This window comes from Microbispora sp. NPDC004025 (genome assembly GCF_053604425.1).
In genome coordinates, this window is sequence record NZ_JBSGHN010000010.1 from 238,756 (window position 1) to 295,016 (window position 56,261).

The window sequence follows — 56,261 nt, forward strand, 5'->3', positions numbered from 1 at the left end:
TCTCGGCCGGCGGGGGCGCCCGCGGACGGCGGGGGGGGGGGGCCGCCGCCCACGCCCCCGCCCCGGCCCGGCGACGCCGGGCCGGGTCGATCAGGAGAAGGCGCCGGGAACGATCAGACCGGTCTCGTACGCGAGCACGACCGCCTGGACCCGGTCGCGCAGCCCCAGCTTGGTCAGCACGTTGCCGACGTGGGTCTTCACGGTCGTCTCGCTGACCACCAGCTGGGCCGCGATCTCGGCGTTCGACATGCCCTTCGCGATCAGGCGCAGCACCTCGAGCTCGCGCTCGGTGAGCCGGTCGAGCCGCGCCGGGGTGGCCTGCTGGTGCGCGGAGGGCAGCCGGGTGGCGAACCTGTCCAGCAGCCGCCGGGTGACGCTCGGCGCCACGATCGCGTCGCCCGCCGCCACCACGCGGATCGCCTGGACCAGCTCGTCCGGCGGCACGTCCTTGAGGAGGAACCCGCTCGCGCCCGCGCGCAGCGCCTCCACGATGTACTCGTCCAGGTCGAACGTGGTCAGCACGAGCACCTTCGGCACGTGGGCGCTGGGCGCGGCCTCCCGCACGATGCGGCGGGTCGCCTCGATGCCGTCGGTGCCGGGCATGCGGATGTCCATGAGCACCACGTCGGGCAGCAGGGCGCGGGACTGCTCCATGGCCACCGCGCCGTCGCCCGCCTCGCCCACGACGGTAACGTCGGGCTCGGCCTCCAGGATGAACCGGAACCCGGTGCGCAGCAGCGGCTGGTCGTCGACCAGCAACACCCGGATCGTCATGATGCGTCCGTCCTGAGGGAGGCGGCGGGCCGCCGGGTGGAGGGGGACACCCTGATCGTCATGCTCTGTCCTCGAGGGGGCTCTGCTTGAGCGGAGTGTGGTCAATGGGGCTGTGGTTGAGGGGGCGGTGGTTGAGGGGGCTGTTACCCAGGGGGAACCGGGCGCGGACCTCGAATCCGCCCCCGGTGCGGGGACCGATCCGCAGAACACCACCATAGAGCGCGACGCGCTCGCGGATGCCCACCAGCCCGTGGCCCTTGCCCCCGATCCGCAGCGACTCCTCCGCCGCGCCGCGCCCGTCGTCCTCCACGTGGATGCTCAGCTCGCCCGGCTCGTGCCGTACGGTGACCCAGGCGCGGGCGGAGGGCCCGGCGTGCCGCAGGCTGTTGGTCAGCGCCTCCTGCACGAGCCGGTAGGCGGCGAGGTCGACCCCGGGCGGCAGGCCGCGCCGCTCGCCCTCGACCCACAGCTGGGTCCGCAGGCCCGCCTCGCGCATCTGCTCCACCAGCGCCGGCAGGTCCTGCATGCCCGGCTGCGGCCCGCGCTCTGCCGGGCCGTCGGTGCGCAGCACGCCGACGATGCTGCGCATCTCCGCCATCGCCGTGCGGCCCATCTCCTCGATGGCGGTGAGGGCGTCCCGCGCGACGTCGGGCTTGGTGTCGAGCATCCTGCGGGCGGCGGCGGCCTGCACCGTCATCACGCTGACGTGGTGGGCCACGACGTCGTGCAGCTCCCGCGCGATGCGGGAGCGCTCCTCCGCCCGGGCGGCCCTGGTGTCGGCCTCCCGCGCCCGCTCCAGCCGGTCGGCCCGCTGGACCAGCTCCGAGAGGTAGGCGCGGCGCAGCCGCAGCGCCCGGCCGCACACCCAGCACAGCAGCATGACGGCGATGACCACGACGTGGTCCGTCCAGGACGGGGTGATGATCCCGGCGAGGGCGCTCGCGAGGTAGGAGCAGAACGACACGAGGAGAGCCGCCGCGCTCAGCGTCAGCCCTCGGTACGCGGCGACAGAGTAGAGCAGGACGAGGCCGCCGAACTCGCTCAGGCCGGGATCGTAGTGGAGCCCGTCCAGCACCGCCTGGGGGACGCAGGTGGCGACCAGCAGCACGAAGGGCCGGTCACGCCGCAGGGCCACCGGCAGCGTGCAGGCCGCCGCCAGGATCAGGTTCAGCGCGTCCGCCGGGCGCGGCGGGGCGGACCGCAGCCAACCGGCATCCCCGGCCGTCAGGATCCACCACAGGGACGCGGTCGTCAGCACCACCGCGAGGATCGAGTCGGAGACCGGGGGATGGGCCCGAAGCCAGGACCGTGTACTGCCGGGGGTGGTGCGCACGTACCAAATCTAGGCGGTCACCGCCCGCGTCCACCCTGCCCGGGACGGATATGCGCCTCCTCCCCGCGGATGAGTCCGGCTCACAGCTCGTCGCTGGCCGACCTTCTGCTGACGCGGGCGGACAGCCCGGGCTCGCGGTCGGGGACGGGCGGCGGCGTGCCGCCGAACTCCGGGCACAGCGCCTGGTGGTCGCACCAGTCGCACAGCCGCGAGCGGCGGGCGCGCCACTCCTTGGTGCGCACGGCGCGCTCGATGGCCGTCCACAGCGCCTCGACCTTGCGCTCGGTCGCCCGCAGGTCCGCCTCGTCCGGGACGTAGCGGACGATCTCGCCGTTCCCCAGGTACATGAGCTGGAGCATCCGGGGGACCTGGCCGCTGCGCCGCCACAACGCTAGCGCGTAGAACTTCATCTGGAACAGCGCCTTGGCCTCCCACTCGCGCCCCGGCGCCGTGCCCGTCTTGTAGTCCACGACCCGCACCTCGCCGGTCGGGGCCACGTCGAGACGGTCGATGTAGCCGCGCAGCAGCAGCCCGCTTTCGAGCACGACCTCGACGTACATCTCCCGCTCGGCGGGCTCCAGCCGCCGGGGGTCCTCCAGCGTGAAGTAACGCTCGACCATGCCGCGCGCCTGCGTCAGCCAGGCGTCCCGCTCGCCGTCGTCCTCGAACAACCCCGCGTAGTCGGGCTCCTCGGACAGCAGCCGCCGCCACTGGGGTTCGAGCAGATCCTGCGCGGCGGCGACCGTCCGCGCCTCCGCGGGCAGGTCGTAGAGCCGCTCCAGCACCGCGTGAACGAGCGTGCCCCTGACCGCGGCGGCCGAGGGCCGCTCGGGGAGCTGGTCGATCACCCTGAACCGGTAGAGCAGGGGGCAGGTCATGAAGTCACCGGCCCGGGAGGGGGAAAGCGCCCCGATGACGGCGCGCTCTTCGGCGAGGGTCATGCCCGAACTGTAGGACACCGGGCCGACAGAACGCGCCCGCCTCGCCCCCCCGCTCGCCCCGCGTGGCCGATCACACGGTGCGCGACGGGCGGGCGAGCTCTTAGGCTGATCTCACGCTCCGGCACGTAGCATCGAGGGGCGCGGGAGGGGAAGGCGGCCACATGAGCACACCTGTCAAGGAGTCCAGCGGACTGCGGATGGGACGGCCGTTCGGCATCCCCGTCTACGTCTCGCCCACCTGGCTCATCGTGGCGGCGTTCATCACGATCAGCTTCCAGCCGCAGTTCGCCGACATGCTGCCGGGCTTCAGCGAGACCGCGGCGTACGCCGTCGCGCTGGCCTTCGCCGTCCTGCTGTACGTCTCCGTGCTGCTGCACGAGCTGGCGCACTGCGTCGTGGCCAAGCACTACGGCCTGCCGGTGCGCCGGATCACCCTCTACATGCTCGGCGGCGTCTCGGAGATCGAGCGCGAGCCCGAGACGGCGGGCCGGGAGTTCGCCGTCGCCTTCGCCGGGCCGCTGCTGTCGCTGGGGCTGGCCGGGATCGGGGCCCTGGCGGAGGCGTTCGTCGTGCCGCCGGGCGGCCTGGCGCAGGTGCTCGTCTGGCAGCTGTGGCTGTCCAACCTCATCGTCGGTCTGTTCAACCTGCTGCCGGGGCTGCCGCTCGACGGCGGCCGGATGCTGCGGGCCGCCGTGTGGAAGGTCAGGCGCGACTCGGGCACGGGCACGCTGGTCGCCGCGTGGGTCGGCCGGGGCGTGGCGGTGGCGGTGGTCGTGGTGCCGCTCCTGATGAACCTGATGGCCGGGCAGGAGCCCGGTATCGGCAGCATGCTCTGGACCGTGGTGCTGGCGTCGTTCATCTGGTTCGGCGCGTCCCAGTCGCTGCGGGTGGCCCGTGTGCGGGCCCGGCTGCCGCAGTTGCGGGCCCGGGCGCTGGCCCGCCGGGCGATCCCGGTCACCGCCGAGGTGCCGCTGTCGGAGGGTCTGCGCCGGGCCCAGGAGGCGGGGGCCGGGGCCATGGTGGTGGTCGACCACGACGGGCGGCCGGTCGGCATCGTCAACGAGGCCGCGGTCAACGCCACTCCCGAGCACCGCAGGCCGTGGGTGAACGTCGGCGCCCTGTCGCGCGCCCTGGAGCCCTCGCTCGTGCTCGGCGCCGACCTGGAGGGGGAGTCCCTGCTCGACGCCATGCGGGACACCCCGGCGCCGGAGTACCTGCTCGTCGAGCGGGGCGGGGAGATATACGGCGTGCTCGCCACCGCCGACGTCAACCGCATGTTCACCGGTGTGTGAGCGCGGCCCGGGGGACGGCCTCCCCGCCGGGGACCGGGTGCTGATCGAAGCCGGGTCCGGGCATGGTCCGGTCGTTCGTCGCGCGCTCCCGCAGGCCGGTTCGCCGTTCTTTTTTGCTACTTTCTGGGGTGATCGATCCGGCACATGGCGTGCCGGCGATGGTGCCGGTCATCCGGTGGCGTTTCCGGAGGGAGAACTTCTGTGACGGAACAGGGCGTGGGGGTGGTCCGCCCGCTGCCGGGGGAGGGCGTGGTCGCCCATCTGAACGGTTTGCTGCTCGTGTGCGCCACCGGCGGCGACCAGCCGGTCGAGGACCTGCTCAGCGCGCTGAGCGAGACCGCCACGACGGGCGGCGACGGCCGGGCGCTGGCCCGCCGGGTGGCCCAGGTCCTCGCGCGCGCCATGGACAGGTCCATCGGCGGGGAGCCGGTGGCCTGCGCGGTCGCCGGACCCGCGGGGGGCGGTGTGGCCGTGCTGGTCAGCGGGGCCGCGTACGCCAGCGTGTCGGGCTCGGACGGCGAGGTCCGCCTCGCCGGGCACGACGCGCTGACCTGGACCGACCGTCTCGTCAACGGCCCGGTGTCCCGGGTCGAGCTGCGCCTGCCCGGAGCGGGCCCGTCGAGCCCGTACGCCCGGCTGGACGGCGGCGTGGTCACCGGAGCCGGTCTGGAGTGCGACTTCGCCCAGCACGGCGATCTCGCCTTCCCGCCGCTGCCTCCGCGCCCGCCGCAGCACCATGGGCAGCCGCAGGGACAGCAGCAGGGCGTCCAGCCGCCGGCCATCGGGGCTCCCGAGCCGATCGCCCCGCGCGGGCCCGTGGTGCCGTCGTCCGTGCCGCCGCCGCCCGCGTCGCCGTTCTCCTCGGGTCCGCTGCCCGGCGCGGGGCCGTCGGCCGAGCAGGCGCCGCCGGGATCGTCCCAGCCGCTCGCGCCGCCGCCCGCCCAGCCGCCGTCCCATGTCTCCCAGCCGCTGCCGCCGTTGCCGCCCGCCCTCCCCGATTCCGGGCCGGCGCATCACTCCGGGCCGCAGCCGATGCCCCCGCTGCCCGAGCCCGCCGAGGACCGGGGCGGGCCGCACGACCTCGACTTCGGCGGACCGCATGACTTCGGTGGGCCGGACGGTCCGCCGAGCGGGCCGTTCGAGCCGGCGCCGCACGCGCCCGCCGACGAGGACCAGGGCGAGCCGACCCAGATGGACTCGACGCCCGAGCCGGAGCCGCGGCCGATGGTCTACGGCGTCGACTGCAAGAACGACCACTTCAACGATCCGCGTGCGCCGTACTGCGCGGTCTGCGGCATCCCCATCGACCAGCGGGCCGTGGTGCCGTACAAGGGGCCCCGGCCGCAGCTCGGGGTGCTGCTGCTCGACGACGGCATGGCGCTGCCGCTGGAGGCCGACTACCTGCTGGGCCGCGACCCCGAGCGCGCGCCCGAGGTGCAGTCGGGCGAGGCCAGGCCGGCCAGGGTCACCAGCCCCGACGGCTCGGTGTCGCGCCGTCACCTGCGGGTCTTCCTGGACAACTGGGACGTCAACCTGCTGGACCTGGGCTCGGTGAACGGCACCCAGATCCAGCCGCCCGGCGACCCCAACTTCTACGACATCCCGCCGAACGAGCCGGTGCCGATCCTGCCCGGCACGACCGTGCGCGTCGGCGTCTCGCGCACGATGCGGTACGAGCCCCACCGCAACGCCTGATCCCGTGAGACACGCCGGGGGCCTGACCGGCTCCCGGCGGCGGGTCAGGCGCGCAGGCGCTCGATCTCGCCCGTGATGAGCCGTTCCAGCCGCTCGCCGGTGACGTGCGACGGATAGAGCAGCCGGTGCACGCTCAGCCCGTCCACCAGCGCGAGCAGCCGCTCGGCGACGTCCTCCAGGTCCTCGTCCGTACGGATCTCACCGGCCTCGGCGGCGGACCTGAGCAGGCTCGTCACCAGATAGCGGAGCTCGGCGGCCTCGCGCCGCTGGACATCGAGCAGCGCGGGGCTGGTCAGGCTGCGCCCCCAGAAGCCCACCTCCAGGCCGGTCTCCCCGGCCCGCTCCTCGTCCAGCGGCACGTTGTCGAGCAGCAGCTCCCGCAGCGCCGCCAGGCCGGTGCGGCCCGACAGCTTCTCCCGCAGCCGGTCGGCGATCCGGCGGTGGGACGCCTCGAGCGCCGACAGCAGGATCTCGTCCTTGTCGGCGAAGTAGTGCGTGAGCACGCCGTTGGAGTATCCGGCCTCCTTGGCGATGGCCCGCGTGGTCGCGGCCTCGATGCCCTCGCGCAGGATGACGCGGCGGGCCGCCGCGACGACCTCGCCCCTGCGCTCCTCGTGATTGACGATCTTCGGCATGGGTCCACCACCTCGGTTGACATTTTAGTCGGGCGCCCGTCTATTATCCGCTCATGACGGTAGTGACGGTCGGCGTGCATATCGTCGACGTCCTGGCCCGCCCGGTCGAGTCCATCCCGGCCGGTCAGGACACCCACCTGCTGGAGCAGATCCGCATCACCGCGGCCGGCGCCGCCGCGGGCACGGCCGTGGCCCTGGCGAAGATCGGCGTGCCGGTCGCCTCCATGGGCGCCGTCGGCGACGACGAGCTCGGCGACTTCCTCCTGATGATCATGGCGCGGCACGGTGTCGACGTGGACGGCGTGGTGCGTAGGGCGGGGGAGCAGACGGCGGCCTCGATCCTGCCCATCCGGCCCGACGGCGGCCGGCCCTCCTTCCACGTGCCCGGGGCCAACCTGGGGCTGGCGACCGCCGACCTCGACGCCGGCCGGCTGACCGGCGCGAAGGTGGTGCACCTCGGCGGCATGGACGTCACCTGGGGCCTGCACGACCCCGCCTTCTACGCGCTGCTCGACAAGGCCCGCGAGGGTGGCACGGCCGTCACGCTGGACCTGCTGTCGAACATGCCCGACCTCATGCCCGGCGTCCGCGCGTTCCTGCCCCACGTCGACTACCTCCTGCCGAACGAGGAGCAGGCGCTCATGCTCAGCGGGGCGCCGACGCCGGAGGAGGCCGCCGCCGCGCTGCTCGCCGAGGGCCCGAAGGGCGTGATCGTCACCCTGGGGGCCGCGGGCAGCCTCGTCGCCACCCCCGGCGGAGTCACCCGTGTGCCCGCCCTGGACGTGCCGGTGGTCGACACCACGGGCTGCGGCGACGCGTACTGCGCCGGCTTCGCCGCCGGACTGCTGCGCGGCGAGGACGTCCTCGGCGCCGCCCGCCTCGGCACGGCCGTGGCCGCGCGGGTCGCCGGCGGGCTCGGCTCCGACGCGGGTCTGGACGGCTTCGTCCCCGGCGACCCCGCCCCGGACGCCTGACCCAGGCTCCACCTCCCCGATCCCCCCGAGCTCAGGAGTGCCGCCCATGTCCGTCGACGCATCTCTGCGGGCCCGTGCCGCCAAGGTCATCCCCGGCGGCATGTACGGCCACCTCAACGCGGCCCTGCACGGGGACCGCTACCCCCAGTTCTTCGTCCGCGCCGAGGGCGCCCGGCAGTGGGACGCCGACGGCCGCGAGTACGTCGACCTGATGTGCAGCTGGGGCCCCATGATCGTCGGCCACCGCAACCCGAAGGTGGAGGCCGCCGCCGCGGCCCAGCAGGCGGGAGGCGACTGCCTGAACGGTCCGGGCCCGGTCATGGTGGAGCTCGCCGAGCTCCTGGTGGACCTCATCCCCTCGGCCGACTGGGCCATGTTCTCCAAGAACGGCACCGACGCCACCACCCAGGCCCTGATGGTGGCCAGGGCGGCGACGGGCCGGACCAAGGCGCTGGTCGCCCACGGCGCCTACCACGGCGCCGACCCCTGGTGCACGCCCGGCCTGTCCGGGGTCACCCCGAACCAGCGGGCGGACACGATCGAGTTCACCTACAACGACCTCGCGAGCGCCGAGGCCGCCGCGGCCCAGGCGGACGGCGACGTCGCCGCCATTCTGGTCACGCCGTTCAAGCACGACTCGTTCGAGGACCAGGAGCCCGCCGACGCGGAGTTCGCCCGGGGCGTACGGGCACTGGCCGACCGTCTCGGCGCGGCCCTGGTCATCGACGACGTACGCGCCGGGTGGCGGCTGGACCTGCGCGGCTCGTGGGAGCCGTTCGGCGTGCGCCCCGACCTGACGGCCTGGAGCAAGGCGATGGCCAACGGTTTCCCCATCGCGGCGGTCACCGGGACCGACGCGCTGCGGGGGGCGGCCCAGACGCTGTACTCGACCGGCTCCTTCTGGTTCTCCGCCACGGCCATGGCCGCCGCCAAGGCGACGATCGAGATCCTGCGCGAGATCGACGGTCCCGCGCTCATGCACCGGGCCGGGACCCGGCTGCGGGAGGGGCTCGCCGCCCAGGCGGCGGCGCACGGCTTCGTGGTCCGCCAGACCGGCCCGGTGCAGGTGCCGTGGCTGTCCTTCGACGGCGACGAGACCCTGGAGAAGGGCATCGCCTGGGCCGGGGCCTGCCTGGAGGAGGGGGTCTACCTCCATCCCTGGCACAACTGGTTCCTGTCGGCCGCGCACACCGACGAGGAGATCGACCGGGCCCTGCAGGGCACCGACGCCGCCTTCGCCAAGCTGAGGGCCGCGTACGGAGCCGACTGAGAGGGCGACCGGCGCCGGCGTGGCCGGAACGCCCACCAGGGCGTGCCGTGCCGCGGACGGCCCGCGCTCGGGCACCGGGTTCCGGGCGGCGCCCGAGCGCGGGAGGTCCGTCCCGGGTTCGCCCGGGCGGGCGGGAAGAGGGTTCAGGGACGAGTCCTGGCCCATTGGACGTCGTCCAGGCGGGTGTCTCCCGGTCCGGGCAGCAGCCCCTTGACGAGGTGCTCCCTGGTGAACCCCGCCCGTTCGAGCACCCGGTGTGAGGCCGTGTTGCCGGGGGCGGTCCCGGCGATGATCCGCCTCAGCGGCGTGTTCGCGAACGCCCACTCCACCAGCAGGTTCACCGCCCGCGCCACCATGCCCCTGCCGCGATACTCCGGACGGAGGCTGTAGCCGAGCATCGCCTGGCCGAGCGGCGGGACGACGCCGGTGAGCTGAATCTCCCCGGCGAACCGGCCGGTCACCGCGTCCCTGATCGCGATGTCCGCCCGCTGGCCGGTCAGCCACCGGTGCCCGGCGTACCGGCAGAGGAACTCGCTGCCCGCGTACTCCGGCGGCACGGGCGGCACCGACGAGTCGATCACGTCCGGTAAGGACGCCAGCGCGAAGTAGTCGGCGGCGTCCTCGGTGGTCAGCGGCGTGAGCCGGACGACGCCGTCGGTGAGCGAGCCGCCGGGGAACCCCCCGGGAAAGAACGGCAGGAAGGGCGCGATCGGGTCGCCCGGGTCGGAGGCGAGCCGCCCGAACACCGCCAGATCGGCGCGGGCCTCCCCGCGCGTCGAACCGGCCGCGCGCAGCACGCCTTCGTGGGTGAACCCGCAGCGCTGGGCGACCTGCTGGCTCGGAATGTTGTCGACCTCGGCGATCAGCCCGATGCGGGGAACGCCCCGCGCGAAGGCCCGCTCGGCGAGCGCCCGGACGGCGGCGGTGGCGACGCCGCGGCCCCGGGCCCACGGGGCGAGCCAGTAGCCCACCTCGGTCACGCCGAACCGGTCCGGCGGCTTCAGCCCGGCCGTCCCGAGGACCTCGCCCGTCCCGGGATCGGCGAGGAGGAAGTCGGCTCCGCCGTTCTCCCAGGTGGCCGGGACGGCCTTGGTGATCCAGGCCAGCGCGTCGTCACGGGTGTACGGCGACGGGACGAAGGGGATGAAGCGCGCGATGTCGGGGTCGGAGCAGGCACGAGCGATCTGGTCGGCGTCCCCCTCGACCGGCAGGCGCAGAACGACCGGTCCGGCGGGAATCGCCTCTTGGGGCAACATGTCCCATTGTTAGCAGCAGCGACACCACGGAGGCCAGTGCTTTGCCGCCCGGCGCCTCTCCGGCCGGGGCGAATCTCGTCGGTCGCGGCACTAGCCTTTTCCGCATGGGTTTTCGCAGGCACGGCCCGTTCCGGGCCGGAGATCAGGTCCAGCTCACCGACCCCAAGAACAAGCGGCACACGGTGACGCTGAAAGAGGGCGGCGTCTTCCACACGCACAAGGGGTCGATCCCGCACGACGACCTGATCGGGCAGCCGGAGGGGTCCGTCGTGCGGTCCTCGGGCGGCACGGCGTACCTGGCGTTCCGGCACCTGCTCGCCGACTACGCGGTGTCGATGCCGCGCGGCGCCGCGGTGGTCTACCCGAAGGACGCGGCCCAGATCGTCGCCATGGCCGACATCTTCCCCGGCGCCCGGGTGGTGGAGGCCGGCGTGGGGTCGGGCGCGCTCACCTGCTTCCTGCTGCGCGCGGTCGGCCCGGAGGGGAAGGTGACCTCCTACGAGCGGCGCGCGGACTTCGCCGAGGTCGCCACGAAGAACGTGGAGAAGTTCCACGGCGGCCCCGTGGGGCAGTGGCGCCTCGTGGTCGGAGACTTCGTCGACGCGCTCGACGAGGCGGACGTGGATCGCGTCATCCTGGACATGCTCGCTCCTTGGGAGTGCGTTGACGCGGCGGCGAAGTCCCTTACTCCCGGGGGAGTTATTTGCTGCTATGTTGCGACAACGACCCAATTGTCTAGAACGGTGGAGACCCTGCGGGAGCACGGGAGTTTCACCGAGCCCCACGCGTGGGAGACCCTGGTTCGCGACTGGCATGTCGAGGGCCTCGCGGTGCGGCCCGACCACCGGATGGTCGGCCACACGGGGTTCCTCGTCACGGCCCGGCGCATGGCGGACGGCGTCACGCCCCCGCCGCGGCGCAGGCGCCCCGCCAAGGGGGCGTACGGAGAGGGGATCGAACAAGGGTGACGATTCGGCCACAACCCGGCAAAGCCACGTGACACGGGAACATCTGGGTGTGTTCCTAATGGTGACCCGAACAATCGGTCCATAAGGTATCAAACGCCGAACACCCAACGTAACTACACGAACACTGCCCGGCCAGGTTACGTACAGCGCCAAGATAGGTAGGGTCTTGAGTAGTCGTTCTCGACGGGGAAGGAGGTGACGGGGCGTGGCAGCTCGCGACGACGCTGAGGCTCGGGCCGCGCAGCGCGAACGGGAGGTCGCCGACCTCACAACACAGGTCTCCTTCCTGCAGGAGGAGATCACCGCGTTGCGCCGGAAGCTGGCCGAGTCTCCCCGGCAGGCCAGGGTCATCGAGGAGCGTCTCCACGAGGCGCAGGCACAGGTGGCCGCCCTCACAGGCCAGAACGAGCGTCTGGTCGCCACCCTCAAGGAGGCCAGGGACCAGATCGTCGCCCTCAAGGAGGAGGTCGACCGGCTGGCGCAGCCGCCGTCCGGATTCGGTGTCTTCCTTGAGGCGAGGGAAGACGGCACGATCGAGGTGTTCACCGGCGGGCGCAAGCTCCGGGTGAACGTCAGTCCGGCCGTGGACGTCGACTCGCTGAAGCGTGGCCAGGAGGTCATGCTCAACGAGGCGCTCAACGTCGTCGAGGCCCTCGGCTACGAGGACGTCGGCGAGATCGTGATGCTCAAGGAGTTGCTGGAGGAGGGCGGGCGCGCCCTCGTCATCTCGCACGCGGACGAGGAGCGGGTCGTCAAGCTCGCCCACTCGCTGCTGGAGCAGCCGCTGCGGGCCGGCGACTCCCTCCTGCTCGAACCCCGTTCCAACTACGTCTACGAACGCATCCCCAAGTCCGAGGTCGAGGAGCTCGTCCTCGAGGAGGTCCCCGACATCTCCTACGAGGAGATCGGCGGCCTCAGCAGGCAGATCGAGCAGATCAGGGACGCCATCGAGCTGCCCTACCTGCACGCCGACCTGTTCCGCGAGCACAAGCTGCGCCCGCCGAAGGGCGTGCTGCTGTACGGCCCGCCCGGCTGCGGCAAGACGCTGATCGCGAAGGCCGTCGCCAACTCCCTGGCCAAGCAGGTCGCGGAGAAGACCGGCCAGTCCGGCAAGAGCTTCTTCCTCAACATCAAGGGCCCCGAGCTTCTCAACAAGTACGTCGGCGAGACCGAGCGGCACATCCGCCTGGTCTTCCAGCGGGCCCGTGAGAAGGCATCCGAGGGCACCCCGGTGATCGTGTTCTTCGACGAGATGGACTCGATCTTCCGGACCCGCGGCTCGGGCGTCTCCTCCGACGTCGAGAACACCATCGTCCCCCAGCTCCTGTCGGAGATCGACGGTGTCGAGGGCCTGGAGAACGTCATCGTCATCGGCGCCTCCAACCGCGAGGACATGATCGACCCGGCGATCCTGCGGCCCGGCCGTCTGGACGTCAAGATCAAGATCGAGCGGCCGGACGCCGAGGCGGCCAAGGACATCTTCTCGAAGTACATCGTCAACGACCTGCCGCTGCACCCGGACGACCTCACCGAGCACGGTGACAGCCGCGAGGGCACGATCGCCGCGATGATCCAGCGCGTGGTCGAGCGGATGTACGCCGAGAGCGAGGAGAACCGCTTCCTCGAGGTGACCTACGCCAACGGCGACAAGGAAGTCCTGTACTTCAAGGACTTCAACTCCGGCGCCATGATCCAGAACATCGTGGACCGCGGCAAGAAGATGGCCATTAAGGAGTTCCTCGACACCGGGCAGAAGGGCCTGCGGATCTCGCACCTGCTGGCCGCCTGCGTGGACGAGTTCTCCGAGAACGAGGACCTGCCCAACACCACCAACCCCGACGACTGGGCCCGCATCTCCGGCAAGAAGGGCGAGCGGATCGTCTACATCCGCACGCTCGTCCAGGGCAAGCAGGGCACCGAGGCCGGACGGTCGATCGACACGGTCGCCAACACCGGTCAGTACCTGTAGCACCCCGGCACCCGGCCGGGCCGGTGCCATCGAGGAGCGGCGCGATCAGATCGCGCCGCTCCTCCTGCTTTCCGGGCTCCTCGTCCGGACCGCCGGCGGGACGGTAGGCCGGTTGTCGCCCGTGACGTTCGTTATCGGAGGGAACCGAAGCCGGGAGTGATCACGTCAAAGATGGCATGATCTTCCTTGGCTCGCGCGGGTGACTTCCGTGAGACAGCCCGTCAGACAGCCCGTGCGGCGCGGCGCTCCGGTCCCGGCGGCGGTCCCGGTGCCGCGAGCGGCCGCACCGGCCGGGAGCCGCCGCCTGGTCGAGCTCGACGTCCTGCGCTTCGTGGCCGCGTTCGCCGTCATGGCCTTCCACTTCATGGCGGCCAGCAGGTCGCTGTGGGACGAGTTCCCCACCACGCTGTTCGAGCCGGTCGCCCGGCTGACCACGCTGGGCATCCTCGGCGTGGAGCTGTTCTTCCTCATCAGCGGGTTCGTCATCCTGATGAGCGTCTGGGGGCACACCGTCGGCGAGTTCGCCGTCTCCCGGGTGTCCCGGCTGTACCCGGCGTACTGGTTCTCCGTGCTTGTGATCTTCGTCATGTACCGCTTCAGCGGGGTCGCCGGTTTCGACCCCAAGCTCAGCGACGGCGAGTACCTGCTCAACCTGACCATGTTCCAGGGCGCGTTCGGCGTGGGCCACGCCGGCGGCGTCTTCTGGTCCCTGTGGGTGGAACTGCGGTTCTACGTCCTCGTGGCGCTGTTCTCCCTCGTGGGGATCACGCTGCGGCGCTGCCTGGTGTTCCTGGCGGCCTGGACCGGCCTGGCGCTGCTGGCCGAGTTCACCCAGAACGAGACGCTCGTCTTCGTCTTCATGCCGCGGCAGGCGCCGTACTTCATCGCGGGCATGGCCTTCTTCCTGATCCACCGCTTCGGGGCGCGCTCGGGGGCCCTGGTCCCGTGGCTGATGGTCGCCGCCGGCTACGGGATGTCCCTGCACGCCGCCATGGAGCGCGTGGGGGAGCGGGTGCGCCTGATCGGCATCGCCCGCTACCCGGCGCCCCCGGAGGCCGTCGTCGTCGCGATCACGCTCGTCTACCTCCTGATGGCCGCGGTCGCCCTCGGCTGGCTGCGGTGGGTGCGCTGGCGCCGCCTGGTCGCCCTGGGGGCGCTGACGTATCCGCTCTACCTGCTGCACCAGACGGTCTCGGCCGTCCTGATCCCCGCGTACCGGGACGTGGTGGACCCGTGGCCGCTCGCCGGGATCACGATGGCGGTCTCGATCGGGCTCGCGTACCTGATCTACCGGCTGGTCGACAAGCCCGGTCAGCGATGGCTTCGGGCCAGGTTGGGGGCCCTGCTCGACCGCTCCCGCAGGCCCCGTGAGCGTGGCGGCGGCCGTGCGTCCCGGACCGTGACGACCATTCCGGCGCAAAGTCCCGAGGCATCTGTGCCGTAACTGTTCGGTAGCAGGGCATAGAGAAAGGGCTAGGCTCGGATATGACTACGACGGCCTGAAGCAGGCGGGGTGCGAATGACGGTTCGGCGGGTGATGGGCATCGAGACCGAGTACGGCATCGCCGTGCCCGGTCAACCGGGAGCGAACGCGATGGTGACCTCCTCACAGGTCGTCAACGCGTACCTGGCGGCGTCGGCCGCCCGGGCTCGCCGGGCCCGGTGGGACTTCGAGGAGGAGAACCCGCTCCGCGACGCCCGGGGGTTCGACCTGGCCCGCGAGGTGGCCGACCAGAGCCAGCTCACGGACGAGGACCTCGGGCTCGCCAACGTGATCCTCACCAACGGCGCGCGCCTGTACGTGGACCACGCCCACCCGGAGTACTCGACGCCCGAGTGCACCAACCCCCGGGCCGCGGTGATCTGGGACAAGGCGGGCGAGCGGGTGATGTACGACGCCGCCGTACGGGCGTCCTCCATGCCCGGCAACGCCCCCATCCAGCTCTACAAGAACAACACCGACGCCAAGGGCGCGTCGTATGGCTGTCACGAGAACTACCTCATGCGCCGCGCGACGCCGTTCGCCGACATCGTCAGGCACCTGACGCCGTTCTTCGTGTCGCGGCAGGTGGTGTGCGGCGCGGGCAAGGTCGGCATCGGCCAGGACTCGCGCACCGAGGGCTTCCAGATCAGCCAGCGGGCCGACTTCTTCGAGGTCGAGGTCGGGCTGGAGACCACGCTCAAGCGGCCGATCATCAACACCCGCGACGAGCCGCATGCCGACCCGGAGAAGTACCGGCGGCTGCACGTGATCATCGGCGACGCCAATATGTCGGAAATTTCGACATATTTGAAGCTCGGTACAACGGCACTGGTGCTGGCGATGATCGAGGAGGGGTTCCTCACCATCGACCTGACCCCCGAGTCGCCGGTCGCGGCGCTGCGCGCGGTGTCCCACGACCCGACCTGCAAGTACGAGATCGCGCTGCGCAACGGGCGGAAGATGACCGCCGTGCAGCTGCAGATGGAATACCTGGAGCAGGCCCGCAAGTACGTGGAGGACCGCTTCGGCTCGGGAGTGGACGAGCTCACCAAGGACGTGCTCAACCGCTGGGAGTCGGTGCTCACCCGGCTCGCCGAGGATCCGATGCAGCTGTCCCGTGAGCTCGACTGGGTCGCCAAGCTGGAGATCCTGGAGGGCTACCGCACCCGCGACAACCTGCCCTGGAACCACCCCCGGCTGCAGTTGGTCGACCTGCAGTACTCCGACATCCGCCCCGACCGCGGCCTCTACAACCGGCTCGTCGCCAGGGGCAGGATGCAGCGCCTGGTGACCGACGAGGACGTCGACCGCGCGGTGGAGACGCCGCCCACCGACACCCGGGCCTACTTCCGGGGCCGGTGCCTGCGGCAGTACAGCGAATCGGTCGCCGCCGCCTCCTGGGACTCGGTGATATTCGACATCCCGGGCCGCGAGTCGCTCCAGCGCGTGCCGACCCTCGAACCGCTGCGCGGCACCAAGGCGCACGTGGGCGACCTGCTCGACCGCTGCCGCACGGCCGCCGACCTCGTGGCCGCGCTCACCGGCGAGGGCTGACCGCCGCGCCGGTCGTGGCCGGTGATCAGCCGTGCCGGGCGATCAGTCGTGCCGGGCGATCAGTCGTGCCGGGATATTCGGGGGACGGGGACGTCGCTGGCGCAGCGCACCTCGATCTCGACCCTGCCCTCGCCGCCCTCGTCCGACTCGAACCGCACCCGGGCGTGGTCGTCCGGCCCCGGATCGACGTCGTGGACCTCGTAACCCTGAGCGGGCGTCCACGACTGGAGCCGCGCCAGGCCGCCGTCGCACCTGGCGATCACGCTGCCCGCGCCGGTCGAGATCAGCTTCCGGCCGGTGACGGGCGCGGCGCTCGGCGCGGGGGACGGTGCCCGTTCGGGGGACCGTTCCGGTGCCGCGGCCGAGGCGGGGCCGGAGGACGGCGCGGCCGGGGTGTCCCGGGCGAGCGCGACGCGGATCTCCTCGGCCGTCATGGGCCGCCCGGCGGGTCCGGCGAGCGGCCGGCCGAGCAGGCCGAGCACCGCGACGCCCGCCCCGGTGGCGAGCGCGGCGGCCAGCAGCCATCCGGCGACGGCGAGGACGAGGCGGGTGTTCACGCGCCCACTCTCCCACCGCGAACACTAAGGGATCGCTAAGGCCCTGATAACGGACTTATGCCGCAGGACCGTGGAGAGCTAACGTAGCGGCCAAATGCCAAGCGTGCTCCTCATCGAAGACGACGCCCCGATCCGCGGCTCCCTCACCCGGAGCCTGCGCGAGCGCGGCCATGCCGTCTCCTCCGCCCCCACCGCCCTCGACGGCCTGCGGTCGGTGGTGGAGGACCGGCCGGACCTCATCGTGCTCGACCTCGGCCTGCCCGACATGGACGGAGCGGACCTGCTGCGCATGCTCCGCGCCGTGAGCCGGGTCCCGGTCATCGTGGCCACGGCCAGGGACGGGGAGGCCGAGATGATCCGCCTGCTCGACGCGGGCGCCGACGACTACGTGGTCAAGCCGTACAGCGCGGCGCAGCTCGACGCCCGCATCCGGGCCGTGCTGCGCCGCGTGGACACCGCCCCCGAGGACACCTCGCTGACCGTCGGGGCGCTGCGCGTGGACCCGCGTACCCGCGAGGCGACGCTCGACGGCGCCCCGCTGGACCTGACGCCGCGCGAGTTCGACCTGCTGCACTACCTGGCGGCGCGGGCCGGACAGGTGGTCACCAAGCGCGAGCTGCTCACCGAGGTCTGGCAGATCCCCTACGGGGGCGCCGACAAGACGGTCGACGTCCACCTCTCCTGGCTGCGCCGCAAGCTCGGCGAGACCGCCCAGCAGCCGCGCTACCTCCAGACCGTCCGAGGCGTCGGCGTCCGCCTCACCGCGCCCTCGTGACCGGTACGGCGACCCGCGCCGGTGCGGGCCCGGGGGAGCGCCGGTGAGACGCTGGCTCGCGGCCCTCGTCGCGGCGACGACGTCACTCGTGCTCGTGTCGCTGCTCGTGCCGCTGGCGCTGCTGGTCCGTTCGGTGGCGCAGAGCGAGGCCGTCGACTCGGCCACCCGGGCCGCCGAGTCGGTCGCGGTGGCGGTCGGCACCGTGGACGAGGAGACCCTGCGGCTGACCGCGGAGCAGGCGAGCGCGTCGAGCGGCCACCCGGTGACGGTCTTCCTCGCCGACGGCCGGGTGCTCGGAGCCGCCGCGGCCCGCACGGCCGCGGTGGACCTCGCGGCGCGGGGCCGCAGCCTGTCGGCGGCGGCGCCGGGCGGCCGGGAGATCCTGGTGGCGGTCGAGGGGGCGCCGGGCGGCACCGCCGTCGTCCGCGCCTTCCTCGGCGACGACGATCTGATGCGCGGCGTACGTCAGACGTGGCTCGCGCTGCTGATCCTCGGGGTCGCCCTCGTCGGGGTCGGCATCCTCGTCGCCGACCGGCTCGCCCGCGCGGTCGTCCGGCCCACCACGGCGCTCGCCGAGGTCTCCCACCGCCTCGCCACGGGCGACCTTACCGCCAGGGCGACGCCACTCGGCCCACCCGAGGTGCGTACGGCCGGCCTGGCCCTCAACCACCTGGCGGGACGCATCTCGGATCTCCTCGCCGAGGAGCGGGAGATCGTGGCGGACGTCTCCCACCGGCTGCGAACCCCCCTCACCGGCCTCAGGCTGGAGGCGGAGTCGCTGTCGGACCCCGGAGAGGCGGCGAGGATCGAGACGCGCGTGGACGCGCTGGAGCGCGCGGTCACCGCGGTGATCAACGATGTCCGGCGGCGGTCGCGGGAACGGGCCTCGTGCGACGCCGTCCCGGTCGTGCGCGACAGGGTGGCGTTCTGGTCGGTGCTCGCCGAGGACCAGTCCAGGGCGGTCGTGCTCGACCTGGCCCCCGGCCCGCTGCCGGTGGCGGTCTCCGCCGAGGACCTCGCCGCCTGCGTCGACGCCCTCCTGGGCAACGTCTTCGCGCACACCCCCGACGGCGCGTCGTTCCGCGTCGGCCTCGCCGCCGGTGATCCCGCCCCGGACGGAACCGGCGGGGAGGGCGGCCGGGTGGTCCTCACGGTGTCGGACGCGGGTCCGGGCTTCGGCCCGGGCGACCCGCTGAGGCGGGGGGAGAGCGGGGCCGGGTCGACCGGCCTCGGCCTCGACATCGCCCGTCGCGTGGCCCAGGAGTCGGGCGGCTTCCTGGCTCTCGGCGCGTCCGATCTGGGTGGTGCGGAGGTACGCCTGGTTTTAGGGATCGCTTAGCGCGGCCCTAGCATGATCGCTGCGACGGTTGGGTCATGAGAAACACAACGAAGATCGCTCTCGCGGCCGCCACGACCCTCGCCGCCCTGACCGCCGGTGGAACGGCCGTGGCCTCCGCCTCCGTCGCGGCGCCGGCCTCCACCGCTTCGACCGCCACCGCTTCGAGTGGCACAGCCGTCAGCCGGAGCCGGGCGGTCGCGATCGCCAAGAGGCGGGTGCCCGGCGCCCGGGTCACCAAGGTGGAGCGCGAGTGGGAGCACGGCCGCCGCGTGTGGAAGGTCGAGCTCCGCAAGGGTCACCGGGAGTACCGCGTGTACGTCTCCGTCGCGAGCGGGAGGATCGTCAGGTTCCGGGTCGAGGACGACGGCCGCCGGCACGACGACCGGGGTCACCACGGCAGGGGCCACGACGACAGGGGTCACGACGACCGGGGCCACCACGGCCGCGGTCACGACGACTGACCGTCACCGGCAGGCGCGGTCAGGGCGCCGGGGGGCCGTTGCGGTGCCGGCGGGGGCGGGTCGTGGGGGCGGGCCAGTAGGGTGAGTCCCCCTGCTGCTGATCTACGTCGTAAAGGCGCCCGGCCGTGAGCTCCCCGGGCGCCCGCGGCGATCCGTGCGCGGGGGCACGGCCGTAGGGATGCTCCCTGCTCTGCCTGGGCGTGGTACGGCTCGGCAGCTCGCCGGCAGCCGTCCGGCCCGGCGTCGCGGCCGGGATGCCCTGCCGCCGCAGCACGTCCACCAGCGTGTGCATCGCCTGGTCGACGGTGAGCCGTTCGTCCGGGTCGGGCCGCAGCAGGCCCTCCAGCAGCGGACGCAACGGGCCCGCGCGGCGCGGGGGCTCGGGCCCGCGGCCGAGCAGCACCTCGGCCGGCAGCGGGCTCATGGCCGGGTACGGCGGCCGTCCCTCGACCCCGCAGTAGAGCGTGGCGCCGAACGACCACAGATCGGCGGAGGGGGCCAGGGACTTCCCGCGCAGCCGCTCGGGGGCGAGATAGGCGCCGGACCGCGCCACCGGCACGGTCGAGGACCCGGCCGGGTCCCGGTCGAAGGCGGCGATGCCGAAGTCGGTCAGCACCACCCGGTCCTCGGTCAGCATCACGTTGGCCGGCCGGATGTCGCCGTGGACGACGCCCAGCGAGTGCGCGTGCCGTACGCCCGACAGGAGCTGGAAACCCACCCACGCGGCCCAGTGGACCGGAAGCCGCCCGAGGTGGCGCACGGTGTCGGCCAGCGTGAGGCCCTGCAGGAGCTCGGTGACGATCCAGAGCCGGCCCTTGTCCTCCAGCAGGTCGTGCACCGTGATGACGGCCGGATGGCTGAGCCGGGCCGCGGAGCGGGCCTCCCGCAGCGCCTGCCGGCGGGCGGCGGCCAGGTCGGCCACGTCCACGCGGTACGGCGGCTGCACCTCCTTGATCGCGACATCGCGCTTGAGGCGGAGATCATGGGCCTGCCACATGATCCCCCCGGAGTCCCGCCGGAAGGGCGTCAGCAGCTTGTACCGATCCGCCAGCAGTTGCCGTGCGTGCGATGCCATCGACCACCCGTGCGCTAGCCCCAGATCCGTGATCCATCAATTGTCGTCCCGGATGCGGTCGCACCGCGCCGAAAGGCGGCCACGGGGAGTGTGACGTCGATAACGATCCGGTCTAAGGACGCGCGGAATCCTCCGTGTTCGCCGTGCCTGCGGGCACCGGGTGGGCCGGCCTCGCGGCAGGGCCGAAGATCGCACGCCCTTTCGCGCGCATTGTCGGTCGGTTCGGGGAAGATATGGGGAGAGGCGTCCCCCCGAGCAGCGGAGGTGTCAGGGATGGCGACCAAGGAGACCGGCGGCCAGAAGCAGACTGGGCGTCAGGAGCACGAAGTCGAGGAGACCGAGGCGCAGGCGTCCCCGGACGTCCAGGAGCGCCAGGAGAAGCTCACCGACGACGTCGACGCGATCCTGGACGAGATCGACGAGGTCCTCGAGGAGAACGCGGAGGAGTTCGTCCGTTCCTACGTGCAGAAGGGCGGACAGTAACCCGACGGAGGCGTCCGGCCCGGTGGCGGCGCTCCGGGGGGAACCGACCCCTCCGGCAGCGGCGCCGCCGGGCGCCGTCACGCCATGGCGAGATGAACGGTCGCGATCTCGAAGGGCCTGAGCGGGACGCGCACCGTCCGCCATGAGGCCCCCTCGTCGCGGGACACCTCCAGAGGGCTCAGGGGAGAGCCCTGAACGCCGGCCGTCCAGGCCGCGGTGAAATCTCCTCGTACGACCGCCTCGGTGGCCGTGGGATGCTCGGCCACCAGGCGGACCTCCAGCCGTCCGTCCCGCTCGCGCAGAGCGGTCATCACGACGCCGTCCCCGCCGACCGACAGACGGCCGCCCCAGCCCGTCCCCGCCGCACCGCCCGTGTCGCCCGCGCCAGCGCCGGGCACGGCGAGCAGGTCGTGGCGGAACTCCTCCGCGAGCCGCGGCAGCCCCGCCTCGTGCCACCCGCCCGCGTACGGCAGGACGGCCAGGCGCACGGTCAGCGGCCCCTGGCACTGGGCGGCCGGGGCCTGCACCTCCGGCCCCGCGGGCTCGTCGCGGTAGGGATTGCGGTTCCTGGACAGATACCCGACGGACCGCACGAGCGTGAGCGCCATCTCGGCCCCACTCTCGCTGATCTCGTACTCGGTGACGTGGTCGAGCAGCACGGCCAGGCCGCCGGCGGCCGCGAAGGACTCGGCGGGGAAGGTCGGGATCGGACGCTCTCCGCCTCCGCCCTCGGCGGACAGGCCGCGCCGCACCACGGCGAACTGTCCCTCCGCGTACGACTCGGCCGCCGCCCGGGGCAGCGGCGCGTGCCAGCGGACGCGGTGGTCGCGGCAGCGCACGTCCATGGTGATCTCGCACCGCGCGAACCGCTCGCCCGCCCTGAGCTCCACCCGGGTCGTGACGTCCGCCGGCACGGTCGCGGCGTCGCCCGCGCCGGCCGGCCAGTCGTACCCGCGGGTGATCTCGTATACGCCGGTCAGCGGTCCCGAGCAGATCTCCTCGACGGTGACGCGGGAGGGCCGGTCGAGGAGCCGGTCGCCGGGCGGCGGCGCGTGGTTGTAGGTGTCCCCGGCGTCCCCGCCGTGGACGATCCGCCCGACGCCGTGGACCTCGACGCCGCCCGCCCCGCGCAGGGACAGCGTCCCGTCGCCGGCCACGCGCACCCACAGCAGGCCGTTGTCCAGCACCGGCTCGAACCCGTACGGGTCGGTCCGCAAAGCGCCCGGGACGGGGGCGGGCCCGGCGGGCGCGACCGGACGTGCGGTGAGGACGGCGCGGCCCAGCGGCGGCACGGTGACCAGCGCGGCCACGGTGACCACGGGCTCGGCCACCGTGCGGACGGTCCACGGCCCCGGACCGGCATCGAGGACGGCCCTGCGCAGGTCCTCGTACGCGTACGCGCCGGACGCGTGGCGGCTCACGGTGACGGTGAACACGCCGTCCGCGGCGGCCCAGGAGACGATCTCGTGGCCGTACAGTTCCCGCTCGTGGACGCGCCCGAGCAGCCGGGAGAGGTCGTCCATGACGGTCTCGTCGAGCAGGGTCGCGGCGTGTTCGAGCCGCTGCACGGGAACGGTGACGGGGACGGGACGCCCGCGGCCGTCCGCCAGCGACGCCCGGTCCTCGGGCAGGTCGGCGAGCACCAGGCCGGTCCGCTCGAACGGGGACGGGTTGACGACGACGAGCGAGTCCTTCGGCGCGGCCCCGGCGAGGGACGCCGCGACCAGGTCCACGACCGCCTGGGCCGTCTGCCCGGCCTCGGCCATCCTCGCGGCCACCTGCTGGGCGGTCTCGTCGGAGCCGCACCCGGTGACCGAGTCGTGCCCGCCGCAGGCGATGACCGACCGCCAGGCCATGTCGATCAGGCGCTCGCACGCCGAACGGTCGGTGAGCCACAGCGCGGACAGCGGCTCGGCGTAGCGGGTGAGAACCCGCTCGGCCCGCGCCATGGCCTGCTTCAGCGGCACCCGGGCCGAGATCACGCCGGGCAGGAGGTTGGCCCGCGCGTGCGAGCGCAGCTCGCCCGTCACACGCGGCAGCCCGCCGCCGGGACCGTCCAGGCCGGTCAGGGCCTCGGCGAGGGTGGCGACGCGCAGTCCCGACGCGGTGATCTCGCGGGCGGGAGCCGAGTGGTCGGCGCCGTACATCGCCAGCAGCGTCCCGTCCGCCGCCCAGTCCTGCGCGTTCGAGACGAAGGCCGCCACGCGGTCGGGCAGGCCCTCGGCCGGGCCGGTGAACAGGCCGGAGGCGTTGCCGTACCCGCCGGGCAGGTATCTCGTCCTGATCGTCGTGCCGTCGGCCCCGGTCCAGTCGAAGGCGTCGCGGTCCACGTGCGCGGGCACGCCCCGCCACAGGCACGCCGCGCGCAGCCCGGCCAGCGACAGGATCTGCGGCATCTGGGCGCAGTGGCCGAACTGGTCGGGCAGGTACCCGACCGGCATGGCGCCGCCGAGCGCGGCCGCCCCCCGCATGCCGTACTCCAGGTTGCGCAGCAGGGTCTCGCCCGAGCACAGGAACTCGTCGGCGAGGATCAGCCAGGGCCCGACGGCGAGCCGCCCCTCGGCGACGAACCGGGCGACGTCGCCGTGGCGTTCCGGGCGGATCTCCAGGTAGTCCTCGACCGCGGCGAGCTGGCCGTCCATCGTGAAGCGGTAGGCGGGGTCGGCGGCCATGGCGTCCAGGACCTCGTCGAGCACCCGCACCAGGCCGACGCGGAACCGCTGGAAGGGCAGGTACCACTCGCGGTCCCAGTGCGTGTGCGGGACCACCACGATCTCGCCGCTATCCGCTGACGCTCTGCTCGGCGTGACCGATGGCTCCACTCGCGCCCTCCTCGGCGTAGCTGCTGACGCCGGCCCCGGCGGTCGCCTCCCGGGGGGCGCCGGTGACCTCCTGGGCGCACTCCCCGCCGATGGGGACGCCGGCCCAGCGCGCGTACCGGTGCACGATCCGCTGCGCCGTGACAATATCCTCCAGGGCCCCGTCGAGTCCGGTGAGCGGCGGTTCGTCCTGGGTGACGAAGCGGTGGAAGGCGCGCAGTTGCCGCTCGAACGCCTCGGCGACGTCCTCGTTGACGACCGTCCGCTCGGTGGTGCCGACGCGGCAGGTGACCGTCAGCCGGGTGGGCGTGTTCAGCATGTACGGCGAGGGGAAGCGCAGCTCCAGCGAGCCGTGCTCGTGGTGCAGGGTCATCACCTCGTGGTAGGCCGGATAGCTCGGCAGGTAGTGCCACCGCAGGCCGTACCGGCCGGAGCCCTCGACGGGCAGCGTCCCGCTCACCTCCAGCGACGGCGGGAAGGCCTCCACCGGCCACACGGCCACATGGTCCACCGTGTCCGGAGATCCGGTGAACAGCCGCAGCAGCGACAGCTCGTGGCAGAGGCTGCCCAGCAGGACCTCGGCGTACAGCCGCCGCAGCCGCTCCGACGAGGTGCCGAGCGCGGCGGTGAGCGCCCGGTCGTCGGCCTCCGCGTAGGGGGTCGTCCGTTCGGGGGAGGGCCGTCCGGGCCGCGCGCGGGCGAACAGCAGCTGGGACTCCTGCGACGGGTGCAGCACGGTGGCGTCCAGGTGGCGGACCACGCCCGGCCCGCCGGCCTCGTGCAGCGCCTCCAGCAGCCGTTGGGAGGCCGGGTCGTACTGCTTCATGTAGCCGGTCATCAGGCGTTCGCCGGACAGGCCGCTCAGCTCGGCCCGGCTGAAGGCGAGGGGCTTCTCGCACAGCACCCACAGGCCGCGTTCGAGCGCGGCCCGCACCAGCGGCCCGTGGGAGCCCGGCGTGAGCACGATCAGCGCGTCGAACCCGCCCTCGTCCAGCATCGCCCATGGGTCGTCGTACGCCGGGACGCCCGCCTCCCGGCCCACCGTCTCCGCGTGCCCGCGGTCCAGGTCGCACACGGCGGTGACCCGGAACAGGTCGCGCCGCCGCGCCAGTAGAGGCAGGTAGACGACCTGCGCGACCACGCCGAGCCCGGCGATCCCCACCTTCACCGTGTCCACGTCCTCACCCTCCTCCGCTCGGCGGCCTGCCCTGCACCTCCCCACCGGCGGCGTGGCGCAACCACGTCAGCTGCACACGGCCATGAGCTCGTTGACGGGCGTCTCCAGCCGGTGCATCCCCGGCCCGGCCGGCAGGAGCGCGAGGTCCCCGCGGACCACCCGGCGGGTCCGCGGCCCCCACAGCACCAGCCCGTCGGCGTCCACGGCCAGGAACTCGTCCTCCAGCCGCAGCAGCAGCGGGCCGTTCAGGGAGGCCGACACCGCGGTCCGCCCCTTCGCCACGGCGCGTACGACGGCCCCCGCGGCCTCGGGGCCCCGGCCGTCGCCCTCGGCGAGCACCCACGTCGCCGGCGCGCCGGGCGGGTGGCCCTCCTCCGGCCGGTGGTAGTCGCCGCCGCCCACCACGACCAGGTCGCCGGTCAGGTCGCCGGTCAGGTTCGCGGCCCAGGCCTGCGCCCAGGCCAGCGGCGCGCCCCGGGTGCGGTCGTGCCAGCTCCGGTGCCACAGCTCCACGGTCCGCGGCCGGTCGGCCATCGGGTGCCGCCACGCGCAGTCGGCCGCCACCGGATGGTTGACCGACAGCACCCCGCCCCGGTCCCGTACGGCCTTCGCCCACTCGTCCGGCGGGAGCCGGAAGTCGATCCAGCCGACGTCCCCGAGGGCGCCCGCGTGCCCGAGGTCGGTGGTCACCTCCTGCCCCGGCACGAGCACGATCCCGGCCAGCGCCGAGGCGGCGGCCAGCTCCGCGTGGTGGCTGACGGTGTTGTGGTCGGTCACCGCGAGGAAGTCGAGCCCGGACGCGGCCGCCACGCAGGCCAGCTCGTAGACGCTCAGCGTCCCGTCGGAGTGGTCGGTGTGCGCGTGCAGGTCCCCGGCGAGCCAGCGGTGCCCGGGCGGCGCCGGCAGGCGGCGGCGTACGGCGGCCGGGTCGGGCGGGATCGGCCCGGGCACGCGGGAGAAGCGGGTGCGGCGCCGCCGCGGCCGGGCGGGCGGCCGCACGTGCCTGATCACCCGGATCTCGTACGGCAGCCCGCCGAGGGGCACGCGGTGCAGCCCGACCAGCACTCGCCACACGCCCGGCTCGATCTCGCCGGGCAGGTAGCCGGGGGTGGCCCAGGAGGGGGCGATGGTGTACTCGGAGCGCGCGCCGCCCGACCAGCCGCGGAACCCGGCGGGCCCGGCGCAGCCGAGGTCGAGCACACCGGCCGACCGGTCGTAGGACAGGCGCACCGTGAGGGCGGCCGTGCCGGGCCGCACCTCCACCGGCACCTCCGCCACCGGCCCGGCCAGCCGGTCGTCCAGCGTCCACGTCCCGCCGACCACGGCCCTGGTGGTCATCGTCTCGCCGCCATCGTCACCCACCGAGACCCGCACGACCTTAGGAATCGGGCTCCAGCCACGACCTTCGCACGCGATGACCGGCACGTAAAGAAGCCGCTCGGCGGACGAGTGAAGGATGGGTGCCCGGCGTCCTATGGGATGTCTGGTTCGCGCTGAGCTGATCGGGAAGAGTGCAACCAGCGCTGAGACCTGAGTATGGTCGGGCGTAACAACGCATGCTTGGAGGGAGTCGCGTGGCATCTCAGCCAGCCTGGATGAACAGCCTCTTCACATATACGGGATCGTCGTCGTTCTCGGAGTTCCTCGGCGTGCACGCGCCGAACCTGCTGCCCGCCCGCAACGAGTCGCTGGCGGCGCCGGTGGGCGACGAGATCCCGCACGCGACCACCATCGTCGCGGCGACCTGCGCCGGCGGCGTGGTGATGGCGGGCGACAGGCGTGCGACCTCCGGGAACATAATCTCGCAGCGGGACATCGAGAAGGTGTTCCGCACCGACGACTACTCCTGCATGGGCATCGCGGGCACCGCGAGCACCGGCCTGGAGTTGGCCCGGCTGTACCGGGTCGAGTTGGAGCACTACGAGAAGAACGAAGGCCGCTCGCTGTCCACCGAGGGCAAGGCGCACCGCCTGGCCACCATGATCCGCGGCAACCTGCCCATGGCCATGCAGGGCCTCGTGGTCGTGCCGCTGTTCGCGGCCTACGACCCGGCCCGCGACGCCGGGCGGATCTTCAGCTACGACGTGGGCGGCGGGCCGTACGAGCAGAAGGAGTTCCACTCCATCGGCTCGGGTTCGATCTTCGCCCGGGGGTCGCTGAAGAAGCTGTACCGGGAGAACGCAAGCCCGCAGGACACCGTCCTGACCTGCCTGCACGCCCTGTACGACGCCGCCGACGACGACTCGGCCACCGGCGGCCCCGACGTGATGCGGAAGATCTGGCCGGTCGTGGCCGTCATCACCGAGGACGGCTTCCGCCGTCTTCCGGACGACGAGGTCGCCGAGTTCGTGGAGTCCATGCTGGAGAGGCGGATGACCGCCCCCGAAGGCCCGACCGCGCCGCTGCGCTAACCCAAGAGAGGATCACCCCCGGTGTCCATCCCCTTCGGAGGATATGCCTCGCCCGAGCAGATCATGCGGGACAGGGCGGAGTATGCCCGCAAGGGCATCGCTCGCGGTCGCAGCGTGGTCGTGATGCAGTACGCCGACGGCATCCTGTTCGTGGCGCCCAACCCGTCCAAGGCGCTGCACAAGATCAGCGAGATCTACGACCGCATCGGCTTCGCCGCGGTCGGGCGCTACAACGAGTTCGAGTCGCTCCGCCTGGCCGGCATCCGCTACGCCGACATCAACGGCTACACCTTCAACCGCAGCGACGTCACCGGCCGTGGCCTGGCGAACCTGTACGCCCAGCACCTCGGCATGATCTTCACCGAGTCGATCAAGTCGTTCGAGGTGGAGATCGTCGTCGCGGAGGTCGGCGACGCCCCCGAGGACGACCAGATCTACCGGATCACCTTCGACGGCTCCGTCTTCGACGAGCAGGGCATGGCCGTGATCGGCGGCCAGGCCGAGGCCGTCGGCGGACGCCTGAAGGAGCGCTACAGCGAGGGACTGCCGCTGCCGCAGGCCCTCGACGCCGCGCTGGCCGCCCTGACCGAGCCGGGCGGCGAGCGTCCCCCGGCGGCCCAGCTCGAGGTCGCCGTGCTCGACCGCGGCAGGGAGCACCGCAAGTTCCTGCGCCTGACCGGGCCCCGCCTGGAGAAGCTCCTGGAGAGCGCCAGGGAGGGCCAGGAAGGCGCGCGGCAGCCGGCCGCCGAGCAGGCCTCGTCCGAGGAGGCGCAGGCCGAGCGGCCTCCCGGCGCCACTCCGCCGATCGCCCCGGAGGGCGAGATCGACACGGGCTCCGGCGAGTAGCCCGCCCTTCCGCCCGTACCATCGCGGCGCCGCGTCCCTCTCCGGGGGCGCGGCGCCGTCCTGTTGCGGGGGCCGCATCAGGGATTACGGCTCAACCAAACCTCGATTTCGCTACTCTCATCCTGTTGTGATGACTTTTGATCTTTTCCGGCGAGCGGGCGTTCCGGCCGCCGCTGTCGCCCTCCTGTCGCTGACCGCCTGCTCCGGGGCCTCCGGCAGCTCGGCTTCGCCCACCGTGACGGCCACCGTGACGGTGACCGCCCCCGCGTCGCCCGCGGAGCCGTCCCCCGCACCGGAGGCCTCCGACACCCCGGCGGCGGCGGAGACTCCCACCGCCTCGGCCACGACCGCGACCCCGCGGAAACCGGCCGGGCCGCCGATCACGGACAAGACGCCGGCGCCCTTCGGCGGGACCCTCCAGTCGGACCCCGGGCACGACTTCACCAAGGGGCTCAGCCCCAGCAGGGACGGCGTCGTGCGCGGGCAGCTGGTCGCCATGCACGACGAGAACGTCGCGGAGTACCGGCCGATCAAGTTCGTCAAGGAGTACGGCGGCAGCACGACCGGCCACTTCGAGGGGCCGCCGGAGGGCGACGCGACGGCCTTCGCCGCGCCTCTCGCGAAGAACGTCGTGTTCCTCAGCGCGGTCGGCTGCGACGGCAAGGACCAGACCATCGACGGCCGGTACCTCGGCAGCCAGCGCTGCTCCAGGGACAAGCTGATCCTGCGGGCGGACAAGGGCGACCTGCGGGCGCTCATCACCGTCGACGGCGGGCAGATCGTCAAGGTGACGGAGATTTACGTCGCCTGACGGCTCCTTCTCTTCATTCCACCGCCTGATCACTGTTCGGCCGCCGGTTTCGGGGAATAGGGTGAGGTGATGGATCGACGCATATTCGGGCTGGAGAACGAGTACGGCGTCACCTGCACGTTCCGCGGGCAGCGGAGGCTGTCGCCGGACGAGGTGGCGCGGTACCTGTTCCGGCGAGTGGTGTCCTGGGGCCGATCGAGCAACGTATTCCTGCGCAACGGCGCACGTCTGTACCTGGACGTGGGCAGCCATCCCGAGTACGCCACCCCTGAGTGCGACAACGTCGTGGAGCTGGTCACCCACGACAAGGCGGGGGAGCGGATCCTGGAGGGTCTCCTCGTGGACGCCGAGAAGCGGCTCCGCGAGGAGGGCATCGCGGGAGACATCTACCTGTTCAAGAACAACACCGACTCGGCCGGCAACTCCTACGGCTGCCACGAGAACTACCTCGTGGGCCGGCACGGGGAGTTCGGGCGGCTGGCCGACGTCCTGATCCCCTACCTGGTGACGCGGCAGATCATCTGCGGCGCGGGCAAGGTGCTGCAGACCCCGCGCGGAGCCGTCTACTGCGTCTCCCAGCGGGCCGAGCACATCTGGGAGGGCGTGTCCTCCGCGACCACCCGGTCCCGGCCGATCATCAACACCCGCGACGAGCCGCACGCGGACGCCGAGCGGTTCCGCCGGCTGCACGTCATCGTGGGCGACTCGAACATGAGCGAGACCACGATGCTGCTCAAGGTCGGCGCCACCGACCTGGTGCTGCGCATGATCGAGGCGGGCGTGGTGATGCGCGACCTGTCCCTGGAGAACCCGATCAGGGCGATCCGGGAGGTGTCCCACGACATGACGGGCCGCCGCAGGGTGCGCCTGGCCAACGGCCGCGAGGCCTCGTCGCTGGAGATCCAGCAGGAGTACCTGACCAAGGCGCAGGACTTCGTCGAACGGCGGGGCGGCGACGCCATCGCCAAGCGAGTGCTGGAGCTGTGGGAGCGCACGCTGCGCGCGGTCGAGACGGGCGACCTCGACCTCGTCTCGCGGGAGATCGACTGGGTCACCAAGTACCAGATGATTGAACGTTACAGACAGAAGTACGATCTGCCGCTGTCGTCGCCGCGCGTCGCGCAACTCGACCTGGCCTACCACGACGTCCACCGCAAGCGGGGCCTGTTCTACCTCCTGCAGAAGCGGGGGGCCGTCGAGAGGGTGGCCGACGACGTCAAGATCTTCGAGGCCAAGTCGGTTCCGCCGCAGACCACACGGGCCAAGCTGCGCGGGGAGTTCATCCGCAAGGCCCAGGAGAAGCGGCGCGACTTCACCGTCGACTGGGTCCATCTGAAGCTCAACGACCAGGCTCAGCGGACCGTGCTGTGCAAGGATCCGTTCCGCAGCGTGGACGAGAGGGTCGACAAGCTGATCGCCGGCATGTGATCTCTTACACCGCTCTGACGGCGGGTTCGGGTAGCCTGGCCCGGACCCGCTGTCTGTTTGAGGATTACCTACATGCGCCGTCGTACGGCACTCGTCGCCGCCCTGCCCCTGTTGCTCGCCGTCGCCTGCGGAACCGCGCAGAAGACCGCCTCCAGCGCGAGCCCCGCCGCCTCCGGGGCCCGGGCCGCGGCCACGGCCATCAAGGTGACGGGAGAGGTCGGCAAGAAGCCAACCCTGACGTTCCCGTCGGGCCAGCCCTCGCTCACGTCCGCCTCCATCAAGGTCGTCGAGGGACAGGGCACCCCCGCCAAGGATGGCGACGTCCTCACCGCCAACGTCACCGTCTACAACTGGGACGGCAAGGAGAACAAGGCGGCGGGCTCGGACTACGACCAGGGCAAGTCGGAGTTCGTCTCGGTCAGCCCGCAGCTGCCCAAGGCGCTGCACGAGGCGCTCGTCGGAGCCAAGCCCGGCGGCAGGGTGATGGCCGTCGTGGCCAAGGACAACCTGAGCGCCGAGCAGCTCGACCAGGCCAAGCAGCAGGGCCAGGACTTCAACAGCACGTCCCAGGTGCTGGTCATCGACGTCATGTCGGCCACGCTGAAGTCGATCGAGGGCACCGCCGTCGACCCGGGCGTCGACGGGGTGAAGGTCGGCAACCCCGGCGGTGACAAGGCCCCGGCGCTGACCACCAAGACCAGCGAGAAGGCGCCCAAGAAGCTCGTCGTCAAGACCGTGATCAAGGGTGCCGGCCCGGCGGTGAAGGCCGACCAGACGGTCCTCGCCCACTACGTCGGCAAGATCTGGGGCACCGACAAGCAGTTCGACTCCAGCTGGGAGCGCGGCCAGCCCGCGACGTTCGCTCTCAACCAGGTCGTCAAGGGCTGGTCGCAGGGCCTCACCGGGGTGCCCGTCGGCAGCCGCGTCCTCATCACGATCCCGCCGGACCTCGGCTACGGCAAGGAGGGCAACGCCCAGGGCGGCATCAAGGGCACCGACACCCTCGTCTTCGTCGTGGACGTCCTCGGCGCGGCCTGACAACCGCATACGCCGACGGGCCCCTCCCGCCGCCCGGCGGGAGGGGCCCGTCGGCGTGCGGGCGTCAGCTCCGGATCTCGTAGGCGTCTCCGTAGACCTTCCAGCGCAGCGGCGGATCGAGGTCGAGGTTGCCGTTCCTCAGGAACACCCGCTGAGCCGTGTCGACCCGGCTGGTGTCGCTGTGCGCCTCCTCCGTCTTCATCGCCGCCTTACGGGCGTCGAGGAACGCGTTGAGGTAGGCGACCTCGTCCCCACCCTGTGCCGGGGTCTTCGCCTTCTTCATGGCCGTCTTGCGGATGCCACCGAAGCTGACGGCGTCGTCGCCCGGGCCGTGCATGACGATGGCGTCGTAGTAGACGAACTGGCCGAGCGCGCGCAGGCCGTCGGCCTTGGCCTGGGCCACGGCCGGGCCGAAGTAGACCCGGTCGCGCTCGTCGTTCTGCGCCTGCTGGAACACCGGATCCGCGGCGGCGGCGCGCCAGTCCGCGGGGAAACCCGGGTCGAGCCCCCGGTGCGAGTCGGTGCCGTTCACCTTCCGCAGCGCGGGCAGGTACCTGGCCAGCACGTTGCCCGGCTTGCGTTTGGTGTAGAGCTCGACCAGGTCGAGCATGTCGCCGGTGCCCGAGCAGAAGCCGATGATGCCGGCGGTGTAGCCGCGCCCGTCGTCGATGTCCTCGATGTACTTGTACTGGGCCTTCCAGTCGAGGGAGGAGTTCTCCGCGCTGGAGACGAGCTCCATCGCGATCTCCTTCTTCTTCGGGTCGGTGAGGTCGGACGGGGCGGCCATGACCGTGACCTTCAGGGGTTCCCCGGCGGCGGCCGGGCCGCCGGTCGCGGCTCCGGCCGCTCCCGCGGGGAGTACGGCCGCCGCGACGGCCAGGAGTAGCGGAGCCGCGCGCCGGGGAGTGCGCCTGATCAGCGGATCTTTCACGTGCGTCGAACCCTCCGTGAGGGGGATTAGTTAGGAAGGTTTCCTAATAAAAGCAGCACGCTCGCGACGGTGTCAACGGTCCCGGCGGCGGCACGACCTAGACTCCCGGCTGTGACGAGCGACGACCTGGAGTCGATGACCGTGCTCGGCGATCCCGTGCGGCGGGCGCTGTACCGGTTCGTGGCCGAGCAGGGGCGGGACGTGGGCCGCAACGAGGCGGCCGAGGCGGCCGGCGTCCAGCGCACGCTGGCGGCCCATCACCTGGACAAACTGGTGGAGGCGGGCCTGCTGGAGTCGGGATTCAAGCGGCTGAGCGGCCGGGCGGGCCCCGGAGGCGGCCGCCCCGCGAAGGTCTACCGGCGGGTGCGCGAGGAGCGGTCCGTGAGCCTGCCGCCCCGGGACTACCGCACGCTGGCGCTCGTACTGGCGGAGACCGTCGATCTGCTGGGCGGCGAGGAGAAGGCCGAGGAGGCCGCCCGGCGGGCGGGGGAGCGCCTGGCCGGCTCCTCCGGCGCCGGCGAGGCCGCCGATCTCGTGGAGGTGCTGCGTGCGCGCGGCTACGAGCCGTACGAGGAGGACGGACGGGTGCGGTTGCGGAACTGCCCCTTCCATGTGCTGGCCGAAAGCCACCCGCTGCTCGTGTGCTCGATGAATCTCGCGCTCTGCGAGGGGATGCTGGCCGGTCTGGGCGAGACCGGGGTCGCCGCGGCGCTCGATCCGAGACCCGGGGAGTGTTGTGTGGCCTTCACGCCTTCTAAAAACAACGTAGATTGACTTAGAATCGGGGCATGCATCTCGCCCAGCTCAACGTCGCCCATCTCAGGGAACCCCTCGACTCCCCCGCGCTGACCGATTTCCTCGCCGCCCTCGCGCCGATCTACCAGGTGTCGGACGCCGCGCCCGGCTTCGTCTGGCGCATGAAGGAGGGCGACGAGCCCACGGACCTGATCCAGCACGACTACGGACCGATGCTGGTCGTGAATCTGTCGGTCTGGGAGTCGCGCGAGACGTTGTGGAACTTCGTCTACCGCAGCGGCCATCTGGAGGTGATGCGGCGCCGCCGGGAGTGGTTCCACCGGATGGCCGAGCCGTACACCGTGATGTGGTGGGTGCCCGAGGGTCACCTGCCGCCGCTCGGCGAGGCCATGGCACGCCTGGACCTGCTCCGGGCCCAGGGGCCGGGCCCGGAGGCGTTCACGTTCAAGGACTTCTACGACAGCAGCGACGCCGCGAATCTCCCGGCGGCGGCGGAGGTCAGGAAGTAGGCCAGGTCCCCCTCCAGGCCGCGGCCCATGGTGGACAGCCGCACGGGTGACGCCTTCAGCGCCTCGTGCAGGCCGTCCACCGGCACGGTCACGATCTCGTGGCGCGTGGCCAGGGCCGCGGCCTGCTCGCGCACCGCCGCCCCGAACGCGCCGGGCAGATCCGGCACGACGACCCGGGCCGGGGCCAGCGCGACCCGGCCGTACGCGGTGAGCGAGTGGTGCGAGACCCCGACGTGCCGCTCGCGGCGGTCGCCCTCGCTGACCCGCAGCGCGGCCACGGGCCGCCCGCCCAGCACGGCGGCGGCGTTGACCGCCTCGCCGGCGGCGACGCCGGAGAACCCCCAGCGGGTGCCGGTGCCGAGGTTGCCCGGCCCCTGCGCGACCACGGCGACGTCGGCGCCGAGCACGTGCCGGGCGGCCAGCAGGCCGGTGTGCAGCGTGACGGCCTCGACGTCCCCGCCGAAGGACTGGCCGGTCGTCACCACCCCGCACAGCCAGTCGCGCTCGCGCAGCGTCGCGCACGACATCGAGAACCATGCGGGCAGCGCCCCCCCGTCCTGCATCACGTACGCCACCCTGGTGCCCGGGGAGTCCGCGTAGAGGCCGCACAGGATCGCGGGCAGGGCGGAGTGCAGGTCCGCGACGACCACGGGCATCCCGTCGACCGAGTCCGCCTCCCGCAGCGCCTCGTGGTGCGGGGATCCCTGCTCGTCCGCGCCGAGCACGGTGGCCTGCAACGGGGTGTAGCGTGCCTTCACCAGGTGGCCGGGGCCGGAAGGATCTTGCGGTAAACGGTCCGGGACGGCCACCACCATGGCGTACCCTCCCGTACCGAGACCCATGGCGAGGGCGGTCGTGTTGAGCAGCACGGTGTCGCCCACTTCAGGGCGTCCCACCAGCGGGGGATAGGCGAGGGCCCGGCACTCGCCCTCGGCGACGGCGACGTCGAGTTCCACCGCCCCCGGCCACTCGCGCCGGACCCGCACCACTTCGCCCTTGCGCCATCTGATCACGCCGAAAAGGGTAGCGTTCTCGACTGGAAGGGAGGCCCGGATGTCGCGGCGGAAGACCGAGCGGCTGCTCAACCTGGTTATCTGCCTGCTCGCGACGCGGCGGCCGTTGAGCGCGGAGCAGATCCGGCAGGCCGTCCCCGGGTACGACCCGGACAACGACGAGGCCTTCCAGCGCATGTTCGAGCGCGACAAGAACGAGCTGCGCGAGATCGGCATCCCCATCGAGGTCCACAAGGACCCTTGGGAGGACGACCCCGGCTACCGGATCGTGCGCGAGGCCTACGAGCTGCCCGAGATCACCCTGGAGCCGGACGAGGCCGCCGTCATCGGCCTGGCCGCGCAGGTGTGGCAGCGGGCGAGCCTCGCGGAGGCGGCCGGTGGGGCGCTGCTGAAGCTGACCGCGGGCGGCGTGCACGCCGACCTCGCCGAAAGCCCCCTGGAGCTGCGGGTGGACACCCGCGACCCCGCGTTCCCCGCGCTGTGGGAGGCGGTGCGGGACCGGCGCGTGGTCGCCTTCGACTACCGCTCGGCCGGCAGCGAGTCGGTGCTGCGGCGGACCGTCGAGCCGTGGGGGGTCGTCAGCCGGCGCGGCCGGTGGTACCTGGCCGGGCACGACCGCGACCGCGGCGCCGCCCGGGTCTTCCGGCTCAGCCGGATCACCGGGGCCGTGTCCACGCTCGGGCGGCCGGGGGCGTTCACCGTGCCCGAGAGGCTGGACCTGCGCGCCATGGTGGGCTACCAGGAGCTGCCGAACGAGCGGGTCGCCCTGGTGCGGGTGCGTAAGGGCACCTGCCTCGGCCTGCGGCACGCCGCCCAGACCGTACGGACGGGCGAGGGCGAGTGGGATGAGGCCGAGGTGACCTTCGCCGACCCCGAACGGCTGGCCGGGTGGCTGGCCAGCCTCGGCCACGACGCCGTCGTAATGGACCCGCCGGACGCACGCGAGGCCGTGATCCGCCGTCTGAAGGGGGCGTTGCAGTGAGCTCGGACCGGCTGCCGCGGCTGCTCGCGCTGGTGCCGTACCTCATGTCGCACCCGGGCGCGCAGGTGCCCGAGGTCGCGCGGCTGTTCGGCCTGTCGGAAAAGCAGCTCGTCGACGACCTCCAGCTCGTCTGGATGTGCGGGCTTCCCGGGCACACCCCCGGCGACCTCATCGACGTCTCGTGGGACGGCGGCGAGATCCTCATCGACAACGCCGAGGCGATCGCCCGGCCGCTCAAGCTCGGCGTGGACGAGGCGAGCGCGCTGCTGGTCGCGCTGCGCATGCTCGACGAGCTGCCCGAGTTCCAGGGCCGCGACGTGCTCGGCCGCGTCATCGCGAAGCTGGAGCAGGCGGCGGGCGAGGGCGCGGCCACCGTGAGCAGCCAGGTGCAGGTGGAGATCGGCGCGGCCCCGGACGCCCACGCGGTGATCACCGACGCCGCCCGGCGGGGCCGCCGGCTGTCGCTGCGCTACTACGTCCCGGGGCGCGACGAGATCACCCCCAGGGAGGTCGACCCGCTGCGGGTCGTGCTGGTGGACGGCCGGCACTACCTCGAGGGCTGGTGCTACCGCGCGGAGGCGATGCGGATGTTCCGCGTCGACCGGATCCTGGACGTCGAGGTCCTCGACGTGCCCGTGGACCCGCCCGCCGGGGCCGAGCCGATGGACGTGACCCAGGGCGTGTTCCGGCCGTCGGACAGCGACGAGCTGGTCGAGCTGGAGCTGACCCCGGCGGGCCGCTGGGTGGCCGAGTACTACCCCTGCGAGGAGGTCGCCGAGCTGGGCGAGGGACGCCTGCGCGTCTCGCTGCGGGCCCGTGACCAGTCCTGGCTGGTGCGGCTCGCGCTCCGGCTGGGCGACAGCGGCCGCGTGCTGTCCCCGTCGTCGCTCGCCGAGCGGGTGACGGCCACAGCCAGGCAGGCGCTGGCCAACTACGAGACCGCAGGCTGACGGGCGGGCGCTCTGCGGTGCTCGCCGGCGTGGGCCCGATACGGCCTCGTACGGGCCCGGACGTGAGCACACCCGGCTACCTGGCCATCGCCCCGGCCACCGATGGGGTCTCCGCCGTCGGGGGAGGCAACGGCGTGTCCGTCCGCGCGGAGGGCCGGAAGAGCAACGCCAGTGCCATGCAGGCCAGCGGAATCGCTGGGGTCGCGAATCTGTACTCGCCCTCATTGATGGCCGGCGGGAGAAGGAAGAGCACCGTCGCGGCGGCGTAGCAGAACAGCGCCGCGCCGTTCCGCCTGCGCCGTACCGCCAGGCCTGCCAGGCCTGCGGCGAAAAGGACCGTGAGGCCCACGCTCCCGAGATACACCCGATCCTGATACTGACGGATAAGCATGGCGAAGGGCTCGACCTGAGACTGGGTGAGCGGCTCGCCCAGCAGCCGGGCCACCTCCGCGGCCGCGCCGGAACTCATCGGCTCCGGCCGGTCATGGAAGCGCACCGTGACCTGTCCGGAATCAATGGGCATGTCGGCCCGGTAGAACGTCCGTCCGATGTCCCTAAGGGTCACCAGCAGGTAGTCGACCGGCTGGGCCGTGATCGCCCGGAGGGCGAAGTCCCGGGCCAGATCGTTCTTTTCCGGGCTGAAGAGCGGGCCCGGTGTCGTCGAGGGCCAGCCGTCGGGGTCGACAAGGTAGTGGACCGGCTGCCTCCTGTCGAGAAGGAGGTTCCACGGCCACTCCCGGTTCCCCTCGCTCCCCAGCGCGAGCATCCGGCGCGTGTCACGCCGGGGGCACAGCGCCGCGAGCCGCGGAGGCGGTTCGACGCGCGCGCAGTCGGCGAAGGACATGACGCGCGACCAAAGGATGAGACCGTCCGCGCTACTGAGCCCGTAGCGGCCGTGCTCACTGTGGAACCAGACTCCGTACGCGGCGAGAGGCAGGAGACAGGACAGGGTGAGCGCCACGGCCGCCCGCCGGCCGGACCGGGACACCACATAGATCGTGGCGAGGATTAGGATCGGCAGCACCACCGGCCGGACCAGCGCCGCGGCCGCGAGGCAGAGCCCGGCCGCGATCACCTGCGTGCGCGTCGGCGACGTGCGCCAAAGGAGCAGGACGGCGACCAGGACGAGGCAGGGTGTGAACACCGCCTCAGACAGGATCGAGTGCTCCAGGAAAAGCTGCCGTGGCTCGTAGAGCATGGGCAGGCAGGCGAGGGTTGCGCCCCAGTCGGGCAGCCGCTTTCTGCGCAGCAGCGCGTACATGACGGTCGTGGTGCCGAGCGAGAGCAGGTGCTGGATCACCAGGATCAGCGGGACGCCGCCGAAGATCGCGAGGAGGCCGAGAAAGAACGAGTACCCGTTTGGCCGGATGAGACCCGGCTGTCGCTCCACGGCCAGATGGACGTAGTCGAAGGAGTCCGGCAGCCAGTTGCCCGTGGGGTAGCCGACGAGGGCAAGCAGACGGAGCATGCCCGCGCCGGCCAGAGCAATGAGGAAAAGGCGACTCCTGCCCATAGAGCGCCGGACGAGGCCGGTCTGGAGGGCGGCACCCGCGGAGGAGGTAGTGGATCCAACCTGCATGTGAGCCATCTCGCCATGTCGGGGCAGCCAGCTGCCGAGCCACGCCACGAGGTCGCCGTTTCTTTGAGGGGCCATGGAGGGAGCCTGATCGCGTCGCGAAATTCGCTGCCCTCCGGGCCGAGGCCGCAGACCGGGTGGATTGCGATCACCTCGCCGTCGTGGCCGTTAGCATGGCCGGCATGACATGGATCTTCGCCCTGTTCGCGGCCGCGGTGGCCGGGCTCGCAATCCTCGCGTGGCCGGCGGCCCGGGTGCTGACCGCGGCGCGGGAGCTGCGCGCGGAGGTCGACCGGGCCAAGGGACGTCTCGGAATGTCCGAATAGCGGGATTTTGCCCAGGATTGATGTGATTTCGAAGCTCCAAGACAGGTGAACTTAGGCGTGTGGTGCGCGTACGATCGAGGAGTAGTACCCACGGCCCTCGCGGTAAGGACACGACATGCCCAACCTCGGACCCATGGAATGGATTCTGATCCTCCTGGTTCTGATCCTTCTTTTCGGCGCCAAGAAGCTCCCGGACACCGCCAAGGCCCTGGGGCAGTCGCTGCGCATGTTCAAGAAGGAAACCAGCAAGATGAGCGAGGAGGACGAGGCGCGGCAGACCGTCAAGGCGCAGGCCGAGCCCGTCACCCCGCCGGCGGCGCAGATCCCGCCTGCCACCCCGTCCGTCGAGGATCGGCTGCGTACGCTTGAGGAGGAGAACCGGAAGCTGCGCGAGAGCCAGCAGCCGGTGAGCTCGCAGAACGAGCAGCGCTCCAACTAGGGCGCCCCCCGCCGCCTCACACCCCACCGAGCCCAGGACGAGCTAGATGGCCCTGTTGAAACGGTCGACTCCCGCCACGCCGCCCGTCACGCCGGAGGACGGGCGGATGACGCTCATGGAGCACATCCGCGAGCTGCGCAACCGGCTGATCAAGGCCATTCTGGCGGTGGTCGCAGGGACCGCCGTCGGGTTCGTCTACTTCGAGCCCATCTGGAACTTCCTGAAGCAGCCGTACTGCCGGCTGCCCCAGGCCCACCAGCTCAACAAGGCCGAGTGCACGCTCGTCGTGAACGGAGTCTTCGACTCCTTCTTCGTGAACCTCAAGGTCGCCGTGATCTTCGGCGTGGTGGTCTCGGCCATCTTCTGGATCTACCAGATCTGGGCGTTCGTGACCCCGGGCCTGTACCAGAACGAGCGCCGCTACACGTTCGCGTTCCTCGGCCTGTCCGTCCCGCTGTTCGCCGCCGGCTCGGCCCTCGCCTACGTCACGATGGACAAGGGCCTGTCGCTGCTGCTCAGCTTCGCGCCCGAGGGCACGATCACGCTGGTGAGCATCAACGAGTACCTCAGTTTCGCGCTCGCGATGCTGATCATCTTCGGTATCTCCTTCCTGATGCCGTTGCTGTTGGTGTTCCTCAACGTCATCGGGGTGCTCCGGTTCAAGACGGTGTCCAAGCACACCCGCATGGTCGTGTTCCTGATGTTCGTCTTCGCGGCCGTCGCGACGCCGAGCCAGGACCCCGTCACCATGCTGGCCCTGGCGCTCCCGATGGTCGGCCTGTTCTTCGTCGCGATGGCGTTCATGTACTTCCACGACAAGAAGCGCGACATCGCCGACGCGGAGCACGCGCGGGCCATCGAGGAGGAGCTCGACGGGCCGTCGGCCGCGAACGGCACGGCGGACTCGGTCGACGCCAGAGACTGACAGAACATCCCTCTGGTGCCGCCGGACGGGCGGCGGTAGGTTCCGCTCATGGCCGATGAGATCGTCGTCCTGGTCAATCCCGCTGCCCGCGGCGGCCGTACGCTACGCCTGCTCGACCCGGTGCTGCGGCGACTGCGGGCGGGCGGCCGCCCGGTGTCGGTGATCGTCGGCACCTCGGCCGCCGACGCGCTCGCCCGGGCCCGCGATGCCGTCGCCGGCGGGCCGGCCGCACTCGTCGCCTACGGCGGTGACGGTCTGGTCCATCTGGCCGTGCAGGCCGTGGCGGGGACCGCCGTGCCGCTCGGGATCGTGCCCGCCGGGACCGGCAACGACATCGCCGACGCACTCGGCATCCCCCGCAAGGATCCCCTCGCCGCCGCGGACATCGTGACCGCGGGCGCCTGCCGGACGATCGACGCCGCGAGGCTGGGCACGGGCGAGTGGTTCGCCGGCGTCCTCGCCTGCGGGTTCGACTCCCGGGTCAACGAGCGGGCCAACGCCATGACCCGGCCGCCCGGAATGGCGAAATACCTGGTCGCGCTCGTGCGCGAGTTGCGGTCGTTCACGCCGATCCCCTTCCGGATCACTCTCGACGGGGAGGCCGCCGGGCACGAGGCGATGCTGGTGGCGGTGGCCAACACCCGCTCGTACGGCGCGGGAATGCGCATCTGCCCGGACGCCCGGCCCGACGACGGCCTGCTCGACGTGCTCGTGCTGGGCGCGGTGCCCAAGGGCGAGTTCCTGCGCACGTTTCCGCGCGTCTACCGGGGCAGCCACACCGGTCACCCCGCCGTGACCCTGCGGCGGGCCCGGCGGGTCGAGATCGAGGCCCTGAACGAGGATGAGGCCGGGGACGTGGTCGCCTACGCCGACGGCGAGCGGGCCGGACCGGCGCCGCTGACCTGCGTCGTCGAGCCGGGGGCGCTGCGCGTCCTGGCTCCGGGGACCACGGCGTGAGGCCGCCCGCGTGAAAGGATCACCGATGGCGGACACCCGGAATCCCGTTATCGGTAGGGTTGACGGTATGAGTACGCCAGCGGAACGCTATGCCGTCTTCCGTGAGGGGCAGTCCGGAACCGGACCCGCGCTCGCCTCGTTCCGCGAACTATACGACTTCGAGCTCGACGAGTTCCAGATCGACGCCTGTCAGGCGCTGGAGGCCGGGGACGGCGTGCTGGTGGCCGCGCCGACCGGGTCGGGCAAGACGGTGGTGGGGGAGTTCGCCGTCCACCTGGCCCTGCAGCAGGGCCGCAAGTGCTTCTACACGACGCCGATCAAGGCGTTGTCCAACCAGAAGTACAACGACCTGGTCAGGCGGTACGGCGCGCGCAACGTCGGCCTGCTGACCGGCGACAACAGCGTCAACGGCGAGGCCCCGATCGTCATCATGACGACCGAGGTCCTGCGCAACATGCTGTACGCCGGCTCCAACACGCTGACCGGCCTCGCGTACGTGGTGATGGACGAGGTCCACTACCTGGCCGACCGGTTCCGCGGCGCGGTCTGGGAAGAGGTCATCATCCACCTGCCGGAGTCGGTGCGGGTGGTGGCCCTGTCCGCCACGGTCAGCAACGCCGAGGAGTTCGGCGAGTGGCTGGGGGAGGTGCGCGGCGACACCACGGTGATCGTGGACGAGCACCGCCCGGTCCCGCTGTGGCAGCACATGCTGGTCGGCAACAAGATGTTCGACCTGTTCGTCGACGAAGGCGACGGCACCCTGCGGGTCAACCCCTCGCTCATGCGGATCGCCCGCGACGAGATGCGGCTGGCCCAGGCCAGGGGCAGGCGGGGCTACTCGCGCCCGGGCCGGGGGACGACGCCGAGCCGCTCGGACGTGATCGAGAAGCTCGACGCCGAGGGACTGCTGCCGGCGATCACCTTCATCTTCTCCAGGAACGGCTGTGACGCCGCCGTCATGCAGTGCCTCTACTCGGGGCTGCGCCTCACCACCGAGGCCGAGAGCCACGAGATCCGCCAGATCGTCGACGAGCGCACCGCGCACCTGCCCGACGAGGACCTCGCGGTGCTCGGCTACCTCGAGTGGCGCGACTGCCTGGAGCGCGGCCTGGCCGCCCACCACGCGGGCATGCTCCCCGCGTTCAAGGAGGTCGTGGAGGAGCTGTTCACCAAGGGCCTGGTGAAGGCGGTCTTCGCGACCGAGACGCTGGCGCTCGGCATCAACATGCCGGCGAGGTCCGTGGTCATCGAGAAGCTCGACAAGTGGAACGGCGAGACCCACGCCGACCTGACCCCGGGGGAGTACACCCAGCTCACCGGCCGGGCCGGGCGGCGCGGCATCGACATCGAGGGCCACGCGGTGGTGGTCTGGCAGCCGGGGATGGACCCCCTCGCGGTCGCCGGTCTCGCCAGCACCCGCACCTACCCGCTGCGCTCCAGCTTCCAGCCGTCGTACAACATGGCGGTCAACCTCGTCGGGCAGGTCGGCAGGGAGCGGGCGCGGACGCTGCTGGAGGACTCCTTCGCCCAGTTCCAGGCCGACCGCGCCGTCGTCGGCCTGGCCCGCCAGCTCCGCAAGGCGGAGCAGGCCCTGGAGGGCTACGCCGAGGCCATGACCTGCCACCTCGGCGACTTCGAGGAGTACGCGGCGATGCGCAGGCGGCTGTCGGACCGTGAGGCCGAGCTGTCGCGCCAGCGGGGGGCGGCCCGCCGGGCCCAGGCCGTGCAGTCGCTGGAGGTCCTCAAGCCCGGCGACGTCATCCGGGTGCCGGGCGGGCGTCGCGCGGGCATCGCGGTCGTGCTCGACCCCGGCGTCAACGGCCGGGGGCACGACGGGCCCGCGCCGCTCGTGCTGACGATCGGCAAGCAGGTCAAGCGCCTGTCGGCGGCCGACTTCCCGGTGCCGGTCGAGCCGGTCGACAAGATCAGGATTCCGAAGGGCTTCAACCCGCGCTCACCGAAGGAACGGGCCAACCTGGTCTCGACCGTGCACGCCAAGCTGGGCGACCGCGACCTCGGCAAGCCGCCGCGGGCGCGCGACCACGCCCAGGAGGACGATGAGATCACACGCCTGCGGCGGGAGCTGCGCCAGCACCCGTGCCACGGCTGTGACGAGCGTGAGGACCACGCCCGCTGGGCCGAGCGCTACCACAAGCTGCTCCGGGAGACCGAGGGGCTGCGCCGCCGGGTCGAGGGGCGCTCCCACGTCATCGCCCGCACCTTCGACCGGGTCTGCGGCGTGCTGGACCAGCTCGGCTACCTGGACGGCGAGACCGTCACGGAGCAGGGCCGCAGGCTCGCCTCGCTCTACACCGAGCTGGACCTACTCACCGCCGAGTGCCTGCGGGCCGGGATCTGGAACCGCCTCGACCCCGCCGAGCTGGCCGCGTGCGTGTCCTCGCTGGTGTACGAGTCGCGGCAGGCCGACGACGTCCGCAGCCCCAAGATCCCGGCCGGCGCCACCCGCGACGCCCTCGGGGAGATGGTGCGGCTGTGGGGCGAGCTGGAGGGCATCGAGGAGGACCACGGCCTGTCGTTCGTGCGCGAGCCCGACGTCGGCTTCGCCTGGGCGGCCTTCCGCTGGGCCAAGGGCCACAGCCTCGACGCCGTGCTGACCGACTGCGACCTAGCGGCGGGCGACTTCGTCCGCTGGATCAAGCAGCTGCTCGACCTGCTCGGCCAGCTGAGGGACGCCGCGCCCAAGGGGAGCAAGGTCGCCGACAACGCCGGCAAGGCCATCGACGCCATGCGCCGCGGGGTCGTCGCCTACTCCTCCGTCAGCTGACCCGCGGGCTCAGGCGGCGGTGAAGCGGACCTCGCGGGTGGCGGGGTCGGCGCGCGTGAGCCGTACGGGGACGCGCTCGCCGAGCGGCAGCCGGTCGCCGTCGCACCGGGCGATCACGGCGGGCTCGGCGATCTGCACCTGCCCGCCCGGTTTCCCGTCGGTGACGTCGATGACGACGGCCTCGAAGACCTGTCCGATCCGGGGCCGCAGCACGGCCGCCTCGACCAGGTCCACGCACGCCCGCTCCACCCCGCCGGCCCGCCTGCCGCCCGCGGCCATCTGCTCCGGGAGGCCGGGCAGCGCCCGGGTGACCTCCTCGGGGACCGGGTCGCCCGCGGCCACGGCCAGGCAGACCTCGGTGGCGTACCGGTCGACCAGCCGCCGCAGCGGCGCGGTGACGTGCGCGTACGGCGCGCCCATGGCGGCGTGCAGCGCCCGCGCCGGAGGGGCGCCGTCGAAGGCGGCGTAGGCCGCGCCGCGCAGCAGCACCGTCGACTCGTGCAGGAAGGCGGCATGGCCCGGGATCTTCGGATCGATCCCGTGCACGACCTCGGCGTACGACACGCCGTCGGGCCAGGGCACGCCGAGCGCGGCGGCGACCCTGCGGACCTTGCCGACGTCCTCCGGGCCCGCTTCGGGCAGGACCCGGAGCACGCCGACGCCCGCGCCCAGCATCATCCGGGCCGCCGCCATGCCGGTGAGCAGCGAGATCTGGGCGTTCCACGCCTCGCAGGGATGGTTGGTGCGGAACTCCACCCGATAGCCGCCGTCCCCGTCGGGGACCACCTGCTGCTCCGGGGTCGGCAGCGACAGCCCGCCCCTGGCCCGCTCCCGCTCCAGCCGCAGCGGCCCCACCTCGGCGAGCAGCGCGAGCGTCCCCTCCGCCCGGCCCGTGTCCACCGCCGCCTGGACGGTGTCGTAGTCGAGCCGCTCACGGCTGCGTACCAGGGCCCGGCGCAGGTCCACCGCCTCGATCTCCCCGTCGGAGGCGAGGTCGAGCCGCCACAGCGCCGCCGGGCGGACCTGTCCGGGCAGCAGGCTGGCCGCGCCCTCCGACAGGAGCGGCGGGTGCAGCGGCACCCGCTCGCCGGCCATGTAGACCGTCTGCGCGCGCACCCTCGCCTCACCGTCGATCGCCCCGCCCGGCCGGACGAACGCCCCGACGTCGGCGATCGCGTACCAGACGCGGTAGCCCGCCCCGCGCCGCTCGATGCACAGCGCCTGGTCGAGGTCCATCGAGCCGGGCGGATCGATGGTCACCAGCGGCAGATCGGTCCGGTCCACCCCGGGGGTGACGGGGGACGCGGCGGCCCGCTCGGCCTCCTCCAGCACCGGGGCGGGGAAACCATCCGGCAGGTCGAAGTCGCTGCGAATACGGGCGAATCCGTCGCGGAGCCCGTTCGCCGTGTCGTCTAAGCGGATCATCGTGCGCGGCACGCGATCAACCTACCCGAGTGCGGACATTCCAGGCTTTCCGCCGATGAAGTCGCGGACGAGCGCCACGAGCTCCTCCGGCCGCTCGGCCGTCGCGATGTGCCCGCTGTCCAGCTCCTCGTACGAGGCCCCCGGGATGGCGGCGGCCAGCTCGCGGGTGTTCTGCACGGGGACCAGCGCGTCGCGGGCGCATCCGATCACCAGGGTCGGCGCCTGAACCCGCGGCAGCAGGCCGCGGACGTCCATCCGCAGGGCGAGATCGATCTGCCGGAGCCTGTCGGCATTGGCCCGATAGGCGGCGGCGAGCTCCTCCACGGCCGCCCGGCCGATGGAGTTCAGATGCTCAGGGCTGAAGGCGATCAGCATCGTGTACCGCGCGAAAGCGGCGGGATCACCGGCGAGATCCCGCCAGAGGGTCAGCGCGTTGCGGAAGTACTCGTCACCCGGCCCGGCCAGGCCCGCGACCAGCACGAGGCCGCGGACCAGGTCGGGCCGGACGGCGGCGAGCGCGGCGGACACCAGGGCGCCCATGGAGTGCCCGGCCACGTCGGCGGGCCCCTGTCCCAGATCATCGATCACGGCGGCGAGCTGCTCGGCGAGCAGCTCGATCGTGAGCGCGCCCCCGTCGTCGCGCGCCGCGTCGCTGCCGGAAAGATCCGGCAGCACCACCGTGCTGGTGTCCGCGAACGCCCCGGCCACGCCGTCCCAGGACTTCGAGCCCGGGTTGCCCCCATGCACCAGCACCAGTGGGCGGCCCTGGCCTGTCACCCGGTACGGCACGCGCGCCGTGCCCACCGTGATCTCTCTCATGTCCGTCTCCCGTCCTCGTCGCCGGATGCCGCAGACACTGCCAGGAGCGTGCGGCGATGAGGAGGGGAGAGGGTTCCCTAGGACCGGCTCTCCTAGCGTGCGCGGGACAGGAAGGGAGCCGGGGCGCTCAGGATGGATGACATGAAGATGGACCGGACCAAGCTGGCCGACTTCCTCCGCCGTTCCCGCGAGCGGCTCCGGCCGCAGGAGGTCGGTCTGGCCGCCGGACCCAGGCGCCGCACGCCGGGCCTGCGCCGTGAAGAGGTGGCCCAGCTGGCCGGGGTGTCGGCCGACTACGTGATGCGGCTCGAGCAGGCGCGCGGCTCCCAGCCGTCGGCCCAGCTGCTGACCGCACTCGCCCGGGCCCTGCGGCTGGCCGAGGACGAAAGGGATCACCTCTTCCTGCTGGCGGGCCACCGCCCACCCGAAGGGGCGCGCGCCGGAGAACACGTCCGTCCCGGTCTGCTCTACCTCCTCGACCGGCTGGGCGAGACGCCGGCCCAGCTCCTCACCGACCTCGGCGACCTGCTCGCGCAGAACGCCCTGGCCGAGGCCCTGTTCGGATGCGTGTGCACCGTCGCGGAACCCGACCGGAACATCGTGTGGCGCTGGTTCACCGACCCGGCCGTGCGCGAGCCGTACCCCGCCGAGGAGCGCGACCGCCTCGGCCGCCTGCACGTCGCGGACCTGCGCGCCGCCGCGACACGTCGTGGCTACGACCGGCCGTCGAGCTCCCTGATCGACCGGCTCGGGGCGGCGAGCGAGGAGTTCGCCGCCCTGTGGCAGCGGCACGAGGTCGCCGTGCGCCGCGCCAGCCGGATGCGCGTCACGCATCCGTCCGTCGGGCCCATCGAGTTCGACTACGAGATGCTGCAGACACAGGCCGCGGATCAGCGCCTCCGCCTGTTCACGCCGCCGCCCGGCTCCAGGAGCGTCGAGGCTCTGGAGCTCCTCCGTGTCGTGGGCCCGGAGACCGCCCACCGCAGCCACCGATGAGAGCCTCACGCGCGGCGGGGCTCAGGGCGGCGGGGCTCAGGCCAGCGCGGCGAGCAGGCGGTTGAGCGGGCTGTCCAGGCCGTACTTCTCCGACAGCGCGACCAGCCGCTCGGGATCGCGCGGCGCGGCGGGCAGGGAGACGTCGACGTCCGGGATGGGGACGTCGTGGGCCACCCGGACGACGAGGGGGGCGACCTCCAGGTAGTCGCGGGCGGCGGCGAGCTTGTTGCGGGCGCCCGCGGGGAAGCCGTCGGCGCCGCCGTCGTCCAGGGCGGCGAGCAGCGCGGACAGCGACCCGAAGCGCGTGACGAGGGCCGCCGCCGTCTTCTCGCCGATGCCGGCGACGCCGGGCAGGCCGTCGCTCGGGTCGCCGCGCAGCGTCGCGAAGTCGGCGTACGCCCGGCCCGGGATGCCGTACTTCTCGCGGACGAACGCCTCGTCGATGATCTGAAGGTTACGAATGCCCCGTACTGTGTAAAGGGCCCGGCACGGCTTCTCGTCGTCCACGAGCTGGAACAGGTCACGGTCGCCGGTCACGATGTCCACGGCGGAGGTCGCGGCGGTCGCGTAGGTCCCGATCACGTCGTCGGCCTCGTAGCCCGCGACGCCGACGCGGGCGATGCCGAGCGCGTCCAGGACCTCCTCGATCACCGGAACCTGCGGGGCCAGCGTGTCCGGGACCTGTTCCTCGTCGCCGCTCGCGACCCGGTGCGCCTTGTACGACGGGATCGCGGCCACCCGGAACGCCGGCCGCCAGTCGGCGTCCATGCACGCCACGATCTGGGCGGGGGAGTGCTGCCGCACCAGAGTGGCGATCATGTCCAGGAGCCCGCGCACCGCGTTGACCGGCATGCCGTCCGGCGAGGTCACCGACTCCGGGACCCCGTAGAAGGCGCGGAAGTACAGCGACGGGGTGTCGAGAAGCATCAGCACACTGCCATTGTCACGCCTGTCAGGAGTGCGGTGGGCACTCTCCGGTGACCGCGACGGCCAGCAGGCAGGTGTCGTCCTCGGGGTTGGGGCCGCCGATCGCCTCCAGCAGGCCGTCGAGGCCCGCGTCGAGATCAGCTCCGGCCACGCCGAGGCCGGTCGCCACGGCGGCTTCCACGATGAGGGACACCCCCGCGCCGATGTCGCGCGAGCGGCGCTCGGCCAGGCCGTCGGTGAACATCAGCAGCAGGTCGCCGGGCTCGAGGCGGACGTCGGCCACCCCGTACGGCACGCTCGACGTCGCCCCGAGCACGACGCCCCGGGGTGCCCCGAGCTGGCGCGCGCCCCCGCGGCGCACCAGGATCGGGGCGGGGTGACCCGCCTGTGCCCACGTGAAAAGGCGGGTCGCCGGGTCGAAGTGGCCGCACACCGCGGTCGCGGTGGTGTCGTCCAGCCGGGTGAGGACCATGGTGTTCAGCCACGTCAGCAGCGTGCCGGGGCAGGCTCCGGTCATGCTCAGGCCGAGCAGCGCGTGCCGCAGTTGCGCCATCTCGGCGATCGCGGGCAGGCCGTGCCCGGACACGTCGCCCACCGCGAGGAACATGCGGCCGTCGGGCAGCGGAGCGGCGTCGTACCAGTCGCCCCCGAGGCTCGACGCACGGCCCGCCGGGACGTACCGCACGGCGATCCGGGCGTAGGGCAGGTCGATCGACGCGCCGGGCTCGGGCAGGATCGCCTCCCGCAATGCCAGCGTGACGCGGCGCTCCTCGACGGCTCGTTCCCGCCGCTCCGCCCACCGCCGTCCGCCGATGTTCTTGACCGGAAGGGTGCCGACGGGGGCGGCGCCGGGCGTCGTGCCCGGGTCGCGGTCGTCCGCGGGGGGAAGGGCCGGCCTTGTGCCGCCCACTACGCCGACCATTTGTCTCGCTCTCGATGGTGCTCGTGCACGTGCAGTTCGGACGTTCTGTGACTGTCCTGACGCGGAGCGTAGCAGTCCTGCATCACCCAGGGGTTGCTTTTCTTCTATGCCGTGGAATAAGCCAGAGCCCCGCGAAGCTCGCCCGCGTGGCGGCTGTGGTACAAGCACCTGTGTGTGTCGCGGGAGCCTGCGCTCGTTAGATTAGGTCGCGTGACGACGATGTCCCAGGAACCTTCCGACCTGTATCCCACGACCCGCCCGGCAGCCGTACGGGAGGCCGTCGGCCGCGCCGGTCTCGACGCGCTGCTGCTGACGCCCGGCCCCGACCTGCGTTACGTGACCGGCTACGACGCCCTGCCGCTGGAACGACTGACCTGCCTCGTCGTGCCCGCGTCCGGCGAGCCGTTCCTCATGGTGCCGCGCCTGGAACTGCCGGCCGCCGAGCACTCGCCGGCCTCCCGGCTCGGCGTCGAGTTCGTGGCGTGGGACGAGACCGACGACCCGTTCGCCGAGGTGGCCCGGCGGCTGGGCCAGGTCGCCCGGGTCGGGCTGGCCGACCGGATGTGGGCGATGCAGTCGCTGCGGTTCCGGGCCGCCATGCCCGGGGCCGAGCAGGTGCTGGCCGGGAGCGTCCTGCGCGAGCTGCGCATGCGCAAGTCGCCGGCCGAGGCCGCGGCGCTGGCGGAAGCGGGGGCGGCCATCGACGCCGTGCACAACCTGGTGCCCCGGTTCCTCAAGGCCGGCCGCACCGAGCGGGAGGTCGGCAAGGACATCGCGGAGGCGATCATCGACGCCGGGCACGCGCGGGTCGACTTCGTGATCGTGGGTTCGGGGCCGAACGGCGCCAGCCCGCACGCCGAACTGAGCGACCGCGTCATCCGGCCCGGCGAGCCCGTCGTGGTGGACATCGGCGGCACGATGCCGAGCGGCTACTGCTCCGACTCCACCCGGGTCTACTGCGTGGGCGAGCCCCCGGCGGAGTTCACGGCGTACTACGAGGTGCTCAAGCGTGCCCAGGAGGCCGCCTGCGCCCACGTGAGGCCGGGCGTGAGCTGTGAGTCGGTGGACGCCGCCGCCCGCGAGGTGATCGCGGAGGCGGGGTACGGCGAGTACTTCATCCATCGCACCGGTCACGGCATCGGCCTGGAGACGCACGAGGAGCCGTACATCGTGGCGGGCAACGCCGAGGAGATGCGGCCGGGGTTCGCGTTCTCCGTGGAGCCCGGCATCTACCTGCCCGGACGGCACGGCGCCCGGATCGAGGACATCGTCGTCTGCGGCGAGACCGCCGGCGAGCGGATGAACCACACCACCAGGGACCTGGTCGTCGTGGACTGACGCGCGCTTCCTGGTAACGGGTCAACCCACCCGGCATGTCGGGGATGCGATCGCGGCAGTGACGGTGGTAGCTATAGTCGCGTTCGTCCTCCGCGGTTTACGCTGCTTCCGGGGGCGGTGCCATGCGGGCCCTTCTGGAGGCTTAAGTTGACGCAGCTGGTCCCTGCTGCCGACGGCGGTGCCCTGGCGGTGGACTGCATCGGGGCGCCCGACGGCAAGCCCGTCTTCCTGCTGCACGGCACACCGGGCAGCCGTCACGGCCCCCGCCCTCGAGGCGTCGTCCTGCAGCGGCTCGGCGTCCGGCTGATCTGTTACGACAGGCCGGGGTACGGAGAATCCAGCCGGCGACCGGGACGCACGGTGTCCGACAGCGCCGACGACGTCAGCGCCATCGCGGACGCGCTGGGCCTCGGCGTCTTCGGCGTCGTCGGCCGATCCGGGGGCGGCCCGCACGCTCTGGCCTGTGCCGCGCTGCTGCCCGGCCGGGTGGAGCGGGCCGCCGTCCTCGTCGGCCTGGCGCCGGCGGACGCGCCGGATCTCGACTGGTTCGCCGGGATGACCAGGTCCAACGTCGAGGAGTACACCTCGGCCGACGACGACGTCTCGGCGGTCGAGGCCGACCTGACCGAGCGCACAGACCACATACTGCATGATCCGGAGTATCTGCTCAGGTTCCTCCTGCCCGAGCTGACCAGCTCCGACCGCCGGGTCATCGAGGACGTCGGCATCCGGCGGCTGCTGATCGACACGTACGCGGAGGCGTTGCGGCGCGGGCCCGACGGCTGGATCGACGACGTGCTGGGCGCGCGCCGGCCCTGGAAGTTCGAGCTGTCCGACATCTCCGTTCCGGTCCTGCTCTGGCACGGAGCGGACGACATGTTCTCTCCGGTCGAGCACACGCTGTGGCTGGCCGACCAGATCGCGCACGCCACACTCAGGGTCGAGCCGGGGGTGGCGCACTTCGGCGCCGTGGAGGTGCTGCCGCAGGTTCTCGCCTGGATGGTGGACCCGGCCGCGCGAACACGGTTCGCCTCGGCCGGGACGGGTTTCGCGCCCTGATCAGAAGGGCTGCGGATCCAGCGTGCGGCCCACCAGCCGCCCTGCCCGCAGCGTCGTGACGGTCGGATGGTCGTCGCCCAGCACCGCGGCGAGCTGGCCGAGGAGCGTCTCGCGCTCGGCGGCGGCGTCCGCCGCCCCCAGGCGTTCGCGCACCAGCAGCAGGTTCGCCTGGCACCGCAGCGTGTCGGGATGCCGTGGCCCCAGAGACCTGCTCATCCGGTCCAGGGTGTCCTTCTGTATGTCGGCGGCGTGCTCCAGCCGGCCGGCGTCGGCCAGCATCGCCGCCTCGGCCGCCTTCGCGGCCAGATGATAGGGGTGGTCGGGACCGAGCCTCGCCGAGAAGCCGTCGGCGGCGGCTCTGACCTCCGTCAGCGCCTTCTCCTGGTCGCCCCGCTGGTGGAGCGCGCTCGCGAGGTCGAGCCGGCAGACGAGCGTGTGGGGATGATCCTCGCCGAGGCGGCTCCGGTATATCCCCAGGACCTCCTCGATCTCCCTCACGGCGTCGTCGGCCCGGTCGAGTCCCAGCAAGGTCACCGCCCGGCCCAGGCGGCAGGTGAGCGTGTCGAAGCTGTCGTCCCCGAAGCGCCGGCGCAGCTGCGTCCAGGCCTCCCGGAACCTCTCCTCCGAGCTTTCCATCGCTCCCGTGGCCCGCAGCGCCATCGCGTACACCACCTGGGCGTTCATGCTGACGGGCGAACCGCTGCCCAGATGCTCGGCGCATTCGGCGGCGGTCTTCGCCATGCGCGCGGCGGCCGCGTCGTAGTCACCGGCCTCCAGCAGGTCGCGGCCCCGGTTGACCGCGCTGAACAAGGTGAAGGGATGGGCGGTGCCGAGCACTGAGCGGCGCTGCGTCAGGGTCTCCTCGTCGAGTTGCAGCGCCTCACGGAACCTGCCGTTGACCCGGTAGGAGACGGCGAGGTTGTTTCCGGAGGCCAGGGTGCCCGGCTCCTCCACGCCGTGGATCGCGCGCCAGGTCCGGTAGGTCTCCTCCTCGATGTCGAGCGAGCCGGCGTAGTCGCCCAGGGCCCGCAGGTCCGCCGCGAGGCTGCCGGCGGTCAGCAGGGTGTGGCGGTGGTTGCCCAGCACACGCCGCTGCTCGGCGAGGGTGCTCTCGTTCATCGCCCGGGCCTCGCCGAAACGGCCCAGGCTGCGGATGACGTTGCCGAGATTGAATCTGAGGTGCAGCAACTGCCGCTCGAGCCGGGCCGCGGCGTCCGGGTCCGTCTCGGCCGCGAGCATGTCCTCCCACACCGCCGCGGTCCTCCTGCCGAACTCCTCCGCCTGCGGCAGGTCCCCGCGCAGCCAGATGTAGCGGAGACGGTCGATGAGCAGTGTGCGAACCGCCTCCTGGCCGGAGTACACGGCACCCACGGGCTCCAGGTGGGGCCAGATCATCTGGTACTTGGGCCAGTTCGCCGGGTCGTCGACGTCCTTCTCCGGCCGGGCCGCCGCGAGCACCCCTTGCACATCCAGACGGGCCGCCTCGCGTTCCTCCTCCGTCATCCGCTCCTGCGCGACCGCTTGGAGCATGAGGTGGACATGGATGCGCTGGGCGGGGGTGTCGTTCTTGATCAGAGCCAGCCGGTCGAGCTCCCGGATCAGGATGGTGATGTCCTGCGGCTCCGCGAGCGTCGGGTCCAGCGGCCGCAGCAGTTCCACCATGGCCCGGGACTTGAGCAGGTCGAGGCCGATGCGGGGAGCCATCACCGAGCAGAGCTCGAACAGCCGGGAGGCGGCGGCGGACCTGTCCCGCAGCTTCTGCAGAGACATGTCCCACGCCTTCGACAACGACTCGGGATACTCGGCGAGCCTGCTCCGCGAGATCGCCCGGAGGGGCTGTGCCCTCAGCTGGTCCAGGTAGGCGTCCACGGAGATTTCGGTCTCGGCCAGCCAGGCGCCGGCGGCGGCGACCGCCAGGGGGAGGTCACCCAGAGCCTCTGCGGCGTTGCCCGCCTCGGCCATGCTGATGCGGGCCTCGCCGACCCTGCGGAGCAGGTGCGCGACGCTCTCCTCCCGGCTGAACACGTCGACCTGGACCGCGTGGGACCGTTGTTCCCACTCCCGGTTGCGTGAGGTGATCAGCACGTGACCGCTGCCTCCGGGCAGGAAGCGGGTGACGTGCTCCATGTCGTCGGCGTTGTCGAACACCAGCAGCCACCGCCGGGCGAACTCCCCCTGCCCCAGCGCCTGCCTGACGGCGGGAACGACCTCGGCGGAGGTCAGCGCCGGGCCGGCCGCCGCGGGACCGCGCATCCGGGCGACCAGGTCGGCCAGCGACGCGTCGACGAACTGGGGCTGCTCACAGTCCACCCACCACACCAGGTCGTACGCCGCGGCGAAGCGGTGGGCGTACTCCATCGCGATCTGGGTCTTGCCCATGCCGCCGCTGCCCAGGATCGTGAGCGGGCGCATCACGGCGCTGCCGTTCTCGCGCAGTTCGTCGCGGATGTGGCGGAGAATGTCCTCCCGGCCAGTGAACAGCTTGTTCTTGGCGGGGGCCTCGAAGATCCGCGGTGCGGCGCCGGGGTAGCGGGCGCCGAGCGTCCGGGCGGGTGGCGGGGCCCCCATGTCGACCATCTCGAGAAGCTGTGCGACCGCCTCGTCCTCCGGCAGGCCGGCGAGGAAGGCCGCGGTGGCGGACGACAGCGGGGCCACGGGCCGTACGCTCGCGGTGTAGAGGGCGTAGGCGGGCTGCCGGGGGGACAGGGTCCCGCGGACCCTCCTGATGTACGCCGGGGTGACGACGGCGAGGACGGACGCCAGGCTTTCGCTCCACTGGTCGTGGTCGGGCTCGTCCAGCGGGTCGCGGACCGTGAGGCCGGCCGCGGTGAGGACGCCGCCGATCCACTCCGCCCACGCCTGGTCCTCGGGGAGGTAGTCCAGCAGGATCTCGTTGGGGGGCTTGCGGATGAACCGCTGCCGCGTGCGCAGGCGCACCGCCTCGTCCAGGTAGGGCATGGCGGTGACCGCGCCGTCGGTGAGCCTGGCCGTGAGCCGCTCGTACGCCGACCGCAGGGATCCGGGTTTGCCCGGGGGGTCGCCGAAGACGGCCAGAATCTCCTCGTAGGCGTAGAACGCCTGGTAAGGCACCTCGACGGCGGACCAGTACTCCTGCCGCCCGGCCTCGTTCAGTCCGGCGGGCAGGCCACGGAAGGCATGGAAGGCGAACGCACGGCCGACCTCCATCTTGTCCATCTCCGCCTGGTCCACCCGCATCGGGACGGGCAGGATCCGGATGTCCCTGGACAGCATGCGTTCCTGGACGGTCCTGGCGACCTGGGCGCCGCCCAGGATGCCCTGGTTGCTCAGCGTGAAGCAGTCGACGAGCACGTCCGGCAGGTGCATGGTGCAGATGTCGGCGACGTCGCTCAGCCCCGTGCGGCTGTCGATGAGGACGTAGTCGTAGTCGCGCCTCATGTCCGCGCGGAGCTCGTCGAAGAAGTCGGCGCCGTGCAGCACGTCGAAGAACAGGTCCCAGTCCATGGCGCTGACCGTGCGGGTGTAGTCCAGGTTCTGCCGGCCTCGGGGCAGGTAGTCCAGGACGCCGCCGTCGGGGAAGGACCAGTCGAGGGAGAAGACGTACGGCCGCACCCGGGCCTGCTCCTGGATCACCCTGCGGAGCTGGGCCCGCGCGTCGGCCGGCTTCCCCTCGGCCGGCAGGGCGCGCCGCGCCGCCCACTCGTAGCTGCGGATCAGGTCCACGATGCCGGGCTCGCTCGCGATCGAGATGTCGATGAACGGCTGGTAGAACCGGTAGAGGCCGGGGGAGTCGAGGTCCCAGTCGGCGACGAGGACGCGCTTGCCGTTGGACGCGAGGATCCACGCGACGTTGGCCAGCGCCATCGTGCGCCCGGTGCCGCCCTTGTACGAATAGAACGTGACGATCTGGCCGTCGCGGCTGCGCGGCTGCCTGCTGTCGTCCATGTCAGCCATGTGTCTCCTCGCCGAGGGTGTCCGGTGGCGGAGTGAGGGTGCCCGGCCCGGGCCCGCCCGCCAGCCGGTGCCGCGGCGACGCGACGTCGTCCGGGTCGGGCTTGGGACCGTGCCGGAAGTACTGCCGCTCGGCCTCCACCACCAGGCGCGGCATGATCGAGGCGAAATGTTTCAGGGAGCGGACGCCGGCGACGGCCTCGCGGGCCGACTCCGTACGGAGCGCTCCGGCCTGGTCGAGTAGCGCCCTGGTCCGCTCGGCGAGCCGGTCCGCACGCTCACCCCCGCGGGGATCGGGCACCAGGAGAGGGACCACCCAGGGCGGTAGGTCCCGGACGAAGGTGTCCAGCCGTCCCGCGGCGTCCTCGTCCGCGACGAACCAGGGGTCGATGAGCGCGACGCCGGGCAGCCGCTCCGTCTCGGGTCGCAGGACGTCCCTGACCACGGCCGCGAACTCCAGCCGCTCGGCGACGCCGGCCGCGTACTCGGCCAGGGAGAGCTCCTGCTCGTCCGGGAACGGCCGCCAGAGCCACGGGCTGGTCCCGTACCGGCGGGGGTCGGCGCCCGCGGGGAGGGCGGCGAGGGCCGGCGCGGCCACGGTCACCTCGAAGACCGGGTGGGCCTCGGCGGAGGGAAACGGGCTGGCGGCCGCCGTGATGTCCGCGATCTCGGAGGGGCCGACGGGCGATCCCTCGGCGAGCTCGACGATCCGCCGGGCCAGACGCTGGAGCACCGCGTGGTACGAACCGCGCATCGGAGCGATCTTGAGCAGCGCGCGCAGGCCGTGCTCCGCGTAGCCGGGCACGGGGTCGGCGTCGAGCTGGAGCAGCTCCGCCCGGTCCGCGCCGTCGGGCAGCGGCGCCCACAGCACGGGGACGATCCGGGTGAGCGGATCCGCCACCCCGGCGTCGGCCATCCGCTGCCGGTAGCAGGCCCACTCACGTCCGGGCCAGGACCTGGCGAAGTACCCGGGGGAGTACAGCGCGACGAAGACCTCCGCGGAGCCGAGGGCGCGGGACAGCCACGCCTTCCAGTCCGTGCCGGCGCGGACGTCCTGGTCGAAGGAGCCCGGTGAGACGCCGAGGTCGCGGCGGGCGAGTGCCCGCACGGCCGTGTTGAGGTCGCGGAAGAACGGCCGGACCCATTGGTCGGGATCGGCGCCGGAACTGCCCGGCAGGGGAGGCGAGTGGGCGTAGCTGAGGAAGAAGTAGCCGCCATGCCGCTCCCAGGGGGCGTTCCGGGTGGTGTCGGTCATCGCGGCTCCTCGAAGGTGGTGCCGAGTGTCCTCACGTCGAGCGCGAGCGGCTCGACGCGATGGTGCATGAGGATCTT

The 56,261-nt window shown here is 72.3% G+C and carries 49 protein-coding genes (1 of these 49 running past the window's edge); 29 read left to right on the forward strand and 20 right to left on the reverse strand.

All coding sequences use genetic code 11. The features are described 5' to 3' along the window. Positions 1-90: 90 nt before the first annotated feature. From ACWEQG_RS24690 to ACWEQG_RS24700, 3 genes are all read right to left on the reverse strand, one after another. Positions 91-774: a response regulator transcription factor gene (locus ACWEQG_RS24690; protein WP_346227301.1), complete on the reverse strand. Its 684-nt coding sequence runs from the start codon at positions 772-774 to the stop codon at positions 91-93. Positions 775-832: 58 nt separating this feature from the next. After that, the gene (locus tag ACWEQG_RS24695; protein ID WP_452288105.1) at positions 833-2,107 is read right to left on the reverse strand and encodes a sensor histidine kinase; all 1,275 of its coding nucleotides are present in this window, start codon (positions 2,105-2,107) and stop codon (positions 833-835) included. Between the two features lie 80 nt (positions 2,108-2,187). Further along, on the reverse strand, positions 2,188-3,048 hold the full coding sequence (locus tag ACWEQG_RS24700) for a RecB family exonuclease (protein ID WP_363473203.1): 861 nt from the start codon (positions 3,046-3,048) through the stop codon (positions 2,188-2,190). Positions 3,049-3,209: 161 nt separating this feature from the next. Between ACWEQG_RS24700 and ACWEQG_RS24705 the strand changes: the two genes are divergently transcribed. Together ACWEQG_RS24705 and ACWEQG_RS24710 are read left to right on the forward strand one after the other, a co-directional pair. Beyond that, positions 3,210-4,340, forward strand: coding sequence for a site-2 protease family protein (locus tag ACWEQG_RS24705; protein WP_452288107.1), 1,131 nt, complete (start codon positions 3,210-3,212; stop codon positions 4,338-4,340). A gap of 201 nt (positions 4,341-4,541) precedes the next feature. Further along, positions 4,542-6,035 carry an FHA domain-containing protein gene (locus ACWEQG_RS24710; RefSeq protein WP_452288109.1) on the forward strand — a complete coding sequence of 498 codons (1,494 nt, stop codon included), beginning with the start codon at positions 4,542-4,544 and terminating at the stop codon, positions 6,033-6,035. A gap of 44 nt (positions 6,036-6,079) precedes the next feature. Here the strand turns inward: ACWEQG_RS24710 and ACWEQG_RS24715 are convergent, their stop codons facing one another. Further along, positions 6,080-6,670, reverse strand: a complete 591-nt coding sequence (locus ACWEQG_RS24715) for a TetR/AcrR family transcriptional regulator (RefSeq protein WP_363473198.1) — start codon at positions 6,668-6,670, stop codon at positions 6,080-6,082. A 53-nt stretch (positions 6,671-6,723) separates the two neighbouring features. On the opposite strand from ACWEQG_RS24715, the gene ACWEQG_RS24720 reads away from it, so the two are divergent. Beyond that, positions 6,724-7,644, forward strand: a complete 921-nt coding sequence (locus tag ACWEQG_RS24720; protein ID WP_452288110.1) for a carbohydrate kinase family protein — start codon at positions 6,724-6,726, stop codon at positions 7,642-7,644. 46 nt (positions 7,645-7,690) lie between these two features. Continuing rightward, complete coding sequence (locus tag ACWEQG_RS24725) at positions 7,691-8,914, forward strand: aminotransferase class III-fold pyridoxal phosphate-dependent enzyme (protein ID WP_452288112.1); 1,224 nt, start codon at positions 7,691-7,693, stop codon at positions 8,912-8,914. Between the two features lie 143 nt (positions 8,915-9,057). Here the strand turns inward: ACWEQG_RS24725 and ACWEQG_RS24730 are convergent, their stop codons facing one another. Beyond that, positions 9,058-10,170 (reverse strand): GNAT family N-acetyltransferase, encoded by a 1,113-nt coding sequence (locus tag ACWEQG_RS24730; protein ID WP_452288114.1) that lies wholly within the window; start codon positions 10,168-10,170, stop codon positions 9,058-9,060. Between the two features lie 104 nt (positions 10,171-10,274). Between ACWEQG_RS24730 and ACWEQG_RS24735 the strand changes: the two genes are divergently transcribed. The 4 genes from ACWEQG_RS24735 to dop all read left to right on the forward strand — a co-directional run bounded on the left by ACWEQG_RS24735 (position 10,275) and on the right by dop (position 16,144). Next, positions 10,275-11,138, forward strand: coding sequence for a tRNA (adenine-N1)-methyltransferase (locus tag ACWEQG_RS24735; RefSeq protein ID WP_363473537.1), 864 nt, complete (start codon positions 10,275-10,277; stop codon positions 11,136-11,138). Between the two features lie 205 nt (positions 11,139-11,343). Next, positions 11,344-13,107, forward strand: a complete 1,764-nt coding sequence (arc, locus tag ACWEQG_RS24740) for a proteasome ATPase (protein WP_363473539.1) — start codon at positions 11,344-11,346, stop codon at positions 13,105-13,107. A gap of 208 nt (positions 13,108-13,315) precedes the next feature. Continuing rightward, entirely contained in the window at positions 13,316-14,551 is a 1,236-nt protein-coding gene (locus ACWEQG_RS24745; RefSeq protein WP_452288115.1) for an acyltransferase family protein, read from the forward strand. Between the two features lie 75 nt (positions 14,552-14,626). Next, positions 14,627-16,144 carry a depupylase/deamidase Dop gene (gene dop / locus ACWEQG_RS24750; protein WP_452288213.1) on the forward strand — a complete coding sequence of 506 codons (1,518 nt, stop codon included), beginning with the start codon at positions 14,627-14,629 and terminating at the stop codon, positions 16,142-16,144. A 59-nt stretch (positions 16,145-16,203) separates the two neighbouring features. Here dop and ACWEQG_RS24755 read toward each other — a convergent pair whose 3' ends face one another. After that, positions 16,204-16,701, reverse strand: a complete 498-nt coding sequence (locus ACWEQG_RS24755) for a hypothetical protein (RefSeq protein ID WP_452288117.1) — start codon at positions 16,699-16,701, stop codon at positions 16,204-16,206. A 94-nt stretch (positions 16,702-16,795) separates the two neighbouring features. Between ACWEQG_RS24755 and ACWEQG_RS24760 the strand changes: the two genes are divergently transcribed. From ACWEQG_RS24760 to ACWEQG_RS24770, 3 genes are read left to right on the forward strand one after another with little or no spacing between them, the layout of a single operon-like run. After that, positions 16,796-17,476, forward strand: a complete 681-nt coding sequence (locus tag ACWEQG_RS24760) for a response regulator transcription factor (protein WP_452288119.1) — start codon at positions 16,796-16,798, stop codon at positions 17,474-17,476. 43 nt (positions 17,477-17,519) lie between these two features. Next, positions 17,520-18,815, forward strand: coding sequence for a sensor histidine kinase (locus ACWEQG_RS24765; protein ID WP_452288121.1), 1,296 nt, complete (start codon positions 17,520-17,522; stop codon positions 18,813-18,815). 35 nt (positions 18,816-18,850) lie between these two features. Then, on the forward strand, positions 18,851-19,276 hold the full coding sequence (locus tag ACWEQG_RS24770) for a PepSY domain-containing protein (protein ID WP_452288123.1): 426 nt from the start codon (positions 18,851-18,853) through the stop codon (positions 19,274-19,276). A gap of 19 nt (positions 19,277-19,295) precedes the next feature. Here the strand turns inward: ACWEQG_RS24770 and ACWEQG_RS24775 are convergent, their stop codons facing one another. Beyond that, complete coding sequence (locus ACWEQG_RS24775) at positions 19,296-20,351, reverse strand: serine/threonine-protein kinase (protein WP_452288125.1); 1,056 nt, start codon at positions 20,349-20,351, stop codon at positions 19,296-19,298. 273 nt (positions 20,352-20,624) lie between these two features. Between ACWEQG_RS24775 and ACWEQG_RS24780 the strand changes: the two genes are divergently transcribed. After that, positions 20,625-20,834 (forward strand): ubiquitin-like protein Pup, encoded by a 210-nt coding sequence (locus tag ACWEQG_RS24780; RefSeq protein ID WP_142572552.1) that lies wholly within the window; start codon positions 20,625-20,627, stop codon positions 20,832-20,834. A gap of 77 nt (positions 20,835-20,911) precedes the next feature. On the opposite strand, the gene ACWEQG_RS24785 is transcribed toward ACWEQG_RS24780, so the two are convergent. The 3 genes from ACWEQG_RS24785 to ACWEQG_RS24795 form a co-directional block, all read right to left on the reverse strand. Further along, positions 20,912-23,656: a glycoside hydrolase family 38 N-terminal domain-containing protein gene (locus ACWEQG_RS24785; RefSeq protein WP_452288127.1), complete on the reverse strand. Its 2,745-nt coding sequence runs from the start codon at positions 23,654-23,656 to the stop codon at positions 20,912-20,914. Then, complete coding sequence (locus ACWEQG_RS24790) at positions 23,616-24,830, reverse strand: Gfo/Idh/MocA family protein (protein WP_452288129.1); 1,215 nt, start codon at positions 24,828-24,830, stop codon at positions 23,616-23,618. Before ACWEQG_RS24790 ends, ACWEQG_RS24785 begins: the two co-directional genes overlap by 41 nt. A 66-nt stretch (positions 24,831-24,896) precedes the next feature. After that, positions 24,897-26,192 carry a CehA/McbA family metallohydrolase gene (locus tag ACWEQG_RS24795; RefSeq protein WP_452288131.1) on the reverse strand — a complete coding sequence of 432 codons (1,296 nt, stop codon included), beginning with the start codon at positions 26,190-26,192 and terminating at the stop codon, positions 24,897-24,899. A gap of 233 nt (positions 26,193-26,425) precedes the next feature. Here ACWEQG_RS24795 and prcB point away from each other — a divergent pair, with 233 nt between their 5' ends. The 5 genes from prcB to ACWEQG_RS24820 all read left to right on the forward strand — a co-directional run bounded on the left by prcB (position 26,426) and on the right by ACWEQG_RS24820 (position 31,364). After that, on the forward strand, positions 26,426-27,241 hold the full coding sequence (gene prcB / locus ACWEQG_RS24800; RefSeq protein WP_363464595.1) for a proteasome subunit beta: 816 nt from the start codon (positions 26,426-26,428) through the stop codon (positions 27,239-27,241). A gap of 21 nt (positions 27,242-27,262) precedes the next feature. Continuing rightward, the gene (gene prcA, locus ACWEQG_RS24805) at positions 27,263-28,087 is read left to right on the forward strand and encodes a proteasome subunit alpha (protein ID WP_452288133.1); all 825 of its coding nucleotides are present in this window, start codon (positions 27,263-27,265) and stop codon (positions 28,085-28,087) included. A gap of 130 nt (positions 28,088-28,217) precedes the next feature. Then, complete coding sequence (locus ACWEQG_RS24810) at positions 28,218-28,898, forward strand: hypothetical protein (protein ID WP_452288135.1); 681 nt, start codon at positions 28,218-28,220, stop codon at positions 28,896-28,898. 69 nt (positions 28,899-28,967) lie between these two features. Then, on the forward strand, positions 28,968-30,326 hold the full coding sequence (gene pafA, locus ACWEQG_RS24815) for a Pup--protein ligase (RefSeq protein ID WP_169982282.1): 1,359 nt from the start codon (positions 28,968-28,970) through the stop codon (positions 30,324-30,326). A 72-nt stretch (positions 30,327-30,398) separates the two neighbouring features. Continuing rightward, positions 30,399-31,364, forward strand: coding sequence for an FKBP-type peptidyl-prolyl cis-trans isomerase (locus ACWEQG_RS24820; protein ID WP_452288137.1), 966 nt, complete (start codon positions 30,399-30,401; stop codon positions 31,362-31,364). A gap of 64 nt (positions 31,365-31,428) precedes the next feature. On the opposite strand, the gene ACWEQG_RS24825 is transcribed toward ACWEQG_RS24820, so the two are convergent. Then, a complete protein-coding gene (locus ACWEQG_RS24825) occupies positions 31,429-32,295 on the reverse strand; it encodes a chitosanase (protein ID WP_452288139.1) in 867 nt (288 codons plus the stop codon). 111 nt (positions 32,296-32,406) lie between these two features. Between ACWEQG_RS24825 and ACWEQG_RS24830 the strand changes: the two genes are divergently transcribed. Beyond that, a complete protein-coding gene (locus tag ACWEQG_RS24830; protein WP_452288141.1) occupies positions 32,407-33,069 on the forward strand; it encodes a helix-turn-helix transcriptional regulator in 663 nt (220 codons plus the stop codon). A gap of 14 nt (positions 33,070-33,083) precedes the next feature. Then, positions 33,084-33,560 carry a DUF3291 domain-containing protein gene (locus tag ACWEQG_RS24835; RefSeq protein ID WP_452288142.1) on the forward strand — a complete coding sequence of 159 codons (477 nt, stop codon included), beginning with the start codon at positions 33,084-33,086 and terminating at the stop codon, positions 33,558-33,560. On the opposite strand, the gene ACWEQG_RS24840 is transcribed toward ACWEQG_RS24835, so the two are convergent. Next, positions 33,506-34,573, reverse strand: coding sequence for a DUF3866 family protein (locus tag ACWEQG_RS24840; RefSeq protein WP_363464554.1), 1,068 nt, complete (start codon positions 34,571-34,573; stop codon positions 33,506-33,508). The two genes, ACWEQG_RS24835 and ACWEQG_RS24840, sit on opposite strands and share 55 nt — an antisense overlap. Before the next feature lie 40 nt (positions 34,574-34,613). Here ACWEQG_RS24840 and ACWEQG_RS24845 point away from each other — a divergent pair, with 40 nt between their 5' ends. Together ACWEQG_RS24845 and ACWEQG_RS24850 are read left to right on the forward strand one after the other, a co-directional pair. Next, the gene (locus ACWEQG_RS24845) at positions 34,614-35,555 is read left to right on the forward strand and encodes a helix-turn-helix transcriptional regulator (protein ID WP_452288144.1); all 942 of its coding nucleotides are present in this window, start codon (positions 34,614-34,616) and stop codon (positions 35,553-35,555) included. After that, entirely contained in the window at positions 35,552-36,505 is a 954-nt protein-coding gene (locus ACWEQG_RS24850) for a helix-turn-helix transcriptional regulator (RefSeq protein WP_452288146.1), read from the forward strand. Before ACWEQG_RS24845 ends, ACWEQG_RS24850 begins: the two co-directional genes overlap by 4 nt. A gap of 76 nt (positions 36,506-36,581) precedes the next feature. Here ACWEQG_RS24850 and ACWEQG_RS24855 read toward each other — a convergent pair whose 3' ends face one another. Next, positions 36,582-37,973, reverse strand: a complete 1,392-nt coding sequence (locus ACWEQG_RS24855) for a hypothetical protein (protein ID WP_452288148.1) — start codon at positions 37,971-37,973, stop codon at positions 36,582-36,584. A 290-nt stretch (positions 37,974-38,263) separates the two neighbouring features. Between ACWEQG_RS24855 and ACWEQG_RS24860 the strand changes: the two genes are divergently transcribed. From ACWEQG_RS24860 to ACWEQG_RS24880, 5 genes are all read left to right on the forward strand, one after another. After that, positions 38,264-38,407 (forward strand): hypothetical protein, encoded by a 144-nt coding sequence (locus ACWEQG_RS24860; protein WP_452288150.1) that lies wholly within the window; start codon positions 38,264-38,266, stop codon positions 38,405-38,407. Positions 38,408-38,522: 115 nt separating this feature from the next. Continuing rightward, complete coding sequence (gene tatA / locus ACWEQG_RS24865; protein ID WP_452288151.1) at positions 38,523-38,846, forward strand: Sec-independent protein translocase subunit TatA; 324 nt, start codon at positions 38,523-38,525, stop codon at positions 38,844-38,846. A 46-nt stretch (positions 38,847-38,892) separates the two neighbouring features. After that, entirely contained in the window at positions 38,893-39,771 is an 879-nt protein-coding gene (gene tatC / locus ACWEQG_RS24870) for a twin-arginine translocase subunit TatC (RefSeq protein ID WP_452288153.1), read from the forward strand. Positions 39,772-39,819: 48 nt separating this feature from the next. After that, positions 39,820-40,728, forward strand: coding sequence for a diacylglycerol/lipid kinase family protein (locus ACWEQG_RS24875; protein WP_452288155.1), 909 nt, complete (start codon positions 39,820-39,822; stop codon positions 40,726-40,728). Positions 40,729-40,795: 67 nt separating this feature from the next. Next, positions 40,796-43,513, forward strand: coding sequence for a DEAD/DEAH box helicase (locus ACWEQG_RS24880; RefSeq protein ID WP_452288157.1), 2,718 nt, complete (start codon positions 40,796-40,798; stop codon positions 43,511-43,513). 9 nt (positions 43,514-43,522) lie between these two features. Here ACWEQG_RS24880 and ACWEQG_RS24885 read toward each other — a convergent pair whose 3' ends face one another. Then, positions 43,523-44,950, reverse strand: coding sequence for an RNB domain-containing ribonuclease (locus tag ACWEQG_RS24885; protein ID WP_452288159.1), 1,428 nt, complete (start codon positions 44,948-44,950; stop codon positions 43,523-43,525). A 9-nt stretch (positions 44,951-44,959) separates the two neighbouring features. Continuing rightward, positions 44,960-45,757: an alpha/beta fold hydrolase gene (locus tag ACWEQG_RS24890; protein ID WP_452288161.1), complete on the reverse strand. Its 798-nt coding sequence runs from the start codon at positions 45,755-45,757 to the stop codon at positions 44,960-44,962. A gap of 141 nt (positions 45,758-45,898) precedes the next feature. Between ACWEQG_RS24890 and ACWEQG_RS24895 the strand changes: the two genes are divergently transcribed. Next, entirely contained in the window at positions 45,899-46,753 is an 855-nt protein-coding gene (locus ACWEQG_RS24895; RefSeq protein WP_452288163.1) for a helix-turn-helix transcriptional regulator, read from the forward strand. Positions 46,754-46,789: 36 nt separating this feature from the next. On the opposite strand, the gene ACWEQG_RS24900 is transcribed toward ACWEQG_RS24895, so the two are convergent. Then, positions 46,790-47,680, reverse strand: a complete 891-nt coding sequence (locus tag ACWEQG_RS24900; protein WP_452288215.1) for a 5'-3' exonuclease — start codon at positions 47,678-47,680, stop codon at positions 46,790-46,792. Positions 47,681-47,705: 25 nt separating this feature from the next. Next, complete coding sequence (locus ACWEQG_RS24905) at positions 47,706-48,590, reverse strand: PP2C family protein-serine/threonine phosphatase (RefSeq protein WP_452288165.1); 885 nt, start codon at positions 48,588-48,590, stop codon at positions 47,706-47,708. A 231-nt stretch (positions 48,591-48,821) separates the two neighbouring features. On the opposite strand from ACWEQG_RS24905, the gene ACWEQG_RS24910 reads away from it, so the two are divergent. Both ACWEQG_RS24910 and ACWEQG_RS24915 read left to right on the forward strand, forming a co-directional pair. Next, positions 48,822-49,940 (forward strand): M24 family metallopeptidase, encoded by a 1,119-nt coding sequence (locus ACWEQG_RS24910; RefSeq protein WP_452288217.1) that lies wholly within the window; start codon positions 48,822-48,824, stop codon positions 49,938-49,940. 147 nt (positions 49,941-50,087) lie between these two features. Then, complete coding sequence (locus ACWEQG_RS24915) at positions 50,088-50,999, forward strand: alpha/beta fold hydrolase (protein ID WP_363464530.1); 912 nt, start codon at positions 50,088-50,090, stop codon at positions 50,997-50,999. On the opposite strand, the gene fxsT is transcribed toward ACWEQG_RS24915, so the two are convergent. The 3 genes in view from fxsT to ACWEQG_RS24930 are tightly spaced (each overlapping or abutting the next) and all read right to left on the reverse strand, a layout consistent with a single transcriptional unit that may run on beyond the window. Next, positions 51,000-54,932, reverse strand: a complete 3,933-nt coding sequence (fxsT, locus tag ACWEQG_RS24920; protein WP_452288167.1) for an FxSxx-COOH system tetratricopeptide repeat protein — start codon at positions 54,930-54,932, stop codon at positions 51,000-51,002. Continuing rightward, positions 54,925-56,184 (reverse strand): TIR-like protein FxsC, encoded by a 1,260-nt coding sequence (locus ACWEQG_RS24925; RefSeq protein ID WP_452288169.1) that lies wholly within the window; start codon positions 56,182-56,184, stop codon positions 54,925-54,927. Before ACWEQG_RS24925 ends, fxsT begins: the two co-directional genes overlap by 8 nt. After that, positions 56,181-56,261 carry the end of a TIR-like protein FxsC gene (locus ACWEQG_RS24930; protein ID WP_363464525.1) on the reverse strand. 576 nt of this gene lie beyond the right edge of the window, so the window shows 81 of its 657 coding nt (coding positions 577-657); its start codon lies off the right edge, out of view; its stop codon occupies positions 56,181-56,183. Before ACWEQG_RS24930 ends, ACWEQG_RS24925 begins: the two co-directional genes overlap by 4 nt.

Excerpts from the sequence above, each read along its gene's own strand:
- ACWEQG_RS24690 (WP_346227301.1), bottom strand. The coding sequence starts at position 774 with ATGACGATCCGGGTGTTGCTGGTCGACGACCAGCCGCTGCTGCGCACC.
- ACWEQG_RS24700 (WP_363473203.1), bottom strand. The coding sequence starts at position 3,048 with ATGACCCTCGCCGAAGAGCGCGCCGTCATCGGGGCGCTTTCCCCCTCC.
- ACWEQG_RS24705 (WP_452288107.1), top strand. The coding sequence starts at position 3,210 with ATGAGCACACCTGTCAAGGAGTCCAGCGGACTGCGGATGGGACGGCCG.
- ACWEQG_RS24715 (WP_363473198.1), bottom strand. The coding sequence starts at position 6,670 with ATGCCGAAGATCGTCAATCACGAGGAGCGCAGGGGCGAGGTCGTCGCG.
- ACWEQG_RS24720 (WP_452288110.1), top strand. The coding sequence starts at position 6,724 with ATGACGGTAGTGACGGTCGGCGTGCATATCGTCGACGTCCTGGCCCGC.
- ACWEQG_RS24725 (WP_452288112.1), top strand. The coding sequence starts at position 7,691 with ATGTCCGTCGACGCATCTCTGCGGGCCCGTGCCGCCAAGGTCATCCCC.
- ACWEQG_RS24730 (WP_452288114.1), bottom strand. The coding sequence starts at position 10,170 with ATGTTGCCCCAAGAGGCGATTCCCGCCGGACCGGTCGTTCTGCGCCTG.
- ACWEQG_RS24735 (WP_363473537.1), top strand. The coding sequence starts at position 10,275 with ATGGGTTTTCGCAGGCACGGCCCGTTCCGGGCCGGAGATCAGGTCCAG.
- dop (WP_452288213.1), top strand. The coding sequence starts at position 14,627 with ATGACGGTTCGGCGGGTGATGGGCATCGAGACCGAGTACGGCATCGCC.
- ACWEQG_RS24760 (WP_452288119.1), top strand. The coding sequence starts at position 16,796 with ATGCCAAGCGTGCTCCTCATCGAAGACGACGCCCCGATCCGCGGCTCC.
- ACWEQG_RS24770 (WP_452288123.1), top strand. The coding sequence starts at position 18,851 with ATGAGAAACACAACGAAGATCGCTCTCGCGGCCGCCACGACCCTCGCC.
- ACWEQG_RS24775 (WP_452288125.1), bottom strand. The coding sequence starts at position 20,351 with ATGGCATCGCACGCACGGCAACTGCTGGCGGATCGGTACAAGCTGCTG.
- ACWEQG_RS24780 (WP_142572552.1), top strand. The coding sequence starts at position 20,625 with ATGGCGACCAAGGAGACCGGCGGCCAGAAGCAGACTGGGCGTCAGGAG.
- prcB (WP_363464595.1), top strand. The coding sequence starts at position 26,426 with ATGAACAGCCTCTTCACATATACGGGATCGTCGTCGTTCTCGGAGTTC.
- ACWEQG_RS24810 (WP_452288135.1), top strand. The coding sequence starts at position 28,218 with ATGACTTTTGATCTTTTCCGGCGAGCGGGCGTTCCGGCCGCCGCTGTC.
- pafA (WP_169982282.1), top strand. The coding sequence starts at position 28,968 with ATGGATCGACGCATATTCGGGCTGGAGAACGAGTACGGCGTCACCTGC.
- ACWEQG_RS24820 (WP_452288137.1), top strand. The coding sequence starts at position 30,399 with ATGCGCCGTCGTACGGCACTCGTCGCCGCCCTGCCCCTGTTGCTCGCC.
- ACWEQG_RS24835 (WP_452288142.1), top strand. The coding sequence starts at position 33,084 with ATGCATCTCGCCCAGCTCAACGTCGCCCATCTCAGGGAACCCCTCGAC.
- ACWEQG_RS24845 (WP_452288144.1), top strand. The coding sequence starts at position 34,614 with ATGTCGCGGCGGAAGACCGAGCGGCTGCTCAACCTGGTTATCTGCCTG.
- ACWEQG_RS24855 (WP_452288148.1), bottom strand. The coding sequence starts at position 37,973 with ATGCTCCGTCTGCTTGCCCTCGTCGGCTACCCCACGGGCAACTGGCTG.
- ACWEQG_RS24860 (WP_452288150.1), top strand. The coding sequence starts at position 38,264 with ATGACATGGATCTTCGCCCTGTTCGCGGCCGCGGTGGCCGGGCTCGCA.
- tatA (WP_452288151.1), top strand. The coding sequence starts at position 38,523 with ATGCCCAACCTCGGACCCATGGAATGGATTCTGATCCTCCTGGTTCTG.
- tatC (WP_452288153.1), top strand. The coding sequence starts at position 38,893 with ATGGCCCTGTTGAAACGGTCGACTCCCGCCACGCCGCCCGTCACGCCG.
- ACWEQG_RS24875 (WP_452288155.1), top strand. The coding sequence starts at position 39,820 with ATGGCCGATGAGATCGTCGTCCTGGTCAATCCCGCTGCCCGCGGCGGC.
- ACWEQG_RS24880 (WP_452288157.1), top strand. The coding sequence starts at position 40,796 with ATGAGTACGCCAGCGGAACGCTATGCCGTCTTCCGTGAGGGGCAGTCC.
- ACWEQG_RS24890 (WP_452288161.1), bottom strand. The coding sequence starts at position 45,757 with ATGAGAGAGATCACGGTGGGCACGGCGCGCGTGCCGTACCGGGTGACA.
- ACWEQG_RS24895 (WP_452288163.1), top strand. The coding sequence starts at position 45,899 with ATGAAGATGGACCGGACCAAGCTGGCCGACTTCCTCCGCCGTTCCCGC.
- ACWEQG_RS24900 (WP_452288215.1), bottom strand. The coding sequence starts at position 47,680 with ATGCTTCTCGACACCCCGTCGCTGTACTTCCGCGCCTTCTACGGGGTC.
- ACWEQG_RS24910 (WP_452288217.1), top strand. The coding sequence starts at position 48,822 with ATGTCCCAGGAACCTTCCGACCTGTATCCCACGACCCGCCCGGCAGCC.
- fxsT (WP_452288167.1), bottom strand. The coding sequence starts at position 54,932 with ATGGCTGACATGGACGACAGCAGGCAGCCGCGCAGCCGCGACGGCCAG.
- ACWEQG_RS24925 (WP_452288169.1), bottom strand. The coding sequence starts at position 56,184 with ATGACCGACACCACCCGGAACGCCCCCTGGGAGCGGCATGGCGGCTAC.